Annotated in this window: 50 protein-coding genes and 3 pseudogenes (1 of these 53 cut by a window edge); 34 read left to right on the top strand and 19 right to left on the bottom strand. The window is 68.5% G+C overall.

The window, feature by feature from the left end:
* The 4 genes in view from ACZ5VQ_RS47315 to ACZ5VQ_RS47300 are tightly spaced (at most 1 nt apart) and all read right to left on the bottom strand, a layout consistent with a single transcriptional unit that may run on beyond the window.
* On the bottom strand, nt 1-1,509 hold the 5' portion of the coding sequence (locus ACZ5VQ_RS47315; protein ID WP_469110437.1) for an acetoacetate--CoA ligase. The gene continues 459 nt to the left of window position 1, outside the view; the window shows 1,509 of its 1,968 coding nt (coding positions 1-1,509); its start codon is at nt 1,507-1,509; the stop codon falls past the left edge of the window.
* Nucleotides 1,506-3,110, bottom strand: coding sequence for a bifunctional 3-(3-hydroxy-phenyl)propionate/3-hydroxycinnamic acid hydroxylase MhpA (mhpA, locus tag ACZ5VQ_RS47310; RefSeq protein ID WP_469110436.1), 1,605 nt, complete (start codon nt 3,108-3,110; stop codon nt 1,506-1,508). Before mhpA ends, ACZ5VQ_RS47315 begins: the two co-directional genes overlap by 4 nt.
* On the bottom strand, nt 3,103-4,026 hold the full coding sequence (locus ACZ5VQ_RS47305) for a VOC family protein (protein WP_469110435.1): 924 nt from the start codon (nt 4,024-4,026) through the stop codon (nt 3,103-3,105). Before ACZ5VQ_RS47305 ends, mhpA begins: the two co-directional genes overlap by 8 nt.
* 1 nt (nt 4,027) lies before the next feature.
* Entirely contained in the window at nt 4,028-4,897 is an 870-nt protein-coding gene (locus ACZ5VQ_RS47300) for a fumarylacetoacetate hydrolase family protein (RefSeq protein WP_469110434.1), read from the bottom strand.
* Between the two features lie 482 nt (nt 4,898-5,379).
* Here ACZ5VQ_RS47300 and ACZ5VQ_RS47295 point away from each other — a divergent pair, with 482 nt between their 5' ends.
* Complete coding sequence (locus ACZ5VQ_RS47295; protein ID WP_469110433.1) at nt 5,380-6,096, top strand: GntR family transcriptional regulator; 717 nt, start codon at nt 5,380-5,382, stop codon at nt 6,094-6,096.
* A 180-nt stretch (nt 6,097-6,276) separates the two neighbouring features.
* Here the strand turns inward: ACZ5VQ_RS47295 and ACZ5VQ_RS47290 are convergent, their stop codons facing one another.
* From ACZ5VQ_RS47290 to ACZ5VQ_RS47275, 4 genes are all read right to left on the bottom strand, one after another.
* Nucleotides 6,277-7,020 carry an IclR family transcriptional regulator gene (locus tag ACZ5VQ_RS47290; protein ID WP_469110432.1) on the bottom strand — a complete coding sequence of 248 codons (744 nt, stop codon included), beginning with the start codon at nt 7,018-7,020 and terminating at the stop codon, nt 6,277-6,279.
* A gap of 143 nt (nt 7,021-7,163) precedes the next feature.
* Nucleotides 7,164-8,120, bottom strand: coding sequence for an amidohydrolase family protein (locus ACZ5VQ_RS47285; RefSeq protein WP_469110431.1), 957 nt, complete (start codon nt 8,118-8,120; stop codon nt 7,164-7,166).
* 68 nt (nt 8,121-8,188) lie between these two features.
* On the bottom strand, nt 8,189-8,752 hold the full coding sequence (locus tag ACZ5VQ_RS47280; protein WP_469110430.1) for an NADPH-dependent FMN reductase: 564 nt from the start codon (nt 8,750-8,752) through the stop codon (nt 8,189-8,191).
* 23 nt (nt 8,753-8,775) lie between these two features.
* Entirely contained in the window at nt 8,776-9,657 is an 882-nt protein-coding gene (locus ACZ5VQ_RS47275; RefSeq protein WP_469110429.1) for a cyclase family protein, read from the bottom strand.
* A 1,107-nt stretch (nt 9,658-10,764) separates the two neighbouring features.
* Here ACZ5VQ_RS47275 and ACZ5VQ_RS47270 point away from each other — a divergent pair.
* The 3 genes from ACZ5VQ_RS47270 to ACZ5VQ_RS47260 all read left to right on the top strand — a co-directional run bounded on the left by ACZ5VQ_RS47270 (nt 10,765) and on the right by ACZ5VQ_RS47260 (nt 16,954).
* Nucleotides 10,765-12,177, top strand: a complete 1,413-nt coding sequence (locus tag ACZ5VQ_RS47270) for an amidohydrolase family protein (RefSeq protein ID WP_469110428.1) — start codon at nt 10,765-10,767, stop codon at nt 12,175-12,177.
* A gap of 945 nt (nt 12,178-13,122) precedes the next feature.
* Nucleotides 13,123-14,430, top strand: coding sequence for an MFS transporter (locus ACZ5VQ_RS47265; RefSeq protein WP_469110427.1), 1,308 nt, complete (start codon nt 13,123-13,125; stop codon nt 14,428-14,430).
* A gap of 13 nt (nt 14,431-14,443) precedes the next feature.
* Nucleotides 14,444-16,954, top strand: a complete 2,511-nt coding sequence (locus tag ACZ5VQ_RS47260; RefSeq protein WP_469110426.1) for a glycoside hydrolase family 2 TIM barrel-domain containing protein — start codon at nt 14,444-14,446, stop codon at nt 16,952-16,954.
* A 177-nt stretch (nt 16,955-17,131) separates the two neighbouring features.
* On the opposite strand, the gene ACZ5VQ_RS47255 is transcribed toward ACZ5VQ_RS47260, so the two are convergent.
* On the bottom strand, nt 17,132-17,866 hold the full coding sequence (locus tag ACZ5VQ_RS47255; RefSeq protein ID WP_469110425.1) for an FCD domain-containing protein: 735 nt from the start codon (nt 17,864-17,866) through the stop codon (nt 17,132-17,134).
* 129 nt (nt 17,867-17,995) lie between these two features.
* On the opposite strand from ACZ5VQ_RS47255, the gene ACZ5VQ_RS47250 reads away from it, so the two are divergent.
* Together ACZ5VQ_RS47250 and ACZ5VQ_RS47245 are read left to right on the top strand one after the other, a co-directional pair.
* Complete coding sequence (locus ACZ5VQ_RS47250) at nt 17,996-19,522, top strand: bifunctional 3-(3-hydroxy-phenyl)propionate/3-hydroxycinnamic acid hydroxylase (RefSeq protein ID WP_469110424.1); 1,527 nt, start codon at nt 17,996-17,998, stop codon at nt 19,520-19,522.
* Nucleotides 19,523-19,738: 216 nt separating this feature from the next.
* Nucleotides 19,739-19,949, top strand: a pseudogene (locus tag ACZ5VQ_RS47245) (transposase); the annotation flags it as partial.
* Here the strand turns inward: ACZ5VQ_RS47245 and ACZ5VQ_RS47240 are convergent.
* Genes ACZ5VQ_RS47240 through ACZ5VQ_RS47230 form a run of 3 tightly spaced genes read right to left on the bottom strand, consistent with a single transcriptional unit; the run spans nt 19,946 to nt 22,068 of the window.
* Nucleotides 19,946-20,743, bottom strand: coding sequence for an N-acyl homoserine lactonase family protein (locus ACZ5VQ_RS47240; RefSeq protein ID WP_469110423.1), 798 nt, complete (start codon nt 20,741-20,743; stop codon nt 19,946-19,948). The pseudogene ACZ5VQ_RS47245 and the gene ACZ5VQ_RS47240 overlap by 4 nt on opposite strands.
* The gene (locus ACZ5VQ_RS47235; protein WP_469110422.1) at nt 20,736-21,680 is read right to left on the bottom strand and encodes an NAD(P)-dependent oxidoreductase; all 945 of its coding nucleotides are present in this window, start codon (nt 21,678-21,680) and stop codon (nt 20,736-20,738) included. Before ACZ5VQ_RS47235 ends, ACZ5VQ_RS47240 begins: the two co-directional genes overlap by 8 nt.
* Nucleotides 21,673-22,068, bottom strand: a complete 396-nt coding sequence (locus ACZ5VQ_RS47230) for a carboxymuconolactone decarboxylase family protein (RefSeq protein ID WP_469110421.1) — start codon at nt 22,066-22,068, stop codon at nt 21,673-21,675. Before ACZ5VQ_RS47230 ends, ACZ5VQ_RS47235 begins: the two co-directional genes overlap by 8 nt.
* Before the next feature lie 148 nt (nt 22,069-22,216).
* Here ACZ5VQ_RS47230 and ACZ5VQ_RS47225 point away from each other — a divergent pair, with 148 nt between their 5' ends.
* Nucleotides 22,217-22,894 carry a GntR family transcriptional regulator gene (locus ACZ5VQ_RS47225; protein ID WP_469110420.1) on the top strand — a complete coding sequence of 226 codons (678 nt, stop codon included), beginning with the start codon at nt 22,217-22,219 and terminating at the stop codon, nt 22,892-22,894.
* Nucleotides 22,895-23,035: 141 nt separating this feature from the next.
* Nucleotides 23,036-24,319, top strand: a complete 1,284-nt coding sequence (locus ACZ5VQ_RS47220; protein WP_469110419.1) for an aminomethyl transferase family protein — start codon at nt 23,036-23,038, stop codon at nt 24,317-24,319.
* A 215-nt stretch (nt 24,320-24,534) separates the two neighbouring features.
* Here the strand turns inward: ACZ5VQ_RS47220 and ACZ5VQ_RS47215 are convergent, their stop codons facing one another.
* A complete protein-coding gene (locus ACZ5VQ_RS47215) occupies nt 24,535-26,850 on the bottom strand; it encodes a LuxR C-terminal-related transcriptional regulator (RefSeq protein WP_469110418.1) in 2,316 nt (771 codons plus the stop codon).
* Nucleotides 26,851-26,990: 140 nt separating this feature from the next.
* Here ACZ5VQ_RS47215 and folP point away from each other — a divergent pair, with 140 nt between their 5' ends.
* The 8 genes from folP (at nt 26,991) to ACZ5VQ_RS47175 (ending at nt 35,396) form a co-directional block, all read left to right on the top strand.
* Nucleotides 26,991-27,881, top strand: coding sequence for a dihydropteroate synthase (gene folP / locus ACZ5VQ_RS47210; RefSeq protein WP_469110417.1), 891 nt, complete (start codon nt 26,991-26,993; stop codon nt 27,879-27,881).
* Nucleotides 27,878-29,398 (top strand): FAD-binding oxidoreductase, encoded by a 1,521-nt coding sequence (locus ACZ5VQ_RS47205; RefSeq protein WP_469110416.1) that lies wholly within the window; start codon nt 27,878-27,880, stop codon nt 29,396-29,398. Before folP ends, ACZ5VQ_RS47205 begins: the two co-directional genes overlap by 4 nt.
* A gap of 42 nt (nt 29,399-29,440) precedes the next feature.
* Nucleotides 29,441-30,358: a formyltetrahydrofolate deformylase gene (purU, locus tag ACZ5VQ_RS47200; protein ID WP_469110415.1), complete on the top strand. Its 918-nt coding sequence runs from the start codon at nt 29,441-29,443 to the stop codon at nt 30,356-30,358.
* Between the two features lie 19 nt (nt 30,359-30,377).
* A complete protein-coding gene (locus tag ACZ5VQ_RS47195; RefSeq protein WP_469110414.1) occupies nt 30,378-31,589 on the top strand; it encodes an FAD-dependent oxidoreductase in 1,212 nt (403 codons plus the stop codon).
* Nucleotides 31,586-32,512 carry an alpha/beta fold hydrolase gene (locus ACZ5VQ_RS47190; protein WP_469110413.1) on the top strand — a complete coding sequence of 309 codons (927 nt, stop codon included), beginning with the start codon at nt 31,586-31,588 and terminating at the stop codon, nt 32,510-32,512. Before ACZ5VQ_RS47195 ends, ACZ5VQ_RS47190 begins: the two co-directional genes overlap by 4 nt.
* Before the next feature lie 18 nt (nt 32,513-32,530).
* Complete coding sequence (locus tag ACZ5VQ_RS47185; RefSeq protein ID WP_469110412.1) at nt 32,531-33,328, top strand: N-acyl homoserine lactonase family protein; 798 nt, start codon at nt 32,531-32,533, stop codon at nt 33,326-33,328.
* A gap of 77 nt (nt 33,329-33,405) precedes the next feature.
* On the top strand, nt 33,406-34,302 hold the full coding sequence (locus ACZ5VQ_RS47180) for an LLM class F420-dependent oxidoreductase (protein ID WP_469110411.1): 897 nt from the start codon (nt 33,406-33,408) through the stop codon (nt 34,300-34,302).
* Nucleotides 34,299-35,396, top strand: a complete 1,098-nt coding sequence (locus tag ACZ5VQ_RS47175; protein WP_469110410.1) for a zinc-binding dehydrogenase — start codon at nt 34,299-34,301, stop codon at nt 35,394-35,396. Before ACZ5VQ_RS47180 ends, ACZ5VQ_RS47175 begins: the two co-directional genes overlap by 4 nt.
* An 83-nt stretch (nt 35,397-35,479) precedes the next feature.
* Here ACZ5VQ_RS47175 and ACZ5VQ_RS47170 read toward each other — a convergent pair whose 3' ends face one another.
* From ACZ5VQ_RS47170 to folD, 3 genes are read right to left on the bottom strand one after another with little or no spacing between them, the layout of a single operon-like run.
* Entirely contained in the window at nt 35,480-36,550 is a 1,071-nt protein-coding gene (locus ACZ5VQ_RS47170) for a maleylacetate reductase (protein WP_469110409.1), read from the bottom strand.
* Nucleotides 36,547-37,443, bottom strand: a complete 897-nt coding sequence (locus ACZ5VQ_RS47165) for a dioxygenase family protein (protein WP_469110408.1) — start codon at nt 37,441-37,443, stop codon at nt 36,547-36,549. The genes ACZ5VQ_RS47170 and ACZ5VQ_RS47165 overlap by 4 nt, the downstream gene beginning before the upstream one ends.
* A gap of 3 nt (nt 37,444-37,446) precedes the next feature.
* Nucleotides 37,447-38,304: a bifunctional methylenetetrahydrofolate dehydrogenase/methenyltetrahydrofolate cyclohydrolase FolD gene (folD, locus tag ACZ5VQ_RS47160; RefSeq protein ID WP_469110407.1), complete on the bottom strand. Its 858-nt coding sequence runs from the start codon at nt 38,302-38,304 to the stop codon at nt 37,447-37,449.
* Between the two features lie 301 nt (nt 38,305-38,605).
* Here folD and ACZ5VQ_RS47155 point away from each other — a divergent pair, with 301 nt between their 5' ends.
* The 9 genes from ACZ5VQ_RS47155 to ACZ5VQ_RS47115 all read left to right on the top strand — a co-directional run bounded on the left by ACZ5VQ_RS47155 (nt 38,606) and on the right by ACZ5VQ_RS47115 (nt 47,763).
* Complete coding sequence (locus ACZ5VQ_RS47155) at nt 38,606-40,018, top strand: aminomethyl transferase family protein (RefSeq protein ID WP_469110406.1); 1,413 nt, start codon at nt 38,606-38,608, stop codon at nt 40,016-40,018.
* Between the two features lie 77 nt (nt 40,019-40,095).
* Nucleotides 40,096-40,935 (top strand): SDR family NAD(P)-dependent oxidoreductase, encoded by an 840-nt coding sequence (locus ACZ5VQ_RS47150; protein WP_469110405.1) that lies wholly within the window; start codon nt 40,096-40,098, stop codon nt 40,933-40,935.
* Entirely contained in the window at nt 40,932-41,954 is a 1,023-nt protein-coding gene (locus tag ACZ5VQ_RS47145; RefSeq protein ID WP_469110404.1) for a PDR/VanB family oxidoreductase, read from the top strand. The genes ACZ5VQ_RS47150 and ACZ5VQ_RS47145 overlap by 4 nt, the downstream gene beginning before the upstream one ends.
* 57 nt (nt 41,955-42,011) lie before the next feature.
* Nucleotides 42,012-43,163 carry a serine hydrolase domain-containing protein gene (locus tag ACZ5VQ_RS47140; protein ID WP_469110403.1) on the top strand — a complete coding sequence of 384 codons (1,152 nt, stop codon included), beginning with the start codon at nt 42,012-42,014 and terminating at the stop codon, nt 43,161-43,163.
* A gap of 14 nt (nt 43,164-43,177) precedes the next feature.
* Nucleotides 43,178-44,356, top strand: coding sequence for a cytochrome P450 (locus ACZ5VQ_RS47135; RefSeq protein WP_469110402.1), 1,179 nt, complete (start codon nt 43,178-43,180; stop codon nt 44,354-44,356).
* A 59-nt stretch (nt 44,357-44,415) separates the two neighbouring features.
* Nucleotides 44,416-45,162: an SDR family NAD(P)-dependent oxidoreductase gene (locus tag ACZ5VQ_RS47130; protein ID WP_469110401.1), complete on the top strand. Its 747-nt coding sequence runs from the start codon at nt 44,416-44,418 to the stop codon at nt 45,160-45,162.
* Between the two features lie 28 nt (nt 45,163-45,190).
* Complete coding sequence (locus ACZ5VQ_RS47125) at nt 45,191-45,781, top strand: nuclear transport factor 2 family protein (protein ID WP_469110400.1); 591 nt, start codon at nt 45,191-45,193, stop codon at nt 45,779-45,781.
* A gap of 36 nt (nt 45,782-45,817) precedes the next feature.
* A complete protein-coding gene (locus tag ACZ5VQ_RS47120) occupies nt 45,818-46,825 on the top strand; it encodes an NADP-dependent oxidoreductase (protein ID WP_469110399.1) in 1,008 nt (335 codons plus the stop codon).
* A 125-nt stretch (nt 46,826-46,950) separates the two neighbouring features.
* Complete coding sequence (locus ACZ5VQ_RS47115) at nt 46,951-47,763, top strand: SDR family NAD(P)-dependent oxidoreductase (RefSeq protein WP_469110398.1); 813 nt, start codon at nt 46,951-46,953, stop codon at nt 47,761-47,763.
* Between the two features lie 34 nt (nt 47,764-47,797).
* On the opposite strand, the gene ACZ5VQ_RS47110 is transcribed toward ACZ5VQ_RS47115, so the two are convergent.
* The 3 genes and pseudogenes from ACZ5VQ_RS47110 to ACZ5VQ_RS47100 form a co-directional block, all read right to left on the bottom strand.
* A complete protein-coding gene (locus ACZ5VQ_RS47110) occupies nt 47,798-47,935 on the bottom strand; it encodes a hypothetical protein (protein WP_469110397.1) in 138 nt (45 codons plus the stop codon).
* A gap of 202 nt (nt 47,936-48,137) precedes the next feature.
* A pseudogene (locus ACZ5VQ_RS47105) lies at nt 48,138-48,988 on the bottom strand (IS5 family transposase).
* A gap of 76 nt (nt 48,989-49,064) precedes the next feature.
* Nucleotides 49,065-49,712, bottom strand: coding sequence for a type III effector protein (locus tag ACZ5VQ_RS47100; protein ID WP_469110396.1), 648 nt, complete (start codon nt 49,710-49,712; stop codon nt 49,065-49,067).
* A 127-nt stretch (nt 49,713-49,839) separates the two neighbouring features.
* On the opposite strand from ACZ5VQ_RS47100, the gene ACZ5VQ_RS47095 reads away from it, so the two are divergent.
* The 9 genes and pseudogenes from ACZ5VQ_RS47095 to ACZ5VQ_RS47055 all read left to right on the top strand — a co-directional run.
* Entirely contained in the window at nt 49,840-50,271 is a 432-nt protein-coding gene (locus tag ACZ5VQ_RS47095) for an Hsp20/alpha crystallin family protein (RefSeq protein ID WP_469110395.1), read from the top strand.
* A gap of 102 nt (nt 50,272-50,373) precedes the next feature.
* Entirely contained in the window at nt 50,374-50,775 is a 402-nt protein-coding gene (locus ACZ5VQ_RS47090) for a DUF2267 domain-containing protein (RefSeq protein WP_469110394.1), read from the top strand.
* 52 nt (nt 50,776-50,827) lie between these two features.
* Complete coding sequence (locus tag ACZ5VQ_RS47085; RefSeq protein ID WP_469110393.1) at nt 50,828-51,271, top strand: DUF2267 domain-containing protein; 444 nt, start codon at nt 50,828-50,830, stop codon at nt 51,269-51,271.
* A gap of 1,138 nt (nt 51,272-52,409) precedes the next feature.
* The gene (locus tag ACZ5VQ_RS47080) at nt 52,410-52,748 is read left to right on the top strand and encodes a helix-turn-helix domain-containing protein (RefSeq protein ID WP_469110392.1); all 339 of its coding nucleotides are present in this window, start codon (nt 52,410-52,412) and stop codon (nt 52,746-52,748) included.
* A 114-nt stretch (nt 52,749-52,862) separates the two neighbouring features.
* Nucleotides 52,863-53,066: a beta-propeller fold lactonase family protein gene (locus ACZ5VQ_RS47075; protein WP_469110445.1), complete on the top strand. Its 204-nt coding sequence runs from the start codon at nt 52,863-52,865 to the stop codon at nt 53,064-53,066.
* A gap of 151 nt (nt 53,067-53,217) precedes the next feature.
* Entirely contained in the window at nt 53,218-53,868 is a 651-nt protein-coding gene (locus ACZ5VQ_RS47070; RefSeq protein ID WP_469110391.1) for a transposase, read from the top strand.
* 186 nt (nt 53,869-54,054) lie between these two features.
* Nucleotides 54,055-55,167 carry an IS110 family RNA-guided transposase gene (locus tag ACZ5VQ_RS47065; RefSeq protein WP_469110390.1) on the top strand — a complete coding sequence of 371 codons (1,113 nt, stop codon included), beginning with the start codon at nt 54,055-54,057 and terminating at the stop codon, nt 55,165-55,167.
* Nucleotides 55,168-55,207: 40 nt separating this feature from the next.
* Nucleotides 55,208-56,203 carry a Mu transposase domain-containing protein gene (locus tag ACZ5VQ_RS47060; protein WP_469110389.1) on the top strand — a complete coding sequence of 332 codons (996 nt, stop codon included), beginning with the start codon at nt 55,208-55,210 and terminating at the stop codon, nt 56,201-56,203.
* Nucleotides 56,200-56,736, top strand: a pseudogene (locus ACZ5VQ_RS47055) (ATP-binding protein); the annotation flags it as partial. The gene ACZ5VQ_RS47060 and the pseudogene ACZ5VQ_RS47055, both read left to right, overlap by 4 nt.
* Nucleotides 56,737-56,830: the final 94 nt, after the last annotated feature.

The following is a 56,830-nucleotide window of genomic DNA, read 5'->3' as shown; positions in this document are numbered from 1 at the left end:
GTGTTCGGTCACCGTCATCCAGTCGCCGTGCCGCCACACGCCGGGGTAGGCGGCGAAGTAGGCGTCCCGGTAGCGGGCCCCGTCCGGGTCGTTCCAGAACCCGACCGGCATCGAGGGCATCGGCTTGGTGACGACGAGCTCACCGACCTCCCCCACCACCGGCCTCCCGTCGCCGTCCCAGGCTTCGAGTGCGACGCCCAGCAGCGGTGCGGAGATCTCCCCCGGCCACACCGGGGTGTTCGGGGCGCTTCCGGCGAAGCCGCTGACCACATCGGTGCCGCCGGTCGTGGAGGCGAGCTGGACGGTGCCGGAGACGTGTTCGGCGACCCAGTGGTAGCAGGCGGCCGGTAGCGGTGCGCCGGTGCTGCCGATGACGCGTAGCGCGTCCAGGTCGAGCGTGTCACCGGGTTCGATGCCGGCTTTGGCACAGGCGAGCAGATATCCGGGGCTCACGCCCAGGACCGAGACACCGAACTCGGCAGCAAGCTGCCAGAGCCTGCCGGGAGCGGGGAAGGCCGGGCTGCCGTCGTAGAGGACGACGGTGGCATCGACGAGCAGCCCGGAGACGACGAGGTTCCACATCATCCAGTTCGTCGTGGTGTACCAGAAGAAGCGCTCCCCGGCGCCGAGGTCCAGGTGCAGTCCGGTCTGCTTGAAGTGCTCAAGGAGCACACCGCCGTGGCCGTGGACGATCCCCTTCGGCGCCCCGGTGGTGCCCGACGAGAACAGCACCCACAGCGGGGCGTCGAAGCCGACTCGTTCGAAACGCAGGGGGGCCGGAGTGGCGATGGCCCGCGCCCACGGCACCATCGTCGGATCGCCCGGTGTGCCGATGTGGTCGACCAGCACAGTGGCACGGACGGTCGGCAGCAGATCGCGCAGCCGGGCGGCGTCGGCACGCCGGTCGTGAACCCGGCCGTTGAACCGGTAGCCGTCCGCGGTGACCAGCACGGACGGTTCCAGCTGCGCGAACCGGGCGGCGGCGCCGTCGGCTCCGTAGTCCTGCCCGCAGACCGACCAGATCGCACCGAGGCTCGCGGTGGCGAGGAAGGCGACCACGGCCGGCGCCGCGTTCGGCAGGTAGCCGACGACACGGTCACCGGAGCCGACACCGTGCACACGCAGCCAGCCGGCGAACGCCGCCACCTGGGCGCGGAGTTCGTGCCAGGTCAGTGCTGTGGTCCTGCCGTCGTCGGTGACCGTGAGCAGGGCCGGCCGGTCGGAGTCGCCGCGCAGGATGTGTTCGGCGTAGTTGAGCCGAGCCCCGGGGAACCAGCGGGCACCGGGCATCCGCTCGTCGGCCAGCACCCGGTCGTAACCGGACGTCGAGATGACGTCGAAGAAGTCCCAGACCGTCGCCCAGAAGCCTTCGAGGTCCTCGACCGACCACTCCTGCAACTCGCGGTAGCCGGGCATCGGCCGACCGGACCGGCTCTCCGCCAGACGCGCGAACCGGTCGATCCGTGTGTCGGTGGCGGCGGCCGGACGCCAGATCGGTTCGACGTTCACCGCGGCTCAGCAGGAGCAGTGCGTGCCACCGGCTCCGGCAGCTGAACCAGCAGGTCGGTAACGGCATCTACGAGTTCGGACGGCGTTGGCACAGTGGAAAACAGATAGTGGTCGGGCCGAAGCACGAAGCCGACATGGTTCACGTCGGCCAGGTGCGCCAGCAGCGCGCCGTCGACGTCCATCTCGGGCACCAGGTGCAGCACCACGGCACCGAGTGCACGCAGCCGGGCCAACTGGTCAGCGGTGAGCACCTCGTGCGGATCGACCGTAGCGCCCACGACCAGGGCCGGTCCGACCAGATCGTCGAGCAGACCGACGCGTCCGCCGATGTTCAGGCGGGGTTGGAAGGCCAGCACGCCCGAGCCCGGCAGCGGCCGGCCGGAGGCATCCCGGCGCAGGACACCGTCGGTCAGCGTGGACGGCGGTATCGGAGGCAGAACCCGCGCCGGATCGGCGTCGTTGGCGAGCATGAACTCGTCCCGCTTTGCCGCCGCATCGGTGTCGGTGACACAGATGACCTTGCCCAGCTCCACGGACATGCCGATCGCATGTTGTACGTGTGCCTTTCGCTCGGCCGCATAGGTGTCGAGCAGCTCGGGACCGACCTGTCCGGCGAGGACAAGGTCGAGTTTCCAGGCCAGGTTGGCCGCGTCGCGGATGCCCGAACACATGCCCTGGCCGGCGAACGGCGGCATGAGGTGAGCGGCGTCACCGGCGATCAGCAGCCGACCGGCCCGCCACTCGTCGGCCCAGCGGGCCTGGAACGTGTAGACGGTGTGCCGCTCCAGGTCGGCTGTCTCCTGCGTAACGTTCCAGGATTCGAGTAACCGCCAGGCGGTGGCCTCGGTGTTCAGATCGGCAACGCTCTCTTCGGGCATCCGCATGAACTCCCACCGCCGCCGGTCGGGGCCGCCGGAGACTGCGGTGGTCGGTCGCACGGGGTCGCAGATCTGCAGGTTTGTCGGCTCCCAGGGGCGATGCTCGTGGGGCAGGACGTCGACGATCAGCCAGTCGTACATGAACCCGAGGTCAGTGACACCGGTGCCGATGCGGTCGCGGACAAGGCTGTTCGCGCCGTCGCAACCGACCACCCAGGCGGACCGCAACCGACGCGGACCGTCCGGACCGTCGGCGACAACAGTCACACCGTCGTCGTCGGCATCGAGATCGGTGACGGTGTGGCCGGTCAGCACGGTCACCGAAGGGCGAGCGTCCGCCGCCACGGCCAGCTCTCGCTCCAGATCGGGCTGATGGAACATGGTCGCGATCGGCCAGCCGGCCGGTCCCATACCGGACCAGTCGAACCGGAGCAGCACCTGGCCGTCGGCGTTGCGCCACTCGTAGAACGTGGCGGGGTGGCCGATCTCTGGGATCGCCTCGCCGATGCCGGCCTCGGCCAGGACGCGGGCGGTCTCGTCGTCGAAATGCACGGCACGCGGGCGGGGATACGGCTGGGGCCACCGTTCCAGGACCACCACCCGGTGGCCGCGGCGGCCCAGCAGGTTGGCCAGGGTCAGCCCGACCGGGCCGCCGCCGACGATCGCAACGTCGTATTCGGGAGCCGCGCCACGCGACTCGCTGTTCACAGCCGTGTCAGCCACTGTGCGCTCCAGTCATCATGCCGGCGAGGTCTTCGGGGGCCAGGAACGAAGGCGGCGGAGGCGGCCCCCAGTTGTAGAGACTCTGCGCGCCTTCCCAGACGCCGGGCTTCCAGAGCGCGTCGTCGACGATGCAGTCCAGGTCGGAGTAGTACTCGGAGAAGTTGCCCGCCGGGTCCTTGAGGTACCAGAAGAAGTTCGAGCCGACATGGTGCCGCCCCAGGCCCCACACGTGACGGCTGGGATCGGCGGCGAGCATCGCGCCGGCCCCGCGCCCCACCTCGTCGACGTCATCGACCTGCCAGGAAGTGTGGTGCAGGAACTGCAGGGGGGCCTGCTGGACCAGGACGTTGTGGTGGTCGGTCGAGCAGCGCATGAAAGCCGCGAGCCCGGGAACGGTGTCGCTGACCTTGAAGCCCAGGCCCTCGGTGAAGAAGCGCTGGCTGGCCTCCTGGTCGGTGGAGCCGAGCACGACGTGCCCGAGCTTCCGCGGCCGGACCGGCTGTTCGCGCAGGACGCCGTCGGCACGCGTGTCGGGCCGGTCCACGCGTCCGGGGCCGTTGTAGCGCGGTGCCGGGACGGCCGGCTGCTCCAGACGGGACGCGATCCGGACCACCACCCGGGTACCGGTGCCGGGGTCGGTGGCGGCCACCTCGTCGATGCCGCGCTCGATCGGCACTTCGAGCCGGCTCAGCCCGGCGGCGACCCGGTCGAGGTCGTCCGGATCATCGGCGCCCACGCCGAGCTCCAGCAGACGACGCCGGTCGGAGCCGGTGATCCGCAGTTGTTCGCCGCCGTCCAGGGTGGAGAAGCGATGGTCCGTCGCTTCGGGGCGCAGGCCGAACTCCGCGTAGTAGGCAGCGGTCTCCTCGACGTTCGGCACGCCGAGCGTGATCGAGGTCAGTCGATGCAAGGGCATGTCAGAACTCCTTTGGTGCGGCAGCAAAGTGGTGACGGAGCTCCCCGATCCCGGGGATGGCGGTGACCAGCTCGTCTCCTGGGCGGAGGAACCGGCGAGGGGTGCGGGCCATGCCCACCCCGGCCGGTGTACCGGTGAAGATCACGTCGCCCGGTTCCAGCGGCAGTACGGCCGACAGCTTTGCGATCAGCGTGGGCACGGAGAAGACGAGGTCGGCGGTGGTTCCGCTCTGGACCGGCTCGCCGTTGACAGCACAGCCCAGGTCGAGCGCGTCCGGGTCGAGGCCCTCCGCCACCAGTTCGTCGACGGTGACGAGCCAGGGACCCATCGGTGTGAAACCGGGAAAGGACTTGCCGAGGCTGAACTGCGGGGCGGGACCGGCCGTCTGCACGGTCCGCTCGGAAAGATCCTGGCCGGCAGTCAGCCCGGCGACGTGGTCCCAGGCCTCCTTCGCAGCCACGTTCCGGGCCCGACGGCCGAGAACGACGACCAGCTCCACCTCCCAGTCGACCGTTTCCCCGGGCAGTACGACCTGGCCGCACGGTCCGGTTATCGATCCACGGAACTTGGTGAAGACCGGAGGAGCCTCCGGCAAGGCGAAGCCCGCCTCCGCGGCGTGGTCGCGGTAGTTCAGGCCGATCGCGAAGAGCTGGCCCGGTCTGGGCGCCGGGGCACCGAGCCGCTCCGGGTCGACCGGCTCCACAACGGCGGTACTCGGGTCCAGACCGGCCACCCAGGCAGAAAACGCTTCCCACCGGGCGAAGACCTCCTGCGGGTCAGGACCGAACTCGCCTCGGCTGGCCACGGCGACATCCACCGCTCCCCGGCCGACGTGCAGGACCAAGCGGCCGTCCAGGTTGCCGATACGCATGCGTTCTCCTCGGTAAGGGGCCGACCAAAGCCTGGCATCGGATCAACGCCAGAACAAGGTTTCTTCGAAATTCTCAGGTTTCACTCATGCAAGCCGTAGATATCGAGATTCACATCGACCGCAATCGATACGGAGCAGTGCCGCGCCCGGCCGGCTCCGCGTCGGCGGCCGGCCGCTCACATGGCGCTCGGGACCCCGGCCAACGACCGCACGGGGCGAGCGCCATCCCGCCGACGGGCGATCCCAAGCAGCTGCGGCGTCCGCACGCACGGACCGCGCCGACGCGGCACACGGCCGGTCGCGCCCCCGTCGCGGCAGCGACGTCCGACCCGAGGGCCTCCGGGGCGCCGACGACACCCAGAGATCGGACACTCCAAGACAGCCAACCGCGCTTCCGGCACTCCAGTGGCGCCCAGGCCGTGGAACGCGCTGCACGGCGCTCGATTAACGATAGAACAAAGAAATAACGCAATTTATTCTAAATGGCGGCACTGCTGCTAGGCTGCGTCTCCATGGTGGATGCCAAGGTGACACGAGCAGGCACAGTTCACGCCAGGCTTCGCGAAGAGATCTTCCAAGGCGTCCTGCTGCCTGGACAGCGTCTGCGGCTCGTCGAGCTGGCGCGGCGTTTTTCAGTGAGTCAGTCCGTGGTGAGGGAAGCGCTCACCCGGCTCGTCGGCCAGGGTCTGGTGACCGCGACCCCTCAACAGGGCTTCAGCGTGATGGCCCTGACTCTGAAGCACCTCAACGAGCTCACCGAAGCACGTATGGAGATCGAGCCGCTGGTCTTCAGGCTGTCCGTACGGCGGGGGGACATCGCATGGGAGTCCCAGGCGGTCGCTGTCCACCACCACCTGACCGCTCTCCCCACAACCGTCGACGGCCGACCCAACGGCGAGTGGTTCGACGTACACGAGCAGTTCCACCAGTCCTTGCTCAACGGTTGCGGCAACGACCAACTCCTCGACGTGGCCATGGCACTTCGGGACTCGGCCGCCATCTACCGCCACTGGTCGCACCCCGTGGGCCACGATTACGGGCGCGACGTAACCGGGGAACACGCCGAGCTGCTCCAGACGGTGATCGATCGTGACGCAGACCGCGGAGCCTATCTGCTGGCCAGGCATATCGACCGGACCTCGGAGTCGTTGAGAGCCATGGCCATGGAGACCTCAGCGAGCATCGAGACAGCCGGCTGACCGGACACACCCCCTGCTGCGGATGGTCTGCGTGCTGATCGTCTGCGTGCGGAGTCGAGGAACGCTGCTGTGCGCCACCATCGCCGCCCCCGCTGTCGTGATCCAGGCGCCATGGCGCCGACGACCGCAGCCCCGGCGATCGGCAAGGGCATACGTGGCGGGCGCGCATCAGACCGGGCATCAGCGTTCCTCCGGCCCATTGGCCCCCAGTTGCCTGGAGATCGCCCGCGAACCGGTACGAACGGCCGTCACATATGCGCTGGCCGTGAACTCCTCGGTTGGTACGACCACGGACAGCGCGGCCACCACTCCGCCCGCATCGCGCACAGGGGCCGCCACAGTACTGAGCCCTCCGGGCCCGGTATCCTGCGCCACGGCATAGCCGCCCCTCCGCACCTCCGTCAACGCACGGCGTAGCTCAGCGGCGGAACGCAACCGCACCAGACCTGCCTCCCTCTGCTGTCTGAACTCACTCAACAACCTCTCCTGCACGTCGGCGGGAGCGTGAGCCAACAGGACAAGGCCCACACCAGTCCCTTCCAGCGGCATACGCCCTCCCACCCGGAAGCGGACAGGGGTGGCGTCGTACGCGGACAGCCGTTCCACCAGGAGGGCCTCGTCTCCATCGCGCACCGCCAGCAGCACATGTTGCCGGGTGACGTGGAAGAGGTCTTCCATATAAGGCATTGCGACGGTACGCAGCCCGTGCCCGCGCGGGGCAAGAGTCGCCACCTCCAGCAGGCGCAGACCGACGACGAAGGTCCCGTCCGCCTGGCGCTCCAGCGCGCCGACATCGACGAGTTTGCGTGCGAGTCGAAGCGCGCTGCTTCGGGGCATGTACGTACGTCGGGCCAGGCTTGCCAGTGACTGCACGCGATGGTCGGCGTCGAACGAATGCAGGAGCTTGAACGCCCTGTCGATCACAGCCTCACCGACCGGCGGCCTCCTCCCCCGTCCAGCACTCGTAGCGTCGGCAGAAGCAACATCAGGTTGTGAAGGCGCCATGCATCCATTGTTCCAATCGGCAGTGTGAGCCGCACCGATGACTGAGCCGACCGTCTGCGGAATCAGCATTTCAGGAGCCGCTGAGCGTTACGTGTGGTCAACCCTCGCCAGGTTTCCCCCTCGGGCTGAAACGCGCCGTCGATGGACGCCACCTGCGAGGTAACCCCCCTGACAGGAGTCCAGCAGAAGTCGCTGCCATAGAGCAGTTTCTCATTCCCCACCACCTCCACCAATGCCGGCACTTGGCGCGGAAACGGCGTCCCAGCGATGTCGAACCAGAGCTGAGCCACCTGCTCGTGCACGGACGCGAACGGGCCACCGTCACGAGACGGGCCCGCAGCGGGGAACATGTCCATGAACAACTGCAGGCGATCGACGAGCAACGGAAGTACGCCACCGGCATGGCTGAAGATCCAGCGAATACCGGGGAAGCGGGTCAGAACGCCGCGCAGTACCAAGTCACTGGCACTGCGGGCGGAATCGAAGAGGAACTCCATCATTGGCCGAGGACGACCCAGCGACAGCGCCTCTGCGTGAGGAGGGGACGTGGGGTGAACAAACACCACGGCCTGGCGGTCATGGAGAGACTGCCACAAGGGATCATAGAGCGGGTCCCCCAGGTAGACGCCGTGCGAATTGCTCTCCACCACCAAGCCGTCCGCACTCAGATCGTCCAGGGCGTACGCGGCTTCTTCCAGCGCTCCCAGGACATCAGGCAGGGGGAGGGACGCGAAGTGACCGAATCGGGTGGGATGCTGAAGGCACAGGTCAGCCGCGTACTCGTTCATGGCCCGAGTCAGCGATCGGCTCGCTTCGGTGTCACCGAAGTGAGTTCCGGGAGACGAAATCGACAACAGCGATCTGCCGATCCGGCACTGGTCCATCACCGCCAGATGCGTTTCCGGACTCCACTTGGGCCAGGCAGCCATCCCGTCGGGATGCTCGTGCCCAGCCGCTTTGGCTTCGTCGATGTACCTGTCAGTGACAAAATGCGCATGAACATCGATCAGAGCAGACATATGACTCCACTTATGCGCTTGGCCTGCGTGGTCAAAACCTCAAGAGAGTTCTCCACTGCCCCGCACTACTACCGTAATGCGGCCAGGGCACCAGCAACCCGATGCAATTCGTGGAGCATTGCGGCGCAAGACGACGTCATTACTTCGTTTGGGTGCGTGACACCGTCTTCATCGATGAACTGCGGAGCAAACGGCATGGAAACGGCTTCCGGCAGCGGCACCATGCGAAGGGTGGTGACCACCTGCTTGATCATCTGGGCTGCCCGTGTACCTGCGGAAACGCCTCCATAGCTGACCAGACCTACAGGCTTGTAGTGCCACTCGTGATGGAGGTAGTCGATTGCGTTCTTGAGTTCGGCATTATATCCGTAGTTGTACTCCGGCATGACGAACACGAAAGCGTCGGCCTCATCCACCAAAGCACTCCAGTCCCTGGTGTGCTGGTGTACGTAATCTCGCAGGCGGGGATGGCGCGGCTCGTTCATGAAAGGCAGGTTGATCTTGGCCAGGTCGACGAGTTCGACAGCGGAGAACTGGCCGTGCTCGTTTGCTTGCTCCTCGACCCATTGAGCAAACGAGGGGCCGATCCGGCCGGGCCGCGTACTGGCCACAATGATTTTGAGGAAGGTCACCTGTATGTCCTTGGAGCCGGTGGTCAGAAGATGGCAAGCGGGTTGACCGGGAGGCCTGTCGCACCATGAAGGGACATGGGCGCCACGACGAAGAGAAAGGAGTTTCGTCCCAGCTCGGTGCAGGTGGCGGCGAGAGGGTCGACGTTCGGGCCGTCGATGAGGGGCATGCCGAGGCGAGCGAGAGCGACTTGATGCATGACCATGAGGGTGCCTGGAGGGAAGGGAGGACGGTCACCGATGTCGCCCGCGTAGACGCTGACCTCCCGATCGACCAGCCACGCCAGTGCGTCCAGGGTGATGTGAGGAAGGGGCTCACCCAGACTCTCGGCGACGTTCCAACCACCACGCAGGATGAGTGCATCACCTGATTCCAGTCCGGCACCCGCGCGCTGTTCGGCCTCGTCCAGGTCGGTACTCGTGACCTGGTGTCCCGGTTCGAGACGGCCCCCGGGGGCAAGGTCGAGAAAGACACCACGCGTGGTGATGCCCTCCGCATAGGCAGCCGTGGATCCGTGGTTGACCGGACCCGAGAGGACGACGTGGTTCAGGTCTTTTCCAGGATAGACCTGACCGTTCTCCGGGATATGCGAAAGCGCGTCGATGTGGGTGAGGGAACTGTGGTGCGTGTTGATGATGAGGGTGTCGGTGAGCGCCCTGGCCGGAGAACCGGTGTAGTTCATCACCTGCAGGACACCGGCCGGCATGGGGCTGCTGCCGAAGGGGATGGGCGCCGCGACCGGAACAGGCGTGACAGGGAAGGCGAGAGAAACCGTTCGCCCCAGGACAGCTTCAGCCACCCCCCTGGCCTGTGTCTTACCCGTGATGTGGTTCAGGGTGCCGCGTTCGTCGTCGGCTCCCCATTTACCCCAATGGGACGGGAAATCGGAAAGGGGCGATGAACTCATGATGGGTCGCCTTGTGTCCGGTGGAATGATTCAGGCCGCCTTCAGGGCGAACCAGCTGCAGAAACAGTGCCATGCACCGCTTCCTACTGATATCGGAAGGTCTGTTCTCGCAGGACCGGCGCCAGCGTCACGGGAAGAACCGTGGCGCCCCTGCGGTGACGAACGGCATCGGGGCTCGCCACATCTGCTATTGCAGCCATTTCTGCCGCTCCAGCCTCGGGATAGAGCTCAACGGGATAGGCAAAGAACTGCATCCCCCGTCGCCCGCTTCGGGAAGCAAAAGGGATAGCGATTTCCCAATGAGTCACGATCTTCGACTCCTTCGGACTGCGACGTTCAATCGACACGGAGAAGCGGCGCACTGCTCTGCGGATCCGCCGAGACCTCATCTCAGCGCTCGTCACACTTAAGCGATGGCACCCATTCGCCGGCAACCTGTATGCCAATCAGTGAAACAGAACAAGGTGCTCCCGGCCGTGGCCGCCGTGAGAGGGGTACGCCTGTAGTCGTGAAGCGAACGAAGTGGAGCGGGACGGCGTACGAGCACAACTTGACGGTGATCCGGCCGTAGCGGTCGGCTCTGGACCGGAAGGGTCGACCCTGGACCGGAAGACCGTCCGTCTCGAACAGCCCGGGCGGCCACGTCCCTCAATCGCTCCCCGATCATCGAGCAGGACAGGCAGCCGTCCGGGGTGCTCAAGGTCTGCAGCTGTCATTGCCGCATCCATCAGTTCTCGGTAGTCCTTCATTCAAAGGATACTTGCCTAATATATCGATATTACTGCTAGGGTTCGATGGCGTGATCATCCACGCTGAGACCCGAGCAGCGCAGCACTCAATCTGCTCGCGATGGTGCGACAGGCCCAGCTCCCAGCCCTCTCGGCCCTGCAACGCGAGCTTGACGTGTGGCTCGCTCAAGTCGCTCGCCCCGTTCCGTGCCCGCGACACCTTGGCTCCCAGCCCAGTGAGGCGATGCCTGCTCCCCCGGCGATGGCCGACGGGGAGCGGCCGCCCGCTTCCACCGGACCCTCATGAACAGCAAGTGGCCGGAACAGCAAGTGGCCGGCCAGCCGCCTGAACCCGCTACGAGGAACCAGGAACCATCCCATGACCCATCTGCCCTACCGGATCGCCGATGTCACGGTCATCGACCCGCGCGACGGCTCCCGGACCGCCCATCAGGACCTCCACATCACCGACGGACGCATCGCCTCTATCGGTGCCACAGCCGAACGGAGCGACCTCGACACCATCGAGGGCGGGTCCCGGTACGTCGTTCCCGGATATATGGACATGCACGCGCACCCGCTGGGGCTTTCCGACCCGCGCGACACGCTGGCGCTGATGCTGGCTTTCGGCATCACCGGCTACCGGCAGATGGGCGGCAGCCCCGAACTGCTCCAGCGGCGCCGGACCGGCGAACTTGACTTCGGTGACCGCACACCCCGGCTGCTGGCTTTGCCCGGAACCCTGCTCACTCCGCTCAACGCGCGCACGCCCGAGGCAGCAGTCGCCGAGGTCGGGCGTCAGGCCAGGGACGGAGCCGACTTCCTCAAAGCGGCGCTGATCACGCCAGAGGTGTACTTCGAAGCCCAGAAGGAGGCCACCCGGCTGGGCATCCCGATCGGCGGACACCTTCCTGCGGGCATCGACGTGAGGGCCGCCTCTCAGGCCGGTTTCCGATCAATCGAGCACCTGGGGCCCGGACTGGGCGTGCTCGCCGGCTGCTCGTGCCACGAGGAGGAGATCCTGGCCGAGGACGGCCCTCCGATGAAGCTCCCGCCTCTGAAGCTTCCCTTCATGGACAAGCTGGTCGGCATGCTCGCGAAGAAGTTCATCCTCAACCCCGCGCAGCGGACCAGCGTCGCCGGGTTGGAGAACCTGCGCCATGCCCTGGACAGCTTCGATGAGGAGAAGGCCCACGAACTCGCCGCGCACTTCGCGGCCGAAGATACCTGGAACTGCCCCACACTCATCCGGATCAAGGCCCAGGAGCGCTGCGACGAACCGGCGTTCCGCGCCGATGCCGACCTGCGATACATCGCGTCCACAGTCCGTAAGACCTGGGACCACGCCGCCGAAGCCTTCGCGTCGAAGTTCTCCGAAGCGCAACATGAGATCTTCGCGGCTCAGTTCGCCATGCAGCTCCGCCTTGTGAAGATCTTCGCCCAGGAGGGCGTGCCACTGCTGGCCGGTTCCGACACGGTCGGCGCAGTCTGGGTAGTCCCCGGCGCCTCGCTCCACGACGAATTCGACCTGTTCGCCGACGCAGGACTCGATCCGCTCAGCATCCTGCGGGCAGCGACCTGCGACGCCGCCCGCTTCCTCGGCCGCGACGACGTGGCCGGTGCCGTGGAGGCGGGCAAGGAGGCCGATCTCGTCCTCCTCGACGCCGACCCCACTCTGGCGGCGGCAAACCTTCACACCGTCAGCGGGGTCGTGTGTCGTGGTGTTCACTTCTCGGACCGGGACCTGGCCGCGGTCAAGGACGAACTCGCCGCCCGTGGCGTCGCGAGCTGAGCGCTCCGCTGGAGGTCCGGTGAGTTTCCGCAGGTGCGTCGTGGGCCCCAGCCTTCGGCCGGGAGGTCCCCCAGGCCGCGCCCACGATGGGGTCCCCCCGGTCGAGCGAAGCCGAGAGTGGGAGAGGAGCCGCAGATCGACACAGCCCCGCACCCCTTCAGGGCGCTGCCGAACCGCAGCGGACTTCACCGGAGCCGCTCAGAGCCTGTTGAGGACAGCCGCAGGCAAGGCACCTCCGGTGTCCGGGCGGGATGTTGCGGGCCGTACCAGTGGGCGGTGGAGGCCGGTCAGGCCTCTGATGCCGCAGAGCGGGGTACGCAGCTCGCGGCCGGCGTCGGCGACGAACCGGCTCATCCGTGCCTCGGACTCGGCTCAGGCGGCGAAGACGGTCTCCAGTTGGCCGGGCATGCCGTTCGGCGCCGCGGCCGGTCGGCCCAACTCCGTTGGCACGCATGCCAGTTCGGGGCACCGACGGGAAGGATCGCCGCCCGCGATCTCAGCAGCGGCCTCCTCGACACAGGGCAGGGACAGGGGCAGGGACGCAGCCCAGAGCGGGCCGCCCGGCGGAGTCGTTGTGTTCCTCGGCGAGATCGTCGCCCTGCGCACAGCAACCGGCTTCGGGCTGCGGAGGCCTGATCGCGTCGAGGCGGGTTCCGCCTTGCAAGCGCGCAGAAAATATCGATTGACGCATGGATTCTCGACAATCTATTGACACCGTGACGGATATTGAGATGCCATCGTGGTGCGTCCGTCACTCTCCGGTAGGACGCCGCCGTGCGAGAAGTGGCCGCCCTTGACTGCCACACACTCCGCGAGCGCGGCGACGATCGCTGGTGCGAACCTCGCGGATCGTCTTCACGGAGTGGACGGAGTGGCTGGGAAGCTGCTCGGCGACCTGTGCCTCCGGACCGACAGCATGACAACTTCGACGACGAAGGGTCGGCGATGGCGAAGCCTGCGGTATCCACGGTTCCCGCTTCTCTTCCGGTCCCCGGTGGGCCGGCCCCCGTCGATGAGGCGGACGCTCAGGCGCCGAAGACCATGCAGCGGCGTCTGTGGGTGCTCGTGCCGTTGACCGCGGTGAGCGTCTCCATTGTCTGGGGTGGGGTGCTGCAGGCGCTGCTCGCCAATCAGGTGGCCTCGTTCGACAGCCATGACAGCACGGCTCAGGCGGCGATGCTCGGTGTCATCACCACCGCGGCGGCGGTGTCGTCGGTGGTCTCCCAACCCGTCATGGGGCTGCTCTCGGACCGAACCAGAGTGCGTCTCGGCCGCCGCAACCTCTGGATCCTCATCGGTAGCCTCTGCGGCGCCGCGGCGCTCATCCTCACCGCCCTGGCACCCAATACGATTGTCCTCGGCGTTGTGTGGGCACTCGCGATGTGGCCGCTCAACGCGTTCCAGGGTGCGGCCGCGGCAACGATCCCGGAACGCGTGCCGATGCGGATCCGCTCTCGATTCTCGGCTGTCAACGGGATGGGCATGCTCGTGGGTGCCGGGATCGGCGCGTCCGTCGGCGCACTGCTGAGCACCACCGGCCTGCCGCCGATCGTCCCGTACGCGCTGTTCGGCGTGCAGCTGATCACGGTGGGTGTGGTCTTCGCATTCGCGACGAAAGACGTCCCGCCGAAGAGCCCGATCGAGCAGGCCGCGCCCGCGCGCCTCGGAGGTTTCCGGAGCAACCCCGATTTCTGGTGGACCTTCATCGGCCGCTTTCTCGCGTTCTCCGGGTACACGCTGGCAAGCGGGCTTCAACTCTTCGCCCTGCGTGACTACTTCAAGGTGGGAGACGGCTCCCTCGCAGCGGCGAACGCCGCTCTCGGTCAGGTCGTCGGCATCAGCATGCTCCTGCTGGTGGTGTCCGCCGTCGTCGGAGGGATCCTGGCCGACCGCTTCGGCCGCATGAAGCCGTTCGTGATCGGTTCATCCCTCCTCTTCATCCCCGCCTGCCTCGTTCTGATCTTCGTACCGGGGTTGCCCGGCGCGTTGGTGGGCTTCGGGATCCTCGGCTTCGGGTTCGGCAGCTACGTTTCGGTCGATGGCGCCCTCATCACGCGTGTCCTGCCAAACCTTGATGACGCCGGCAGAGACCTCGGCGTGCTGAACATCGCGAACGCGGGCCCCCAGGTCATCGCTCCCGCCATCGCCGGGGCACTGGTCACGGCGAGCGGGTACCCGGCCGTCTATCTCGTCGCCATCGCCGCAGCAGCGCTCGCGTCCGTGGCCGTCGCCTTCATCCGTTCAGTCCGCTAGTTCAGGAGTCGTCGTGATCCGCACTTCCTTTGTCGACGACTGGTTCGTGCGTAAGGAGGACGGCCTGAGGGAGGACGGCCCAAGGAAGGGCGGCCGAAAGAAGGCCGGCGGCGGAGACGAGGCCGGGCCGCTCACGCTGCCCTACGACGCGATGCTGTTCGAGCCACGCGACCCCGACTGCGCCAACGCACAGAACACCGGGTACTACCCCGGTGGCGTGTACCGCTACTCGAAGCGGTTCATGGCTCCCGACGCGTGGCGGCACTCGCGCGTCCTCGTGGAGTTCGAGGCGGTGTACCACCGATCCGAGGTCTTCCTCAACGGCGCGCGGATCGGGGGTCGGCCGTCGGGGTACTCCACCTTTCGCGCCAACCTGACACACCTGCTCGAGTTCGATCGCGAGAACCTCCTTGAGGTAGTCGCGCACAACACGGATGAACCGAACACTCGCTGGTACTCGGGGAGCGGGATCTACCGCCCCGTCCACGTGCTGGTCGGTGGAGAGGTCCACATCGGCGCCGACGGGCTAAGGGTGACCACTGTGGACGTGTCCGGCGACACCGCGATCGTCGAGGTGGCGGTGGAGCTGGTCAACAGCCGTTCCGTGGAGACGGATGTCCGGCTCGATATCCGGCTCACGGCTGACGAACACGCCGTCGCGGCCGAGTGTCCCGGCGTGGCGGTGCCGCCACGGGAGACGCGCTGGCATCGCGAGCGTCTCACCGTGCCCCGCGCACGCCTGTGGTCGGAGCATGAGCCATCGCTCTACGACCTCTCCGTCAAGGCCTTTGTTGCCGACGACAAGGTCGACGTTCTCGTCGAGCGGGTCGGGATCCGGACCATCGAGGTCGACGCGAGGCGAGGCCTTCGCATCAACGGAAAGCCCGTCAAGCTGCGCGGTGCGTGCATCCACCATGACAACGGCGTCATCGGTGCCCACGAGCTCGACGCGGCGGCCGACCGTCGGATCCGGATTCTCAAGGAGGCGGGGTACAACGCCATCCGGAGCGCGCACAACCCGGTCTCCCAGGCACTGCTACGGGCGTGTGACCGGTACGGAATGTTCGTCATGGACGAGCTGACGGACGTCTGGTACCGCCCGAAGCACGTACACGACTACTCGCTCGACTTCGACGAATGGTGGCCGCACGACCTGGCAGCGATGATCGAGAAGGACCGGAACCATCCCTCCGTCATCCTGTACTCCATCGGCAACGAGATCGCCGAGACCTCGCAACCCCGCGGAATCGAGCTCAACCGCGAGATGGCGCGGCGAACCCGCGAACTCGATCCCAGCCGACCCGTGGCGAACTGCGTCAACGGCTTCTTCAGCCTCATCGCGCCGACCGATGCGAAACGCGAGGCGAGTGACCGGCGCGCTCGCGAGAGCGGTGTCAACCCCGCGCAGAACCTGATCTTCATCCTGAATGCCGCGATGACCACCCTTGAACGCGTTCTCCCGTGGCTGATGCGCTTGAAAGCGGTCGACCGCCGCACACGCGACGCGTTCGCCGCCCTCGACGTCGCTGGGTACAACTACGGCCAGACGCGTTACGCGCTCGATGCGAGGAAGTACCCGGATCGCGTGATCCTGGGCAGCGAGACAACCTCCGCTCAGATGACGAAGTACTGGCGCGAGATCGAACGCATGCCGCATGTCATCGGAGATTTCGTCTGGACCGGATGGGACTACCTCGGCGAAGCCGGTATCGCCGTCAAGCGGTACAACGAGCCGCGACGACTGATCTCTCCGTACCCGGCGCTGTTGGCCGGCGAGCCGGTGATTGACATCAACGGTCAACGCCAGACCCAGTCCTACCTCAACGAGATCGTCTGGCGAACCCGAGTCCGACCGCACCTCGCGGTGCTGCCCGTCGACCACTCCGGGGAGAAGACCAGTCACACCGGATGGCGCTCCACCAATTCGATCGCGAGCTGGGCATGGGAGGGCCACGAAGGCCGTACCGCTGTGGTCGAGGTCTACGCGGATGCACCACGCGTCGAACTGTGGCTCAACGGGCGCCGGGTCGGGACGAAGGCGGCGGACGGGCGCTCCGCGTACCTCGCGACGTTCCGGCTTCCGTACGCCGCCGGTGAGCTGACCGCCATCGCCTACGACCACGACGGCGCGGAGATCGGGCGTGACACTCTCCGCAGCGCCGGCGCGAGCCTGCGACTCCGCGTATCCCCCGAATCCCCAACGCTCACAGCCGACGGCGCGGACCTCGCCCACGTCTCGGTCGACCTCACCGACGACGCCGGGGTGATCCGGCCGCTTGCCGACCGCGAGGTTCGCGTGACCGTCGAAGGTCAGGGAAGCCTTCTCGGATTCGGCAGCGCCAACCCGATCACCATTGACGAGTTCGCACTTGGCCGTGCGACGACGTACCACGGACGCGCGGTGGCGGTGGTCCGCGCCGGTCATGAGATGGGGTCGGTGACCGTGACCGCGACCGCCGAAGGATGCGAACCGGCGTCCGTCGCCATTCCCGTCACCACCGCGGCGGTGGGCAGGACGCAATGAGTCTCCGGGATCAGGACGCCACCCGGATGCCTGCCTGGTAGGAGCCGTCGGCGCGAGAGCTCGCTGAAAGGTACAACGTGCTGCAGGCGAGGGCACTGGAGGTGCTATTGGGCGCCCATGACAGCCGCCCCACCGTGGCGCACCTTTCCGAGGATCTCGCGGCGCAGCAGTTCGCCGCTACGGCCGACGGACGGAATCACCGGCCGTCGGGGCCGCCTCCACGGCGGAGGCTGTGATGCCGTTGAGCAGCACCTGAGCGGTGTGAGAGAGATGGTCGCGGAGCAACTGCGTGGCGTGCTCGGTGTCGCGGGCCAGCGCGGCCTCCATCAGGGCCGCGTGTTCGCCTGCCAGATCCCAGTCCGGCTCGTTGCCGAAGGTCCCCGCCCACCGCCGGTACACCTCGGCCTCATCGCGCAGCGCACCGGCGATTTCCCGCAGCCGTCTGTTCGGGCATCCCGCCAGCAGACTTTCGTGGAACGCGGCGTGCACCTGGCTCCAATGCTGCGTCTGCTCGCTGCCCATGTCCGACGTCAGCGGGGTACGGGCCAGCAGATGGTGCGCGGCCACGACATGTGCCTCCCAGGCGGTGTCGCCATGGAGCACCGACTCGCCGAACACCAGGGACTCGACGCGCGCCCGCGCCGTGGTCAGATCGATCAGATCGGCCTCGGAAAGTTCGATCACCGCGTAGCCGTGGTGCGGCTTGGCGACCACCACCCGCTCGGCCAACAACCTGGTCAGGACCTCCCGTGCCACGCCGACGCTGGTCTCGTAGCGCGCACACAACTCGGGGAACTTCAGGCGATGCCCCGGCGGCAGGTTCCCGTCATAGATGTCGGCACGCAGGCGCTGGTACACGCGCTCAGCCTGCCTCTGCTTGGTCGCCTGACCGCCGTTCGAGACCTCTGCCATGCGCCAAGCCTAGGGCATCAGCGCACCTCAAAGGAAGATGCGCAAATTCTTGACAGATGCGCATCTCTGGTCTCAAGTTAGGGGACCGCACCGGCGAGCCCCCGCGGCTCCACGTCAACGGAGACAGGGATGCAGACAGAACCCATGACCGCAGCAGACAGCAGTCCTGCGCGGTACGACGTAGTCGTCGTCGGAGCCGGCCCCACTGGCCTGACCCTGGCGCGACTACTGACGATGAAGAAACTCCGGGTGGCTGTCGTGGACCCGAACCGCATCGCGTGCCCCCACCCCCGTGCCACGCACATCGACGACGAGATCATGCGCGTACTCCAGACGCTCGGGACGGCCGATCTGGAGCCGCGATTCCTGCGCATGGAGGGCTGGGAGCTGTGCGATCCGGAGGGTGAACCCCTCGTCTCGCTGGTGGCCCCCGAAGGCGCAACCGATCAGGAGTGGTACTCCGACTACCAGTTTCATCAGCCGGACTTCGAATCACGCCTCCGCGGGCTGCTGGCCGCCGACGACAACGCCGATCTGTGGCTGGGATGGCACGTCACCACGGTCGGCCAGACGGCGACGCAGGCCACCGTCGAGGTCACCGAACGGACGACCACTGCGACCCGCCGGATCGAGGCCGATTACGTAGTGGGAGCGGACGGCGCCGGGTCGTTCCTGCGCCGTCACGTGGCACGCGATGTCGAGGATCTCCAAGGCACTCAGCGCTCGCTGATCGTCGACATCCATCCGTTCGAGCATCCTGCCGAGCTGCCGCGCGCGAAGGGCTTCGTCCTCTGTGAGCGCGACAAGCCGGTCACCTACTGTCCGATCTCTCCGCCCAAGCTGCGCTTCGAATTCATGCTGTCCGAAGATGACAACACGAACGAGTGCGAACGTCCGGACACGGTGTACCACCTGCTGAGGCGGTGGCTGTCGCCGGGCAGCTACCGGATCCAGCGCACCGATGTCTACGAGTGGCACGCGCGCCTGGTTCACGGCTGGCGCGACGGCAGGCTGTTCCTCGCCGGTGACGCCGCCCATGAAATGCCTCCCATGCTGGGGCAGGGCATGTGCTCGGGCCTGCGCGACGCGACCAATCTCGCGTGGAAGCTGGCCCGGGTGGTGGCCGGTCACAGCGCGCCGGACCTGCTGGACACATACGAGTCCGAACGCTCGGCACACGTGCGTCCCTTCATCGAGGAGGCCGCGCGGCAGTCCAACATGATCGAGACCTCCGGTTACGCGCAGACCGGGTTCCACATCGCCGAGCCGCAAGCCGTCCCCCAGTTGCGGCCGCCGCTCGGCTCCGGCCTCGTCGAGACCGATGACGGTGCGGTGAACAGGTTGGCCCCTCAGCCACGCACGTCCGAAGGCGTCCGTCTCGACGACGTCGTGGGCTACGACTTCGCCGTCCTCACATCTTTGGATGTGGTGGCGGGAGTCAGCGCCCGTGTGCGAAAGGCATGGGAAGAGCTGGAGATCACCGTCCTGCAGCCTGCTGGCGACGAGTTCGCGGCATGGCTCGACGCACACGACGCGGACGCCGTGATCGTCCGTCCCGACCGCTACGTCCATGCGCTGACCCGCGGCAGCGACGCCCTGGAAAGCGCGACGCTCGCGCTGCACCAGCGGCTCGTCGCATCGGAGGTGCCGGCGTGAACGACCCGCACCGGGCACTGTGGGTGTCCGACACCCAGGGCTCCCGGCTGTGGACCGACGCGTCCGGGACCTGGGACCGCTTCCCGCTCGAATCGGCCACGAACGGGCTCTGGTTCCTGCCGGACGGATCACTGGCGGCCGCTTTCACCGAGGAACCGAAGGTCGGCATCTGGAAGGGCGACCACTTCGCAACCCACGCGGACGTCGACAGTCGATCGGATCTGGTCCAACAACCCGCGAGAACGGCTGGACAAGGAGATCCGCCGCCGCACCGACGTGGTTGGGAGCTATCCCGACCGCAGCCCTCATCCGCCTGGTCGGCGCTGTACTGGCCGAGCAGAACAACGAATGGACCACGACCTCCTTGATCGGGCAGGCAGGGCCCGCTCGGTGTTCCGCTCCGCTCAAGCGCGTCTCCAGGCCCTAGACGACACGGCAGACGGTTCGGGCGAGATGCGGAGTGAAGCGTGCCATGACGTCAGGATCATGGCCGGCGACGATCCTGGTGCCCGGCTGCTGCGCCATCTCACGGATCTGGTCGTAGGCGCGGTACATCGACGCGACGTCGGCGACGATCCCGAAGGGGCGGTCCCGTTCGTACTCCTCGTACGTGTGGATCGCGTCGGACGCCAGCACGGCGGTACCGGTCGCTCCGTGCACCAGGACGATCAGTTGGCCGGGAGTGTGGCCTCCGACCTCCACCAGTTCCACCCCCGGCGCCAGCTGATGGCGCCCCTCGATCAGCGTCAGTCTGCCCGTGGTGCGCAGCTGTGAGAGGTGATCGAGTTCGGCGGCCTCGGTGGGGATCGCGAAGTGGGGCCGGCGCGCGAACGGCCCCTGCCAGAACTCGTATTCACGGTGACTCATCACGACCTCGGCGGCTGGAAAGCGCCTGAGGTTGCCGATGTGGTCGTAGTGGGCGTGGGTCACCACGACCGTACGCACGGCCGACGCATCCACGCCGAGCTGCAAGAGGGCCTCGATCGGGTCCGCCAGGACCTCGCGCCCGCGGCGTCTGCCGACCTCCGGGGCGAACCCCGTGTCGACCACGATGATTCCGGCGGGGCCGCGGACGACCCAGAGGTAGTAGTCCATCGTGACATCGCCGTCGGGCTCGCCGTAACCGGCGTAGTTCAGATAGAAGGCGCTCCGGCGAAGCCGGTGCCGGCCGAAGCGCACGGCGTAGGCCTCCCACCGCGTCGGCGCAGCGGGATCAGTCATGGCCGGTCGAAGCGGCTCGGATGCTGACGCCGTTGCGTGCCTCGAGCGGGCGGACGATCTCGGTGTGGTCGGCGTCGGGGGCCAGCTCGGCGGCGAGTTCGCGCCACCGGGCCTCCACCGCTTCCGCCAGCGGCAGTTCGACGGCCAGGTCCTTCCCCAGCAGCGTGGCGATACCGACGTCCTTCGCCATGAGCGCCGCGGTGAAGCCGGAGTCGAAGGTCCCCGTCAGAACGAACTTGGGGAACTTGACCTCGGTGGATCCGCTGCGTCCGCTCGCCGAGTTCACCACGGAGAGTGCGGTGGCCGGGTCGATGCCGAAGCGCGTCGCGACGGTCATGGTCTCGGCGGTGATGAGCATGCTGCACGCGGACATCAGGTTGTTGAGCGCCTTGATGGCGTGCCCGGCACCCACGGGTCCGGCGTGCACGATCGACGAGCCGAGCGGTGTCAGGAGCGGACGCGCGCGCTCGTACTGCTCCGCTGTCCCTCCGACCATGATGGTGAGCGTGCCGGCCACCGCGGCACCCACGCCGCCCGAGACCGGCGCGTCGACGAGTTCGATGCCGGATTCGGCGAGGCGTTGCGCGAGTTGACGGGTGCGCCCGGGCTCCGACGAGCTCATGTCGACGATGCGTCGGCAGCGGGCGCCGGACCGTACGGCGGCGGCGATGCGTCCCGCGACGTCGTCCACGATGTCGCTGTTGGGCAGCATCAGGATGACGTCCTCGCCGGTGTCCGCCAGCTCCTCCACGGAGGCCACCGGGATGAGGCCGTCCGCCGCGAGGCCCGCACGCAGCCGCTCGTCGACGTCGTAGCCGTACACCTCGTAGCCGGCAGCCACCAGACAGCGGGCCATGGGGAGCCCCATCCGGCCGAGTCCGGCCAGCGCGACCGCCGGCCGCTGCTCCCCGTGACCCGTCGGTGTCGTCTCACTCATGACCGAGCTCCGCGATGACCTGCTGCGCGGCACGCGAGGCTTCGAGCGCGGCGGGAACCCCGCAGTAGACGGCGGCTTGGAGGAGAACCTCCTGGATCTGTTCCACGCCGCAGCCGTTGTTGAGCGCTCCGCGCACATGCAGACGCAGCTCGTCGGGCTTGCCCAGGGCGGTCAGCATCGCGATGTTCAGCAGGCTGCGCACGGGGGGTTCCAGGCCCGGCCGGGTCCAGACCGCGCCCCAGCAGTACTCGGTGACGAGGTCCTGCAGCGGTCGGCTGAAGGGGGTGGCGTTGGCGCGCGAGCGGTCCACGTGCTCGTCGCCGAGCACCTTGCGACGCATCGCGTCACCGGCGGCCAGGGGGTCGGTCGAATCCGTGTGTGCGGTCACACCAGGGCCTTTCTGCAGCGGAGAGCCTCGGTGGGCACACCCTAACCGAGGTTTCGACTGAAAGCAGCTAGCAGCTGTCAGACAAAATGAGAGCATGAGGTCTGCTGGGGTGGTGTCTGACAGCTGAGTGCTTGAGTATCCTCGGCGCATGACCGACATGCAGGTGCAACGACATGCCCCCATCCGCGAGCAGGTCGCGAACATCCTGCGGGACGCCATCGTCGGCCAGCGACTGGCGCCGGGGCAGTTGCTCGTGGAGCGCGAGCTGTGCGAGATGACCTCGGCGAGCCGGGCCTCCGTCCGGGAGGCCCTGCGGCAGCTGCAGGCGGAGGGGCTGGTCGAGTCGCGCAACGGGCGCGGCACCTGCGTCACCGTGATCTCTACCGCGACCGCGCGGCAGGTCTACCAGGTCCGTGCTCCCCTGGAAGGTCTCGCCGCCCGTCTGTTCGCCGAGACCGCGAGCGACGAGGACCGGGCCGCCTTCCGCGAGGCGGTCGCCGAGCTGGCGGAGAAGACCGGGAAGGGTGCCGACGCCGCCACGTTGCTGGAGGCGAAGTCCAGGGCCTACGACGTGCTCTTCCGTGGGTGCGGCAACCCCGTACTGCACCAGACCGTCCAGACCCTGCAGCATCGCGTCACCCGGCTGCGTGCCCTGACTCTCGCGCAGGAAGGGCGGCCGGAGCGCAGTGCCGCCGAGGTCACGGCGATCGTCGAGGCCGTCGACGCCCGGGACGGGGACGCGGCGCAGGCCGCCGCGACGGCGCACGTGGAAGAGGCCGCCCGGGTCATGCTCGACGCTGTCACCGAGGCGCCGGCTTCTCCCTGATCCCCGGCTGCCTGGCGGCCCACATCACGGCGGGCCCGCCCCGCTCCCCCGACGATTCTTTGCGCCTGTCTATTGTCTGACAGCTTCTAGCTGTTCTATATATAGCTGAACATGTAGGTCCGTCGAAGAAGGGTGCACAGCATGGCTTTCACAGTGGCGGGGATGCGTACGCCGCCTGCGACGTACGCGTGGAGCCGCTTCGGTGCCCCCGAGTACACCGACTGGCTCGACGAGTCGATGTCGTGGAAGGAGAGCTGCTACATCGGGGACTGGTCGTTCCTGTGGCAGCACCGGATCAGCGGACCCGACGCGATCAGGCTGCTGTCGGACACCACGGTGAACAGCTTCGCCGTCTTCCGTCAGGGACAGTCGAAGCACGCCGTCCACACGAACGCCGACGGCAAGGTCATCCACGAGGGGATCGTCACCAAGTTCGGCGACGACGACTACGTCATGCACGGCCGCGGCGGTTTCTGGGTGAACTACCGGCTGGGCAAGGGTGGTTACGACGCGAAGATCGCCCAGGAGGACTGGTTCGTCTTCCAGGTCTCGGGCCCCACCGCGGTCCGGGTCCTCGACCGGCTGGCCGGGGAGAACCAGCTTCGTGAGACCAAGTACATGCACGTGACCCCGCTCAGGATCGCCGGACACGACATCTGGGCCCTGCGCCAGGGCATGGCCGGCGAGATCGGTTTCGAACTCCAGGGGCCCCGCGAATTCGGGGACGAGGTGCATGCCGCCGTGATGGAGGCGGGGCAGGAATTCGGAATCCGGCGGCTCGGCGCCCGAGTCACCATGATCAACCACCTCGAGGCCTGTTTTCCCACGATTGCCACGGATTACATTCCGGCGATCTTCGACGCGGACATGGCCGAATACCTGGAAATCTTCCGGAGTTCGATGCCCGCGTACGCACAACCGGCCTATATCGCGGGGAGCTTCGACGGAAAGCACATCTCCGACTACTACCGCAGTCCTGTCGAACTCGGCTGGGGCCGGAACATCAGGTTCGACCACGACTTCCTCGGCCGAGCGGCGCTCGAACGCGAGAAGGCGGAGCCGAAGCGGGTGATCCGTACCCTCGAATGGAACGCCGAGGACGTCCAGGACGTGCACGCGTCGCTGTTCCGGCCCGGGGCGAACTACCCCTTCATGGACATGCCCCGGGACCAGCGCGGCTTCATGTGGGCGGACAGGGTGACGGCGGGCGACGATCTCGTCGGGGTGGCCACCTCGCGGGGTTACAGCTACTACTTCCGCAAGATGCTCTCGCTGGCCACCATCGACGTGGCGCACGCCGACATCGGAACCTCCCTGACGGTCCACTGGGGGACCCCGGGCGGCCCCCAGAAGCCGATCCGCGCCACCGTGGCACCGGCTCCGTACAAGCAGGACCGGAGCCGGATCGATCTCCACTCCGCCTGAGAGTCCGCGTCACGGGCTCTGAGCGCCCCACGGTCCCCTGACGGCGATGGCCCACCCTCCCCGGGTGGGCCATCGCCGTTTCGTCTGCCTGCCGCTACCCGCCCGCGCGGCGAAAACAGGTAGGCGACAGGTAGTTCCGCGCGTTCACCCGCCCTGGCCTGCACGGCAGGCTGCGAGGAGTTCGGAAAGGGGTGCTCATGCGTGGAATCACCGGCTCAGCCGCCGTGGCCGGCCAGCGCTCCGGCTCTGGCGAGCGCGCGCTGTTCGGTCACCCATACGGCGATCTGGGCGCGCGAGGTGAATCCGAGCTTGCCGAGGATCCGCTGGACGTGGCCCTCGGCAGTGCGGGTCGAGATGACCAGGGCGGCGGCGATGTGCTTGTTGCCCCGGCCGTCGGCCACCAGCTGCGCCACTTCCCACTCCCGGCCGGACAGGGCGTCCGGCACGGCCGGGGCGGCGGCCGGCCCGGCCACCAGTCGTCCGCCCGCGACGACTTCGGCGGCCTGCTTCAGCGTCAACGCCCTTCCCTCATCGACCAGTTGACCGAAGACGGCGGGGCCCAGCGCGTCGCGTACGTCGTCGACGCAGTCGCGCCGCAGTTCGTCAAGGGCGGTGAAGGCGGGGAAGCGGTGGGTCTCCGCGGCGCCCATGAGCAGCGCGGCCTCCCTGGGGCGTCCCGTCGAGGCGAAGTACAGCGCCCCGCTCTGCACACAGGACCCCATGCCGAACCGGTCGTCGAACCGGCACGCCAGCCGGGCACTGTGTTCCTGGGCGCGCCGTGCGCTGCCGAAGCTGCCGTGCTCCCACTCGGCGAGAGCCGTCGTCCACTGGATGTAGCCGAACCCCCAGTTCTCGCTCGACGCGCCGGGCATGGCGAGGAACTCCTCGCAGTAGCCGCGGCCCCGCTCCCAGCCGCCGTTCAGCGTCCAGGCCATCCCGAGCAGGCACAGCGTCTTGCCGGTGCTCATCATGCTCCCGGCCGAGCGGAAGGCGTCGAGCGCGAGGTCGAGTTTCGCGCAGGCCGTGTCCAGGTCACGTCGGTGGAACGCGAGGAGCCCTTCGACGAAGCGCAGGTTCCCGGTCACCGCGGGGGCCCCGAGCTCGGCCTCCATCTCGTTCGACGTGGTGAGGAGTTCGTCGGCGCGGTCGCCGCCGATCACAGCGAGATACGCGGCGGCGGTCAGCGCCAGTGCACGGCCGACCGTCGGCTCGGGCGGGGTGACGGCCAGTCCGCGGTCCAGCCATTCGCGGCCTTCGGCGACCAGGCCGGCCATGAGCCAGTGGTACCAGAGGAGCGCCGCGAGCTGCAGCCCGTCCTGCGCGCTCTCCTTGTCCTCGAAGCAGTATTCGAGGGCCGCGCGGATGTTGGCGTGGTTGCCCCGGACCTGCCCGACCCAGTCCTGGGAACGATCGGTCAGCAGCCCTTCGGAGGCCTGCCGCGCGAGCCACAGGCACCACTGCACGTGGCGTCGGCGCAGCCGGTCCCATTCGCCCGACTCGGTCACGTGGCGCATCCCGTACTCACGGAGCAGCCGCGGCAGCCGATACCACGATCCGCCGGGACGCTCCTCGCGGACGAGCACCGACTTGTCGATCAGGCCGGCCACGAGGTCGAGCACGCGATGCTCGGGGACCGACTCGTCGGTGCACACGTGTTCCGCCGCGGGGAGGCCGAACCGGCCGGTGAAGACCGCGAGCCGTGCCCACAGCAACTGCTCCTCGGGCGAGCACAGCGCGTAGCTGGAGTCGATCAGTGCCTCCAGCGTCCGCCGGCGCGGCGGAGCACCCCGCTTCGCGGAGACCAGCACGCGGTAGGCGTCGTCGAGCCGCTCGTCGAGTTCGTCGAGGGCCAGGACGTCGAGGCGGTCCGCGGCGAACTCGATCGCCATGGGAAGTCCGTCCAGACGTCGGCAGATGTGTGCGATCGCGGTCAGCCGGGCGTCCGAGTCCATCACGTCGGGCCGGACAGCGGCGGCGCGTTCGATGAACAGCGCCACCGCGTCGTATCCGAGCAGTGCGGCGGCGTCCGGCTGCGGTCCGTCGTCGGGCGGGACCTGCAGCGGACCGACGGAGACGACAGCCTCGCCCTCGAAGTGCAGCGGCCGACGGCTGGTGCTGAGCACCTTGAGGCCGGGGGCGGCGCGCAGCAGACGGGCGAGGAGCCCGGCGCACGCCTCGACGACACCGTCGCACCCGTCGAGAAGCAGCAGTGCCTGCTGGGTGCGGAAGTGATCGACGAGCTGGGACTCCACCGGTGCGCCGCCGTCGTCACGCAGTCCCAGCCCGAGCAGCACGGTGGAGGGCAGCAGGGCGCCGTCGGCGAGGTCGTCGAGTTCGATCAGCCAGGCCCCGTCGGCGAAGGAACCCGCCACTTCCGAGGCGACCCGGTGGGCCAGCCGGGTCTTGCCGACGCCTCCGGTGCCGGTCACCGTGACCGCCCGATAGCGTTCCAGCGATTTCTTCAGCGTGGGCAGCTCCGCACGGCGGCCGACAAAACTCGTCACCTCGGCGGGCAGATTGCCTCGTTGCATTCGTGCCACGCTCGCACCCTAACCAATTGTTTCAGGCAGATGAAGAGCCCGGGGCGGACGATTTCACCTCGCTTGTACAGCGGGAGCGGTTCCTGTGGGAAAGGCTGGGGAAATCCATGATTTTCCCCGGGCCAAAGGGCATGCCGATCGCCGATCGCTGTCTGGTGATGGGAATCGTCAACACCACACCGGATTCCTTTTCCGACGGGGGTGACTGCGTCGATCCGGCGCGGGCGGTCGAGCAGGGTCTCGCGCTCGTCTCGGAAGGCGCGGACATCGTCGATGTGGGCGGCGAGTCGACCCGGCCGTCCGCGGGTCGCGTTCCGGAGGCGGTGGAACGGGCGCGTGTCCTTCCCGTCGTACGCCAACTCGCCGCGTCCGGCGCCGTGGTGAGCGTCGACACCATGCGCGCCCGGGTGGCCGCCGCCGCGGTCGAGGCGGGCGCCACGCTGGTCAACGACGTGAGCGGCGGGCTCGCGGATCCCGACATGACCCGCTTCGTGGCCGAGGCGGACGTGCCCTACGTCGCGATGCACTGGCGCGGACACAGCGCGCACATGCGGCAGCGGGCCCACTACGGCGATGTCGTGGCGGAGGTCGTGACCGAACTCGGCAGACGCCTCGACGCTCTCGCCGACGCCGGGGTCTGTCCGGACCGCGTGGTGCTCGACCCGGGGCTCGGCTTCGCCAAGAACGCCGAGCACAACTGGGAGATCCTCGGCCGGCTCCACGAGTTCGGCGTTCTCGGGCGTCCGCTCCTGGTCGGAGCCTCGCGCAAGTCGTTCCTGGGCACGCTGCTCGCGCCCGACGGCCCACCACCGCCACCGCGCGACCGCGACCGGGCCACGGCCGCCGTGTCCGCACTGGCCGCCGCGGCCGGCGCCTGGTGCGTCCGGGTGCACGACGTCCCGTCCACGGCGGACGCGGTCCGTGTGGCACGACAGCTCTCACCTTTCACATCTGCCCATCACCTCTCACCTTTCCCAACAGCCCACCACGCCTACCCAGCACCGAGAAAGGCACCGGCATGACGACGACGGTTCCCACCGGCACCACCCTGGCCGCACTCGACAAGGCACTCGCCGCCTTCACCGCCGAGCTCGGCTCCGCCGCCGTGATCAGCGAACCGTCGGCGCTGCGCGAGTTCCGGGACCCCTACACCTACCGGGAGTCCGACGAGTTCGACGCCTCGGCCGCGCTGCTGCCCACCTCGACCGAGCAGGTGCAGGCCATCGTCCGGATCGCGGGCGAGCACGGGGTGCCGCTGTCGACCTTCAGCCAGGGCCGCAACAACACCTACGGCGGTCCGGCGCCCCGCCTGCGCGGCAGCGTCCTGCTGAACCTGCGGCAGATGAACAAGATCCTGGAGATCAACTCGGAACTCGCCTACGCGGTCGTCCAGCCCGGCGTGCGCTGGCAGGACCTCTTCGACGGCCTGCAGCAGGCCGACGGCGACCTGTGGACCTCCATCCCCGACCTGGGCTGGGGCAGTGTCATCGGCAACTCCCTTGAATACGGCATCGGTTACATGCCGTCCGGAGACCACGCACGCAACCTCTGCGGCCTGGAGGTGGTCCTGCCCGACGGTTCCCTGCTGCGCACGGGCATGGGCGCCATGGAGGACAACCCGGCCCGGTACACCTACCCGCACAGTTACGGCCCCTCCTTCGGCGGCCTGTTCCAGCAGTCCAACCTCGGCATCGTCACCAGCGCGGGCTGGTGGCTCATGCCCCGCCCCGAGACCTACGCCGCCTGCTGGGCCCGCTTCCACGGCTACGAGACCCTCGGCAAGGTCGTCGACGCCCTGCGCGGGCTCATGCTCGACCGCACGATCGAGAACCTGCCGATGCTCAACCGCGGCGTGGAGATCGACGAGAACGGCACCATGTCCCTCGACCCCGACGGCGACGGCTGGTCGGCGCGGTTCGCCCTGTACGGCCGCGCGGCGATGGTCGACGCCCAGTACGCGGTGATCGAGGAGACGCTGCGCGCGATACCCGGCGTGGAGGTCGTCCGCCGTACCTTCGACGCCACGGACCTCGCCGGCCCCTCGAACCACGACGAAGGCGTCCAGCGCGGCATCCCGGACATGGACCTGCTCGACCCGAAGATGCTGCCCTACGGCGAGGTGACCGGCCACCTCGACTTCTCGCCGGTCGGCCCCTGCCAGGGCGACGCGGTCGTACGGACCGAGAAGCTCATCCGCTCCCTCTACGCCCGGCACGGCCACGCCTACGTCAACGGCCTGTACCTCACTGCCCGCAGCGCGCTGCACATCAGCACCACGTTCTTCGACCCCCGCGACGAGGAGCAGACCCGCTCCGTCTACGAGGGCTACACCGACCTGGTCAGGGAGCTGGCCGCGATCGGATACGCGCCGTACCGCACCAACCTCCAGCACATGGACCTCGTCGCGGAGCAGTTCGCGTTCGGCGACCACGCACAGCGCAGGCTCGCCGAGACGATCAAGGACGCCCTGGACCCCAACGGGATCCTCGCGCCCGGCAAGTCCGGGATCTGGCCCAGCCGGCTGCGCGACCGCGCCTGAACCACCGCTCCCCCAAGTAAGCGACAGTCAAGGAGGACCGTCATGCCCGTCGACCTGGCCGAAACCGGCGTCAAGGTCACCAGGCCCCCGGAATCGGCTTCGCCGACGCAGGATCTCGGGCGGCTGCTCATCAAGTGCCCGGACCGGCCCGGGGTGGTGTCCGCCGTGAGTACCTTCCTCACGGAGGCCGGCGCGAACATCGTCTCGCTCGACCAGTACTCCACCGAGCCGGTGGGCGGCACCTTCCTGCAGCGCACCACCTTCCGGCTGCCCGGACTCGCCGCCGCCCGCGCCGAGTTCGAGCGCGAGTTCCGCGACACGGTGGCGACCGACTTCGAGATGGAGTTCCGGCTGACCGAGGCGGCCAAGCCGAAGCGGGTCGCGATCATGGTGTCGAAGACCGACCACTGCGTCCTGGACCTGCTCTGGCGCAACCGTCGCGGCGAGCTCGACATGACCGTGGCGATGGTGATCAGCAACCACGCCGACCTCGCTGACGAAGTCCGCCCGTTCGGCGTGCCGTTCGTGCACATCCCGGCCACCCGCGACAACCGCGCCGAGGCCGAGCAGCGCCAACTCGAACTGCTGCGCGGCAACGTCGACCTGGTCGTACTCGCCCGCTACATGCAGATCATCACGCCGAACTTCCTCGCCGAGGTCGGCGTCCCGCTGATCAACATCCACCACTCCTTCCTGCCGGCCTTCATCGGCGCGGCGCCCTACAAGCGGGCCAAGGAGCGGGGCGTGAAGCTCGTCGGGGCGACCGCTCACTACGTGACCGAGGACCTCGACGAGGGCCCGATCATCGACCAGGACGTGGTCCGGGTCGGCCACCACCACACCACCGCCGACCTCGTACGACTGGGCGCGGACGTCGAGCGGGCCGTGCTGTCGCGAGCGGTGCGCTGGCACTGCGAGGACCGGATCGTCCGGCACGAGAACCAGACCATCGTCTTCTGAGCCGCTGGGAGAAACGACTGTGACCCAACCATCCACCGACGTCCTGATCGTCGGCGCCGGTCCGGTGGGCCTGCTCACCGCGCTCGGGCTCGCCCAGGCAGGCCTGAGCGTGACCGTCCTCGAACGCGAGGTCGGCATCGGCGACTCGCCACGGGCCATGACCTATCTCTGGTTCGTCCTGGACGGCCTGGCCGAACTCGGTGTTCTCACCGACATGGAGCGCGAGGGCGTGCGCTCCCTCGACGGGCTGACCCTGCGGGTCCCCCGCACCGGGGAGGTCATCGAGTGGGGCCGGGTCTCGCTCGAAGAGATCACCGGACGCCCCTACAACAACATCCACCTGGGCCAGGACCGGCTCGGCGAGATCGCCCTGCGCAGCTTGCGGGAGCAGCCCGGCGTCTCGGTCCACTGGAACACCACCGTCACCGGCCTCACGCAGGACGACGACGAGGTCCGTGTCACCGCGGACGGCCCTGACGGGCCCGCCGAGTTCACCGCCTCCTGGGTGGTCGGCACCGACGGAGCGAGCAGCACGGTCCGCAAGGCCCTGGGGCTCGGCTTCGACGGCCTCACCTGGCCGGAGCGGTTCGTGGCGACCAACGTCCGCTACCCGTTCGACGAATACGGGTTCAACGACGCCAACATGGTCGTCGATCCCCGGTACGGCGCGGTCGTCGCGAGGATCGACGACCAGGGGCTGTGGCGGGTGACGTACGCCGAGGACGCGGCGCTCCCGGCCGAAGGGGTCCTCGAACGGGTACCGAGGTTCTTCGACACGTTCATGCCGGGCTCCAAGGAGTTCGAGCTGGTGCACCACTCGCCCTACCGCCTGCACCAGCGGGCCGCCGACCAATTCCGGGCCGGCCGGGTCCTGCTGGCCGGCGACGCCGCGCACGCCACCAACCCCACCGGCGGGCTCGGCCTGACCTGCGGACTGCTCGACCTCTTCGTGCTGCACCCGGCGCTGGCCGCCGTCGTACGAGGCGAGGCCCCGGCGGACGTACTGGACCGCTACGCCGACGACCGGCGGCGGAAGTTCCTCGACATCGCCTCGCCCATGGCGAGCGAGTTCAAGCGGCTCGTCTACCACTCGACCGACCCCGAGCGGCTGGAGTCGGATCTGGCCGGACCCCGCTCGGTCGCGGGCGATCCGGAGAAGGTGCGGTCCGCTCAACTCGGCATGGCGCAGTTGCGTTCGCCGCAGCTCGTCCCCACGGCGGCGACCTCATGAGCAGCCGAGGATTTCGCTGGGTGGGGTCGATGTACGTCGAGTGGGAGAAGCCCGACGGGCTCGGCGCGTCGACCCCGATCGTGCTGGTCCACGGCGGCGGCGGTCAGGGCACCGACTGGCTCGGCACCCCCGACGGCCGCCCGGGATGGGCACGGCTGCTGGTGGATCTCGGCCGGCCCGTGTACGTGGTCGACCGGCCCGGCTACGGGCGGGCCGCGGGTATCGGCGGCCAGGAGAGCGGGAAGCGCGGACCCGCGGCCACACCGGAGATGACAGCGGGACTCTTCGCTTCCGGCGCCGACCCCCGGCACACCCAGTGGCCGGGTCCGGGCGGGCCGGACGACGACGCCGTCATCCAGCTCGCGGCGAGCTCGGCGGGCGTCCACCTCGACCAGGCCGCCGCCCAACAGCGTGACGGTGACGCACTCGTACGGCTGCTGGAGAGCATCGGCCCCGCAGTGGTCGTGACCCACTCCCTCGGTGCGCCGGCCGGCTGGCTGGCCGCCGCGGCCAGCCCGGACCTCGTCCTGGCGGTCGTGGCCCTCGAACCGCCGGGGCCGCCGTTCCTGCACGCCCCGCAGATGGGTCTGTCCCTCAAGTGGGGGCTCACCTCCGCTCCGCTGGCCTACGACCCGCCCGTCACGTCCCCGGAGGAGCTGAGGCAGGCGTCCACGCGGACCGTGCCGGGGCTGGCGGGACTGCCGGTGGCGGTCGTCGAGGCCGAGGCGTCGCCGCTGGGCGGTGGAGCGGGGGCCGTCGCGGCGTATCTGCGGGAGGTGGGCGCCCGCGCCGACCACATCCGGCTCGCCGACCACGGAGTCCGTGGCAACGGCCACGGCATGATCCTCGAACTCAACAACAGCGAGGTTCTCGACGTCGTCCTGCGCTGGCTGGAGACGGTCTCACCCACGTCCTCTGCCTGATCAACGAGGAGGAGAACCATGGCACTTGGCGAGGCAACCGTGACCCGGGTCTGGGCGCTGGAGGGCGGCACCATGACCCTCGACGCCTCGACGCTCGTACTGTTCGGACAGGGTCAAGTGACGATCCCGGTCCCGACGTTCCTGATCGAGCACGATCGGGGCCTGCTTCTGTACGACACCGGCCTGGTCCCTGACGCGGCCGACGATCCCGAAGGCGTCTACGGTCCGGCGCTGGCGCACATGAACCTCAGTTTCCGTCCGGAACAACGAGTCGACCGCCAGCTCGAACGCCACGGCTTCAGCACGAGCGACGTCACTCACGTCGTACTGTCGCACGCGCACATCGACCACGCCGGTGGCCTGTACCTGTTCTCCAAGGCGATGCTCTTCGCCGGCGAGGGTGACCTGCCGTACGCGTTCTGGCCACCCTCGCCCGCGCTGCGCGCCCCGTATCGCCTCGCGGACCTCCAGGCGACCATGGGCTTCAACTGGAACCTGCTGCCGGGCGATCACGACGTGTTCGGCGACGGGTCGGTGCGCATCCTCGCGACGCCGGGACACACGCCCGGTCATCTCAGCCTGCTGGTGCGGACGTTGGAGGGACATCTCCTCCTCACCGGCGACGCGGTGCACCTGCGTCAGGCGTGGGATCAGGTCGTGCCGATGGGCGTGGACCACAGCGGAGACCGGTCGGTCCGTTCCATCCAGCGCATGCGACGTATCGCCGACGCGACCGGGGCACGGGTGTGGATCAACCATGACCCGCAGGACTGGGCGAGATACGGCAGCGGTCCGGTGACGCTGGGTCCCGCGTGAGCGAGCGAAGCGGCAGACAACTCCTCGGCAACCAGCAACCAGCAACCGGCAAACCAGCCAGGTAAGTAGGAGGACGAATGAAATTCGCGATCGGATTCGCGACCATCGGTGCGTCAATGGAGCCGGGCGGTCTGGCCAGTCTCGCCCGGACCGCGGAGGAGCTCGGCTACGAGTCGATCTGGTCCGTGGAGCATCCCGCCATCCCGGAGAACTACGTCTCGACGTATCCGTACAGCCCGACGGGCCGGATCGAGGCGCCTTCGGAGGCCCCGCTGCCCGATCCCTTCACGCCGCTCGCGTACGCGGCGGCGGTCACCACGCGGCTTCGGCTGGCCACCGGCGTCTGCATCCTTCCGCAGCACCACCCGATCCAGCTGGCCAAGGTCTGCGGAACCCTCGACACGCTCTCCGGGGGACGGCTGATGCTCGGCATCGGAATGGGGTGGCTGCGCGAGGAGTACGAGGCGCTCGACTGCGACTTCGACGACCGTGCGGCGAGGGCCCGGGAATCCGTCGCGGCGATGCGATCACTGTGGACCGAGTCGCCCAGCGAGTTCCACGGCCGCTTCTACGACTGGCCGCCGGTCTACTCCGCACCGAAGCCGGTCCAGGCGGGCGGGGTGCCGATCCACGTGGGCGGACACACCGACCTGGCCGCCAAGCGCGCCGCCCGCTACGGCAACGGGTTCTTCCCCGCCGTGGCCGGACCGGAGGCCCTGGCACCCCTGCTGGAGACGTTGCGGGCCGAGTGCGACAAGGTCGGGCGCGACTACGACGAGATCGAGATCAGCGCCGGCGCCACGCAGAACCTCAGCGCGGGCGTCATACACGGCTACGAGAAGCTCGGCGTCAAGCGCGTCTTCGTCGTCCCGAACGGATTCTCGCAGGAGGAGGTCCGCGACGGACTGGCCCGCTACGCCGAGACGGTCATGGCGGAGATCGGCGCCGACCAGCCCGAAGCGGTGACCTCATGAAGGCGGCCACCGCTTCGGCGAGCGGCAACGCCGGACAACTGCCCGACGAACAGGCCTGGATCATCCAGAAGCCCTCGGTCGGCCGCTATGCGCCGGACTGTCTGCGTCTGGAGGAGCGGGCGCAACGACCGCTGGAGGAGGGTGAGATCCGGATACGCACCGTGTATCTGTCGCTCGATCCCTCGTATCTCACACAGTTGCGGCTGGGGGAGGCGGCGTACGTCGTGCCGCTCGACGTCGGCGACGTGATGAAGGGAGTGGTTCTGGGGGTCGTGGAGGAGACGCGTGCGCCGGACTTCGAGCCCGGCGACGTCGTGACCGCACTCGCCGACTGGTCGACGCATCCGGTGCTCGCGACCGGTGCCGGGGGTCCGGTTCCGCCGGCCAGGATCGCGCGGCAGCCCGGCGTACCGCTGAGCGCCCACCTGACCGTCTTCTCGCACATCGGCCTGGTGGCGATGATCGGGATCGGCGAGATCGCCCGACCCTCGGCGGGCGAGACGGTCCTGGTCTCGGCCGCCGCCGGGGCGGCGGGAATGCTGGCGGCCCAGATCGCCCAGGCCTACGGCTGCCGGGTGGTCGGAATCGCCGGCGGCAAGGAGAAGTGCCGGTTCCTGCTCGACGACCTGGGCCTCGATGCCGCCATCGACTACCGCGGGGAGAGTGTGGACGAGGCCCTGGGCCGGCTGTGCCCCGAGGGCGTCGACGTGTACTTCGACAACGTCGGGGGCGAGATGCTCGACACCGTGCTGCTCCACCTCGCGCAGCGGGCGCGCGTGCTGCTGTGCGGAGAGATGTCGCAGTACGACCTGCCCGACCCGTCCCAGCGATACGGCCTGAAGAACACGTTCCGCCTCGTGCTGGCCAGCGCCCGGATGGAGGGCTTCATCCCACCGGCCCACGCCGACCGCTACGAGGCGATGTTCACCGAACTGGGTCGGTTGTTCATGACCGGGGCCATCCGGCACCGCCCGCACATCGTGGACGGCATGGATGAGGTGGCGACCGCGCTGACGCTGCTCGTCACCGGTGGCAACCAGGGCAAGCTCATGGTCCAGGTCTCGGACGACCCCTGGGACACCGTCGTCGGCTGACCGGGCTCCGGGCCGTGGCCGAGGTCCCCGCACGGCGAAGGCCCACCCTGCCCGGGTGGGCCCTCGCCGTCTCCCGGCCGTCGTCATGGGTGGCCGGGAACCGAGCCGCGCCAGGCGCGTTCGAGGAGAGCGCGTACGCCGGCCGCCTCGACCGGTGCCGGGTTGGCGTACGGGGAAGCGAGGACGCCGCGGACCACGTCGTCGAGAGTGTCGTGACGCAACCCGAGATCACGCAACCGGGTCGGGGCCCCGATGCCCACGGCGAACTCGTGCAGCAGGACACCGGCGTCCGCGTTCGGCTGGCCCAGGCTTTCCGCGACGACGGCCGCCGCCTCCGGTGCGGCCCCGGCGTTGTGGGCGAGGACGTGCGGCAGTACGACGGTGTGCGCCGGGGCGTGCGGCAGACCGAGGCCTCCGAGCACATGACAGAGCTTGTGGTGCAACGACATGGTGGTCGAGTCCAGGCTCACCCCGGACAGCCACGCTCCGCGAAGAACCTCGGACCGGGCCTCCGGGTCGGTGCCGAGCCGTGGCAGGGCACGGATGATCCGCCGTACCGCCTCCGCCGCCACGAGGTCGGTCATCGGTGAGCGGTCCGGTGCGTAGAGCGCCTCCACCGCGTGGGCCAGCGCGTTGAAGGCGGAGGGCACCGCCGACCCGACCGGGAACGAGGCGAACAGGCCGGGGTCGTACAGCACCGTGCGCGGCGCGACCGCGGGGTCCCGGCCGGTGCGTTTGACGCCGCCCTCGGTCAGCCCCCACACCCGGGTCATCTCCGAGCCGGAGTACGTCGTCGGTACGGCGACGATCGGGATCCTCAGCGTGAGCGCGACCGCCTTGGCCAGGCCGACCGCCGAGCCGCCGCCGACGGCGACGAGACCGTCGGCCCCCGCGTCGGCACATTGCGCTCGCACCGCCTCGGCCTGCTCCAGCGGTACGTGCATGCGCGCGTCCCCGATGGCGGTTGCCTGCCGGGGACCGAGGATGTCCGTCACGCGCGAGGCATACCGGGGGCCGACGACCGCGGCCACCCGGGTCAGCCCGAGCGCGTCCGTCTCGGCCGCCAGGTCGTCGAGCGCGCCGTCGCGGAAGACCACCCGGATCGCGCGCTGCTCGTGGACGAACCCGTCCTCCGGGATGTCGGGCACCCTCATCCCTCCTCGGGACGCAGGGTGATCTCGATGTGCGCCTGCCGGAACGGGACGGACAGGCCGTAGGTGACGGCCCGTTCGGTGTCGCGCACCTCCTCGAAGTCCAGGACCAGACTCTCCTTCACCGCGAACACCGCGTCGGAGTCGAGGTAGGGGGAGCCCGCGACGAACACGTGGGTGGTCAGGGGCCGATGGCCCTCGGCACCGACGATGAAGTGGATGTGGGCCGGCCGGTAGGGGTGCCGGGCCGTGGCCTTCAGCAGCTGACCGACCGGGCCGTCGTCGGGGATCGGGTAGGCCGCGGGCAGGATCGTCCGGAAGTGGAACCGGCCGCGCTCGTCGCAGGTGAACAGGCCGCGGAGATTACGGTCGGGGACTTCGCCGGGCCGCTGGACATCGTAGAACCCCTTCTCGTCCGCCTGCCACACATCGACCAGCGCCCCGCCGAGCGGCGACCCGTCGGCGCCGAGGACCTGCCCGGTCACCAGCGTCGGTTCGCCGCCCGTGGCGAGGGAGATCGACTCCCCGAGCGTGCGCGGCGGCGAGTCGACCATGTGGAAGGGACCGAGCACGGTCGACTCGGTCGCCTGGACCGAGCCTGGTCCCCCGTGGTCCAGGGAGTCGACGAGCATCGACATGCCGAGGACGTCGGAGAGCAGCTGGAACTCCTGCCGTACGTCGGTGCAGGCGTGCCCGGTCCGGGTCAGGAAGTCGATCGCCGCGTCCAACTCGGCCTGGGTCAGGGCAACTTCCTTGGTGAACGCGTGCAGGTGCTCCACCAGCGAGGTGATCACTGTGCGCAGCCGGGGATCCGGGGTGTCGCGGAAGGCCTTGGTCACGACCTCCGCCGAACGTTCGGCGGAGAACAGGGGACGGCTGGGGGGTGCGGGTGTCATCGGTCAGTCCTTCGGGTGCGCGGCGGTCGCGGCCGCCAGGGTGTTGGCGAGCAGCATGGCGATGGTCATGGGGCCGACTCCGCCGGGCACGGGCGTCAGCAGACCGGCGACCTCGGCGACCGCCCGGGCGTCGACGTCGCCGTGCAGGCCGTCCGGGCCCCGGTGGATCCCGACGTCGATCACGGTCGCCCCGGGGGCCACGGCGTCGGCGCCGATGATCCCCGGCCTACCGGCCGCCACCACGAGGACGTCGGCCTGCCGGCACAGCTTGGTCAGGTCGCGGGTGCGTGAATGGCACACGGTGACGGTGGCATCGCGTTGCAGCAGCAGCCGCGCCATGGGCTGGCCGACGAGCACCGACCGTCCCACGACGACGGCGCGGGCGCCCTCCAGGGGTACGTCGTACGCGTCGAGCATCCGCATCACACCCGCCGGGGTGCACGGCCGCAGCCCAGGACGGCCCTGGGCGAGCAGACCCGCACTCGCCGTGGTCAGCCCGTCGACGTCCTTGGCCGCGGGGATGCGCTCGATCAGCGCCTGCGCGTCCAGGTGCGGGGGAAGCGGCAGTTGGAGCAGGATGCCCGAGACCGCGGGGTCGCCGGCCAGTTCGTCGATCAGCGCGGCGACCTCGCCCTGCTCGACCGTCGCCGGAAGACGGTGGTGCAGGTCTCGCATGCCGGCCCCGACGCACAGTCGGCGCTTGTTGCGGACGTACACCTCCGAGGCCGGATCGTCGCCGACGAGCACGGTGGCCAGACCGGGGGCCGTACCGCCCGCGGCCTGGTAAGCCTCCACGCCTTTCGCGACTTCCCCGCGGACCTGGCGTGCCAGGTCCGTGCCGTCGAGTGTTCCTGCGGTCATGCATCGCCTCCGAAGCGTCCTCGGGTCGGCCATCAGCACAGTTGTCTGCCTGCATGATTATTTGTCTGACAGCTGCTAGCCGACCGTCGTCTGCGTCGCACGCTAACCCATCGCGTACGCCCGGAAGACGGCTCCTACGGGGAGCAGGTACCGCGAACGCGTAGTTCTGCCCTATGTCGTCGGCTCCGGCCGGGCGCAGCATCGCCGGGACTTCTCCTGGAGCCGGGACTTTCCCCGAGGAGAGGAACCGTTCGCCGGTGCCGCCTACAGCGTCGTACCGCACCGACCAGAAAGGTTCGACATGGCCGACATGCCGCAGGTCAAGACCTTCCCGCACTCCCCGTTCGTGCCGTACGACCCCATCGTCCAGTTCTACGAGACCGAGGCGTGGGCCTTCGGCGGCGACGCGGAGGCGTGGGAGTACACGGGGTGGCGGGACGAGCTCCGGGCCGCGACCGAGTCCGCCTCGCTGCACGGCCACCTCAACCCCTCGCCCACGCTGCGCCTGACGGGCCCGGACGCGCTGCGCTTCCTGTCCAGCGTGTGCGTGAACAGCTTCGCCAACTTCCGGGTGGGAGCGTCCCGGCACGCGATCATGACGGACGAGCAGGGCCGGGTCGCCGCGCACGGCATGCTGCTGCGCCTGGCCGAGGACGACTTCATGACGTACTGGCTCTCGCCCTACCTGACCTACCGGCTGAGCCGCCGCCCCGACCTCGACGTGACCGCCGAGGACCTCACCGGCCAGGTGTTCCTCTTCCAGCTCAGCGGACCGAGGTCGCTGGAGGTCCTGGAGGCCGCCGCCCAGGAGAACCTGCACGACGTCAGGTTCCTTCGCCACCGGACGACGTCGATCGACGGGATGGAGGTCCGCGTCATCAGGATCGGCATGTCGGGCACGCTCGCCTACGAGGTGCACGGGCCGGTGGAGCAGGCGATCCCGGTCTACGAAGCCCTGATGGCGGCCGGTGAGGAGTACGGGATCCGCAGGATGGGTGTGCAGGCGTACATGTGCCAGCACACCGAGGGCGGCTTCGGGCAGGGCTACTACCACTTCCCGCTGCCCTGGGGCGAGGACGAGGAACTGGCGGATTTCTTCGCGGGGTTGGGCTTTCCCCCGATCGGCAAGCACCTGCGGCTGCACGGCAGCGCGGGCACGGACATGCCACGCCGGTACCGCAGCCCGTACGAACTGGGCTGGGGCCACATGGTCAGGTTCGACCACGACTTCATCGGCCGCGAGGCCCTCGAACGGGAGACCGCGGTCGGCGCCCGGACCATGGTCACCTTGGTCTGGAATCCCGAGGACGTCGCCGACGTGTATCTGTCGCAGTTCCGCCGGGGGGCGGAGCACCCGTACATGAACCTCCCCAACCACTTCATGTACGAGGTCGGCGACCGCGAGCACCTGCAGAGCCTGTGGGCCGACCGGGTCCTGGTGAACGGGCAGGACATCGGCACATCGTCCGGCCGCTGCTTCAGCGTGCACTCCGGCGAGATGCTCTCGCTCGCCACCGTGGAGACCGCGATCGCCGAGGAGGGGACCGAGGTCGTGGTGGTCTGGGGCGATCCCGGCACCCGCCAGAAGGAGATCCGCGCGACCGTCGCCCGCTTCCCCTACCTGGTGGACCCGGTCCGCAACGAGAAGTTCGACGTGTCCGTGATCCCGAGCAAGTTCCCGGCACTGGGCGAAGCGCGTACCGCTGACGCGTAGTTCTGCGCTACGGCGCCGTACGGCACGAAGCCGAGGATCGGCGCATCACCGGCTGAGCGAGGACAGAAGGGAAGACGATGAGGTCTTTGCGCGACAAGGTCGCCGTTGTGACCGGGGCGGCGAGCGGGGTGGGCCTGGGCCTCGCCGAGAGGTTCGCCGCGGAGGGGATGAAGGTCGTCCTGGCCGACATCGAGGAGGCACCACTGCGGGAGGCGGTCGAGCGGATCCGCTCGCGTGGGTCCGAGGCGATCGCGGTGCGTACCGACGTCCGTTTCGAGGAGGACGTCCAGCGGCTGGCGGACGCGGCCGTGGAGGCGTTCGGCGGTGTGCACGTCCTGTGCAACAACGCCGGCGTCGAGACCGGCGGAGAGTTCTCCGACATCCCGGCGGAGAGCTGGAAGTGGGTGCTCGACGTCAACCTGTGGGGTGTCATCCACGGGTGCCGGGTCTTCCTGCCCCTGCTGAGGCAGCAGGAGGAGGCGCACATCGTGAACACCGGTTCCGGCTCCTCCTTCTCCGCCACGCTGCCGGCCTTCGCCCCGTACATCACGTCGAAGTTCGCGGTGCTGGGTCTCAGCGAGAGCCTCGACATGGAGCTGCGGGCGGGCAACGAACCCGTGCGTGTGTCGTTCCTGGCGCCGATCGCCAAGACCCGTATGCCGGACGCGGAACGCAACCGGCCCGACGGGGTTCCGTCCAGCGTGGGCAACGCGGTGCACGACAAGGTCCTCGACACCATTCGCGCGGTCACGGCTCAAATCGGCCTGGAGCCCGCGGAGTTCGCCGAGCTGGTCGTCGACGCGCTCCACAAGGAACGGTTCTTCGTCGTCGTCCGGCCCGAGGACTCCGTGGCCGCGCTTGAGCAGCGCATCGCCTGGCTCCAGGGTGGCCAGGCACCCGAGCAGGCCAAGGCATGACCACGGCGGCGCTACGGCTCCGGGTGCGGACCCGGTTCCGTGCCTCGTCGACGGTCGCCGCGCTGGTCCTGGAACACCCCGAGGGCGCCGAACTGCCGGCCTGGGAGCCGGGCGCGCATGTCACCCTGCACCTGCCGGGCGGGCTTGAGCGCCAGTACTCGCTGTGCGGCGAACCGGCCGACCGCGGCACGTACCGCCTGGGCGTGCTCCTGGAACCGGCGGGGCGAGGCGGGTCGGCCTGGGTGCACGAGCACCTCTACGAAGGCGACCACATCGCCGTCTCGGGGCCGCGGAACCACTTCGAGTTGGTGTCGGGCGCCCGCCATCACTTCCTGGCGGGTGGCGTCGGGATCACCCCGATCCTGCCGATGGTGCGACGGTGCCAGGAGGAGGGGACGGACTGGCGGCTCACCTACTTGGGCCGGTCCCGCGAGTCGATGGCCTTTCTCGACGAGCTCGACGAACTCGGCGGGCTCGGCGGGCTCGGCGGGCTCGACGATGTCGGCGATGTCGGCGGGCTCAGCGATGTCGGCCGGGTCGACGGCCGCGTGCACGTCCACTGCGACGAGCAGTCCGGTGTCGCCGACATCGGGCAGATCCTCGGGGCCGCGCCCGACGACTGCCTCGTCTACGCCTGCGGTCCGGAGGGCCTGCTCCGCGCGGTCGAGACCGTCATGGCCACCCGGCCGACGGGCAGCCTCCGTGTCGAACGGTTCGCACCGCAGGATCCGGGCGGCGAGGCCGCACCCGAGCGTCCGTTCACCGTGACCTTCACCCGCTCCGGGATCACCACGGAGGTGCCGGCGGACGCCTCGATCCTCGACGTGGCCGAGAAGCACGGGCTGGCGATCGACTACTCGTGCCGAGAGGGAACCTGCGGCACCTGTGAGACGGCGATCCTCAGCGGCCGGGCGGACCACCGCGACTCGGTGCTCTCGCCGGAGGAGCAGGAGACCCACGAGACGATGCTGATCTGCGTCTCCCGGTCCCTGACCCCCGTGATCGAACTCGATCTGTAGCGCCGCCAGGCCAACAGACGGACAGGCGTCAACACACGGACAGGAGTGCAGTAACCGATGGGCCAGACAGGTTTCGCCCAGGACCGCCTCGACCGCTTCCGCGAAGTCGTCGAACGTGACGTGGAGTCCGGTCTCTACCACGGAGGTGCCTTCCGGATCGCGCGGGGAGGAGAGACGGCCCTCGACGCCGCGATCGGCTACGGCGACGCCGACCACACGGTCCCACTCCGGACGGACTCGGTCTTCTCCGTCTTCTCGGTGACGAAGGCGTTCATCAACGTCCTTGTGCTGCGCGCCGTGGAACGCGGCCTGTTCGGGCTGACCACGAAGATGGTCGACCTCGTCCCCGAGTTCGCGGGCGCACCACGCGACCGGGCCACGATCCTCCACTTCCTCACCCACACCACCGGCATGCCGGGCGTGTGGGAGCCGAAGCCCGGGCAGCCGTGGGACCGGCTCGACGAGACGGTCGCCGCCGTCTGCGAGCTCATCCACGGGACCAGCGAACCCGGCACCCGGTGTGACTACGCGCCCATGGCCAACCACGCCCTCCTCGCCGCGGCCCTGGTCCGCACCGACGCCGAGCAGCGATCCCTCGCCGAGATCCTGCGCCAGGACCTCTTCGACCCCTTGGAGATGCGCGACACGCACCTCGGCGTCCCTGCTGCGGCGAAGCACCGGCACATCGTCCCCGACCTGCGCGGCACCATCCCGATCACGGTGCTGTCCCACGAGAACGACGACGACCACGGACTCTTCGTCGCGGAGCACAACGAGTCCACCTGGGCCGGTGCCTCGTCCACCTCCGCCGACCTGTTCCGCTTCGCCGAGATGCTGCGGAGCGAGGGGACTCTCGGCGACGCACGCGTCCTGTCGCCGCGCACCGTCCGCCTGGCGCGGCAGGTGTGGACCGGGGACCTGCCCAACGAGCTCTACAAGGCGGTCGCCCTGCGCACGGGGTACGCCCCGCCCCCGGCGAACATGGGCCTGGGCTTCAACGTCCGCGGCCCGCAGATCGTCAACCACCAGCTCGGCACGCTGACGACGCCGGAGACCTTCGGCAACTACGGCGCGGGCAGCATGGTGTTCTGGATCGACCCCGCTCTCGACATCACCTTCGTCGGGATGACCGCCGGCCTCCTCAGCCAGGCCCGCAACATCGAACGCTTCGAACGGCTCGCCGACATCGTCGTCGGCGCCGCACTGTGAACCGGGGGCAGGCGATGACGACCACCGACATCCCGTGGATCACCGCGGACACCACCGACCTGCGCGAACTGGAAGAGGCCCGGGACAGGAGTTGGGTCGCGCGCAGCAGCAGGGGCTACGAAGCCCTCCGGTACGGCCCCGGCCTGAGCGTCCTCGAACACCCGAAGCTCCTCAAGGGTCCCTCCTTCCAGAAGCGGCTCGACGACCTCGGCATCGTCGACGGCGAGATCCGCAGGCGCTGGGACCAGGTCGTCACGACCACTGAGGGCGACCAGCGCAAGAAGATGCGCGTGCCGTTGGCGAAACTGCTGCGGCCGATGCAGATCTCGAAGCTGAAGGACACGGTACGGAAGACCGTCCACGACATCCTCGACGAGATCGACGACCCCACCGAGGTCGATCTGCTCGACGCGCTGGCGTGGAAGATCCCGTCCCGCATGTACTGCCACCTGGTGTCCGCGCCCATGGATCTGGCTCCCACGGTGGCCCGGCTCTCGGACAGCGTGCTCGGCCCGCTGCTCACCAACGACCATGGCCGCAAAGGGGAGTTCGTCGACGCCTTCTGGGAAGGCCTCGACTTCGTCCGCGAACACATCGACGCCCGGCGCGAGAACCTCGGCGACGACTTCACCTCGGCGATGATCAGGCAGCAACTGGCCGGTGACCTCACCGAGGAGGAACTCCACGCGGAGGCGCTGTCCATCCTGCAGGCCAGCATCGACAACACGGTCCACCAGACCGCCATCACGTTCGGGAAGCTCCTCGAAGAGCCGTCCCGCTGGCAGGACATCCTCGACGACCCGGCGAAGATCCCCGCCGCCACCGAGGAGGCGATCCGGCTGCGTCCCCGGTTCAACACCGTCTTCCGGCTCGCCGCCGAGGACGTGAAGATCGAGGGCTTCCCGATCGAAGCAGGCGCCTGGGTCTACGTCTCGGTCCGCGCCTCGCAGCGGGACCCGGACGTCTTCGACAACCCCGGAACGTGGCGCCTCGACCGCCCGGCAGTACGGCCGATGATGTTCGGCGCCGGCCCCTACAACTGCCTGGGCCAGCACCTCGCACGCCTGGAGATCAACGAAGCGGTTCTGGCCGTCGCCGAACGCTTCCCCCGGCTGCGGCTCACCGATGACTGGACGACACGGGAGACCAATGCGATCACCGAGGTCACCAGGCTCCGGGTCTCGCTCACCTGATCCCCGCCCAGCTCTCCGACTCTCCGAGGAACTCCCTCCTCTCCCCAAGGAAGCGATCAATGGCCCTCACTCACAAGGTCGCCGTGGTGACCGGCGCCGGCCGCGGCATCGGCCGTGCCGTGGCGGTACGACTGGCGAAGGACGGCTTCCACGTCGTGGCGGCCGACCTGGACGCACACGGCGCCCAGGACACAGCCGAGGCGATACGGGAAACGGGCGGACAGGCCGAGGCCCTGGCCCTCGACGTCACCGACCGGGCCGCCGTACAGGACGCGTTCGACGGCATCCACCGGCGCCTGGGACGGGTGGACGCGCTCGTCAACAACGCCATGTGGATCACGTACGCGCCCCTCGTCGACTTCGACGAGAAAGCGGTCGACGGCATGTTCGGGATCGGGGTGAAGGCGGCGATCTGGACCATGCAGGCCGCCATCCCCCTCATGAAGGCGCAGGGCAGCGGGGCGATCGTCAACCTGTCTTCCCCGGCTGCCGTACGCAGCGTCCCCGGCGGCGCGCTGTACGCGGCGGTGAAAGGCGCCGTCACCAGCCTGACCCTGCAGTCGGCGGGCGAGCTGGGCGCGGACGGCATACGGGTCAACGCCGTCATGCCCGGTTCCGTACCGACCGAGGGCGCCCGCGCCGTGGTCGACGACTCCGGCTTCGACCTGCGCAAGGCACGCACCCCGGTGGGACGTCTCGGCCGCCCGGAGGACATCGCCGGCGCCGTCGCGTTCCTCGTCTCCCCTGACGCGGGCTTCGTCACCGGGCACGTCCTGGCGGCGGACGGCGGATTCCTCGTGACCTGAGCGGTCTTTCAGACAGGAGCAACTCAGCATGATGAGCCACGAAGAGAGGTGCGAACGCGTCGAGATCCTTGATCTTCACGCGAGGTACGTCCACGCGGTCGACAGATCCGACTACGACACCTTGGAGAAGCGGATCTTCATCACCGAGGCCTCCTTCGACATGGCAGACGCCGACGGCCCGATCATGTCCTGGGCGCAGGTGAAGGAGTCGGACTTCATGGGCGGTTGGGGGTTCCAGCACTTCTTCCACATCACCTCGAATCCGCAGATCGACGTCGAGAGTGCCCTTGCCCCAGGAGAGCGAGCGCCGCCGCAGGTCGGCGACGGCGAGGTGCGCATCCGCGCCGTGTACCTGCCGCTGGCCCCCTCGATGTTCACGCGGATCCGCAGGACGGCACCCTGCATGCCCGCCGGGCTCGGCGACATGCTCATGAGTCAGACCGTCGGTGTCGTCGAGGAGTCGCGCCTTGAGGGCCGCCCTCGGCGAGCTGCTCGTACGCCGTGCCCATACTCGGCTCCTGGGTCACGGGCTGGAGGCGATCCCCGGCTCTTGGCGCTGCTGTTCGACGGCCGCAACACCGGCGAGTTGACAGCCCAAATCTCCCCACTGCCCTCGTGAACCGGAAAACATCCCTATGAAAGCGAGTGACTGCTCGTGAAGAACCACTCCTGGACGGTGGCGGAGCCCTCCGTCGGCAAGTACGACCCCAAGTGCCTTCGGTGGGAGGAGCGTGACCTCCCTGAAATGAAGGAGGGCCACGTCCTCGTCAAGACCACACTGCTCTCCATAGACCCCACCTCGCGCAACTGGCTGAAGCTGGACCCCGACACGACATACATACCTCTGGCGGTCGGTGACGTCATGATCGGCGCCGCCGTGGGAGAGGTAGTGGAATCGCGCGTCGAGGGGTTCGAGCCAGGCGATCTGGTCAGTGGCCTGTGGGGCTGGGAGGAGTACTCCATGGCCTCGCCGCAGTTCATCGGACGCCATGACCGCGATGACCGCATCCCGGACGAGGCATACCTGTCCGTCTTCTCCCACGTCGGGCGGGCAGCCGCGATCGGTCTCGTGGAGATCGGCCGGCTGAAGCCCTCGGACACGGTCGTCGTGTCCGCGGCGGCCGGAGCGACGGGGTCGATCGCGGTGCAGCTCGCGAAGGCGAAGGGCTGCCGTGTCATCGGCATCGCCGGTGGGGAACGCAAGTGCCGCTACGTCGTCGACGAACTCGGCGCCGACGACGCCATCGACTACCGGGCCATGGACCTACGGGAGGCGATCGCCGAGACATGCCCCCAGGGCGTGGACCTCTTCTTCGACAACGTCGGCGGCCCGACTCTCGACGCGGTCCTGGCGAACATGGCGTGGAACTGCCGCATCGTCGTCTGCGGTGCGATGTCCCAATACGACCTCGAAGACCCCGACTCGGCCTATGGCTGCACCAACCTCCCCCTCCTGCTCTACAAGTGCGCCCGCCTGGAGGGCTTCGTGGCAGCGGCGTACGTCGACCGCTACCAGGAGTTCGACGCCCTCCTGCGCCCCCTGTACGTCGAGGGGTCCATCACAGCGCGCTCTCACATCATCGAAGGGCTCGACAAGGCACCGGCGTCCATCTCGCTTCTGCTCGACGGCCGGAACGACGGAAAGCTGATGGTGAGGGTGTAGCCGACGGCAGGCAAGCTCGCCTTCAAGGACCTGCCCAAGGGCCGATAGCCACTTGCATTCAAGCGGGATTTCCGGAGTCACCACGGCGATCGAGCCGATCAGCCAGGACCCCAGGAGGAGTAACCATGTCTTTGGAGAACAAGGTCGCGTTCGTGACCGGCGCGGCGTCCGGTATCGGCAGGGCGACAGTGGATCTCTTGACTGCGCGCGGTGCGCACACCGTTGCCGTCGGCCGCAACAAGGAGACACTGGAAAAGGCATTCGAGGGCCAGGAAAACGTCACCGTGATCGCGCTCGACGTCAGCGACAGCGCGGCTGTGAAGGCCGCTTTCGAGCAGGTCGATCACGTTCACGGTCGACTGGACGTTCTGGTCAACTCGGCCGGTGTCAACGCTCCGACCCGTGAGGCCAACCAGCTGATCGTCGACGCGAATCTCAAGGCGCTCGACGACATGCGCAACGGCCGGATGCCCAGGTTCGACTTTCTGGAGGACACCACGGACGAGGACTTCCGTCGCGTCATGGAAGTGAACCTGTTCAGTCAGTTCTATACGATCCGTTCGGCCGCGCCGCTGCTCAAGCGAACCGGTGGCGGGTCGATCGTCAACATCTCAAGCGTCGCCGCGCTCGCCGGTGTCGCGATGCCCCTGTACTACCCGGCATCGAAGGCCGGCGTTCTCGGCCTCACACGAGCGGCGGCCTCGGAACTGGCCCCCTACAACATCCGGGTCAATGTCGTCGCGCCGGGATCGGTCGACACGCCGCTGATGCGCCAGCAGCCGGAAGAAGTCGTGCGATTCCTGGTCGGAACACAGAAGATTCCGCGTCTGGCGTCTCCCCGGGAACTGGCCGAGACCATCGTCTTCCTTGCCGACGACGAGACCGGCGGTTTCTACACGGGGCAGACGATCTCCCCCAACGCCGGAATCCACATGTGAGAGGCGTGGGAGCATTCACCCTTCGGTGGCCTTGTCAGGGTTGCCGTCCACCACTATTCCGGACCTCGTGGGAGGCATGCCGTTCGAGGCGGACGTCTTGGCTGGTGACGCTCTGGGAGAGGGCGAAGCCGAGCATGACGACCTTCTGGAGGTCGAGGCCGTAGGAGATCATGCGGTTGTACCGCCGTCGAGGACTGGCTCAAATCCCTCGCGCGACGATGGCGGGAAGCCCTTCGGACCCTTGTGTGCGGGGCGAGACGGCATCGTCTTCCGCGCACCGACGAAGCCGCGGTGCGTCGCGGTGGTCTACTGTCCCGCGCCCTTCGGTTCGGCTTTGGAGCGAGTCAGGCAGTAAGAGAGCATCTGATCAGTGTTCACGCTGATGCGAGTGGGATGTCCGTTTCGTTTCGCCTGGTTGGTGCAGTTTCTCCGGTCAGTTCGCGGGACATTTTGTTAGCCATGGCCCAGTGGATCATCGTCCGGGATCTCTGCGGGAGGGCTTCGTGGTCCCGCGCCAGGCGGCGGTGCTGCATCAGCCAGCCGAAGGTCCGCTCGATAACCCACCGTTTCGGCAGCGGCTTGAACCTCTTGGCCCGTGGCCGTTGAACCACCTCGACATCGATGCCCAGACCGGCGCCGTGGTTGAAGATGCTGTTCTGGTAACCGCCGTCGGCCCAGACCTTGGACACGCTGGGATGTGCCGCGGCCAGGTCGTCGAGCAGGAGCTTGCCCCCGGTGGTGTCGTGCACGTTCGCGGCGGTGACGAGGACGGCCAGTACCAGGCCGAGCGTGTCCGTGATCAGATGCCGCCTGCGTCCTTTGATCTTTTTGCCGGCGTCGATGCCCTGGCTGGTCTCGGCGACATTTGCCGAGGTCTTCACGCTCTGCGCGTCCACCACGGCCGCGGTCGGCTCTGCACGGCAGCCATGGAATCGGCGGGGCTTGTCGCGTAACAGGTCGTGGACCTGCTGGGTGGTGCCGTCGGCTTCCCACTTCGCGTAGTAGTCGTAGACGGTCTTGTACGGCGGGAAGTCGCGCGGCAGGTACTCCCACGGGATGCCGGTGCGGTTGATGTAGAGGATCGCGTTGACGATCTCTCGCAGGTCGTGCACCGGGCTGCCGTTCCGGGTCCGGTCCGTCTCGCCCGCCAGTCGTTGAAGACCGGTTCGATCAAGGCCCAGCGGGCGTCGGACACATCACTGCGGTACGGACGACGAACACTCACGCCTCATCCAACGACCGCCAACGGCGCCAGTCACAAAACCATCCCAGAACACCAACTACCTAGATCAGATGCTCCCTTAGCGACGGGTCGTTGACGGGGGTGTGAGGGTGTCGAGGCGGGCGGCGAGGTCGGGGTGGGCGGTGGTCAGGTGGGGGCGGGTGGCGGCCAAGGGGGCGATGAGGTCGGCGGGGTCGTCGTGGGCGAGGGCCGCGTGGAGCTTGTTGAGCGGGCGGCGGGCTGCGGCGGGGAGGTCGGTGAGGGCGGTGATCTGTCCGGCGAGGCGGCGTAGGTCGGCGGCGTTGGCGCGGGCCCAGGTGGCGGTGGTGCGGTCGGCGGCCCGGGCCTGGCGGGTGGCTGTCACGCGTTGCTCGCCGGTGGTCCCGGCGGGGCCGGGGCGGCCGCGCAGATAGCGGCGTTCGGCTGCCTGGCGGCTGGCGACGCCGAGGGGATGGGCGAGGTCGGCCCAGCTGGCGCCTGCGTCGCGTGCGGTTTCGATCAGGCCGGTCTCCCATCCGGCGAGCTGCTCGCGCACCTGGCGCAGCAGCATCAGGGAGGCCAGCGCCTGCTCCGGCCGGGGACCGGAAGCATCAAGGGCCTCCGGAGAGTCTCGCTTGGCGCCGTGCAGGGCGTCGTCTATGGCGTTGAGGGCCGCTGCGGCGGCAAGGAACGACGCCGGGCTGTGGGCGTTCGCGCTGGTCGTGGCCGGTTGATCGGATGCGGTCACGGACACCTCCTCGGGTTGTCATCCAATGGACGACACCGTGTTTGTCATCCATTGGATGACATGTTACAACGGTGTCAGTGAAGCGCATTGGCAGCAACTGCCTGAACCTGCTGGAGGTGTTTTCACGATGTTGATGCGCACTGATCCCTTCCGTGAGCTGGACCGGCTGGCGCAGCAGCTGATGGGCCCGGGCACCTGGTCCCGCCCGTCGGCGATGCCGATGGACGCCTACCGCGAGGGCGACGAGTACGTAGTGGCCTTCGACCTTCCCGGCGTCAGCGCCGACGCGCTTGACATCGACGTCGAGCGGAACATGCTCACCGTCAAGGCCGAGCGCCGGCCGGCGGCGAAGGCCGATGACGTGCAGATGGAGCTGTCGGAGCGGCCGCTGGGCGTCTTCTCCCGCCAGATCGTGCTCGCCGACACCCTCGACACCGAGCACATCAAGGCCGACTACGACGCGGGCGTGCTCACCCTGCGCATCCCGATCGCCGAGCGCGCCAAGCCCCGCAAGATCTCCATCGGCGTCGGCTCCGGCCGAAACGAGATCACCGGCTGACACCGGCCGGACGGGTGCGGAGGACAGGCACCTGATCTCCCCCCTTCCACCCCGCCCTCCGCACCCCGTGGGCAGTCCGAAGAGGAAGAGGTGGCGGCCGGGATGACTCTGCGACGCGAAGTGTTCCTCGATCACGTGAAGGAACGCGGCGAATACGGAACTGCGGAGGAAGCCGAGCGCGCGGCCCGCGTGGTGCTCGCCCTCCTCGGCGCGCATCTGGTCGGTGACGTCCGCGCCCATCTCGCGGCGCGCCTGCCGGAGGGCTACGCCCTGATCCTCCTCAACCCGCTGCAGAGCGCCGAACCGCTCCCCCCGGAGCGGTTCGTCCGGGCGACCGCCGCCTGGATCGAGGGCGCCACCGAGCAGACCGCGGCCTGGGACGTCAGCGCCGTGCTGTCCACCGTCGCCGACGCAGCCGACGATGACCTGCTGGGACAGATCCTGCTCCAGCTTCCCGCCGGCTACGACCTCCTCTTCGGCCGCCCCCAGCTCACCTGGCCATGACGGGTGATGCCCACCCCGGCACCGCCCCACTCCACGAAAGGCATGCACCGCAGTGATCTCCGACGCGCGCGTACCGCTTGAGCACCAGCAGCCGTACGGGACGGCGTATGAGCAGATGTTGGACAAAGTCCGCTACGAAGGCGCCTACCCCACCCGCGAGCGGGCCGACGAAGCCGTCCGCCTGGTCCTCGCGGGGCTGGGGCGCCAGCTGACCGGCGACGAACGCGTCGATCTCGCCGCTCGTCTGCCCTTGGAGGCCGCCCGCGTCCTCACCGCGCAGATCCCTGACACCCAGCCCCTCACCGGCTGGGCCTTCGTCAAGGACCTCGCCGCCCGCACCGGCGCCTCCCTGGCCACCACCCGCTGGGACACCGGATCCGTCTTCTCCGCCCTCGCTGCCTACGCAGGCCCCGACCTCATCACCCGCATCCTGCGCCAGCTCCCCACTGGCTACGCCCTGCTGTTCGGCCGCGCCGAACTCACCCCCGCCGCGTAGCCGGCGAGGCGCGTGCCCGGGGCAACGACTGCCGCGTCGCTGTCCACCCGACACCCCGGGGCCCACGAGGTGACCACCGCCGCCTCCTCGGCCGCCCATACCGACGTACTGGCGTGTGCGGTCGAGCGGATCGGGTGCCACGGGTATGCGTACGCCCACCGGTGAGCACGGCGCGGAGTGGGACCACGCCCACGAGGTGCGCACCGCGATCAACGCGTTCCGGCAGTCGGTCCGTTAGCCGGGAACGCCGGCAGCCTTCTGCTCGCGGTGGTACTCGACGGCGTTGCGGGCGACAAACCTGCGCCCGACCATGCCTGGCTGCCTACGAAGGCCTCGTCGCTGTTCGAGGTCGATTACCTCCCCGTCGAACGCACGGAAATCTATGTTGGCCGGAGTAGACATTAGGCGGTGGGGTGGTTATGGTTTCTCTCGTAGCCGAGATCAACAGGGGCCTGGCAGAGACGAACTGCCGGTCAGTAGTACGCAGTTGCAGTACCGCAGGACGGTGCGGTGGTGGAGTGCTGAAGCCAGGATTGTTGCAGGACGGCGACGGGACTAACGACCGGACCGGGTGGCCCGCGGTGATCAGGGGCCGCCGTGAGCAAGAGCGCAGTTACCGCAGGTGCAGTACCCGTAAGTGCAGTGAGCAGTACCCAGCAGCGAAGTAGGAGAGCAGCACCTCGGTGAAGGCGTCGGCTGCGGGCGCGCGTACCGGGAGGTTCGGCAGTGGGGTTCTAAGCCAGAGCAGACGCAGGACGGGCGACGGGGCTGGCTGCCGAAGAGTGGCGCTCACCCAGGCCACCAGCAGTTCGCATCACCAGTAGTGCAGAGCAGTGCGCAGTACCAGCAGTACGCAGTTCCCGTTGGCAAGTGTTGATCAAGAGGGAAGAACGGAGGAGCCGAGCGCCATCAGGATCGCCCGGGCGGACGTCTTGAGCCCGGGTACCGCAGGACATCGATAGTGAGGTGGTCTTCGGTCAAGCAACCGCGATCCCCGCATTCCCCGCCCTCTCCCGGGTGGCCATGCGGACACAGAAGGCCGGCGCAGTACCAGGGCCGGCAGATGGTGTAGCAGTTCCTTCGGGGCCCTGGCGCCAATGGCGCCAGGGCCCCTCCAGGCGTTCCACAGAGAGGTGCAATGACAGCAGACGACTCGTTCAACCGGCTCGATGACGACGACTACCCCGCCTACACCATGGGCCGGGCCGCCGAAATGCTCGGCACCACCCAGGGCTTCCTGCGCGCCCTCGGCGAAGCCCGCCTCATCACCCCGCTCCGCTCGGAGGGCGGACACCGCCGCTACTCCCGCTACCAGCTGCGCATCGCCGCCCGCGCCCGGGAACTCGTCGACCAGGGCACCCCGATCGAGGCCGCCTGCCGCATCGTCATCCTCGAAGACCAGCTCGAAGAAGCCCAGCGCATCAACGCCGAACACCGCCGCGCCGCCGACTCGGCAAACCCGACGAACGCGGCCTGAAGAGGCTGGAAACCGTCGACCTCTTCGGCGAGATCAGCCAGTGGAGCCAGGGCTGCTGAACCATGGATCGCCCAGACAGGCGATGGACTTTCTTGACGCCGGGAGGACCCGGCCCTGACAACCATCGGCGTCCTCGCCGTCGAACGCCACAGTGGCCTGAGGCCCGTCGGCTGGGTCTCCACCCAGGGCATCCGGCCGCGCTTCTTCGGGCTGGAGCCCTCAGGACAGCGGCCGTTCGCCGCCAACGAGGTCACCGACACCGTCGTCGGCTACGACCTCAACGCCGACGGCCGCCGCCTGCGCCCCCTCTGGCTTTAACGGCTGGTAGCGGCTCCACTCTTCCGGCCTGAGCTGGCTCCAGTGGTGGGGCGCTTGGGGGCGTTCAGGGGTTGTTCCGGGGCGAGTTGGCCCCACCCTCTTTGGTGCGGTGGGACTGTTGCAGTCGGGTCGCCACGAGGGGGCGAGGCCGGTGGACCTGTCGAAGGATGAGTTGTTCCTGCGGATCCGTCGTGATTCGTGGCAGGAGGGTCTGTCGATCCGGGCTCTGGCGCGCAAGTACGGGGTGCATCGTCGGCTGGTACGGGAGGCGTTGGTCTCGCCGTCGCCCAGGCCGCGCAAGACGCCGGTACGGCAGTCGCCGCGGCTGGAGCCGTTCAAGAAGACGATCGACGAGTGGCTCCTGCAGGACCTGGAGGCGCCGCCGAAGCAGCGTCACACCGTGAAGCGGATCTTGACCCGGCTGCAGCGGGAACTGGGGGCCGAGGTCGCTTACACCACGGTCTGGGACTACGTGTCCCGGCGCCGGCGCGAGATGGCCGAGGCTGCTCGGGCGACACCGGCGGCCGGGTTCGTCGTCCGGCACAACCGGCCGGGCATGGACGCGGAGGTCGACTTCGGCGAGGCATGGGTGGATCTGGCTGATCAGCGGACGAAGTGTTACGTGTTCGCGTTCCGTCTGGCCTACTCGGGCAAGGCGGTGCACCGCATCACCACTTCGTGCGGGCAGGAGGCCTTCCTGGACGGCCATGTTCACGCGTTTGGGGTGCTGGGCGGGGTCCCGGGCGGCCAGATCCACTACGACTGTGAGGATGATCGGGTGCCGCTCCGAGCGGTGGCCTGACCCGCGCTACGACTGGCCTCGTGCCCTGAGTGTTGATCTGTCGGTCACCGCCCGGAGCGGCACCAGCTGCCGCCGGGCAGGGGACGTGTCCCGATAGGGGCCTTTCGCAACAGGCACCGTCACAGTCTTGACCTTCCCGGCCCGGCGTCGGCCACCGGTTCCGAGGCGATCAGGAGACAGGCGACCGTGCCCAGCATCACCCAGCCCGCTGCCCCGTGTCACGTCCAGGCCGCCGCCGCAGAGGAGGTCCTGCTCGGCGTCGACACCCACAAGGACATCCACGCGGCGGCCGTCGTCACGGTCCTCGGCGTCACCCTGGACGGTCGCACCTTCCCAGCCACCACTGAGGGCTATCGCCAACTCGTTGCCTGGGCCCGCTCCTTCGGCGCACTGCGACGGGCCGGGGTGGAGTGCACCGGCTCCTACGGCGCTGCACTGGCCCGTCACCTGCGGGCCGAGGGCATCGAGGTGACCGAGGTCAACCAGCCCGACAAGGCAGCGCGCCGGCGCCGCGGCAAGACTGACGCGATCGATGCCGAGGCGGCAGCCCGCGCCGTGCTGTCCGGACGCGCGACCGCAACCGCGAAGGCGAGCGACGGCCCGGTCGAGATGCTGCGGCTGCTCAAGCTGGCGAAGGGATCCGCGATCAAGTCCAGAACCCAGGCCATCAACCAGCTCAAGAGCGTCCTGGTTTCGGCTGACGCCGCTCTGCGCGAGTCGCTGGCAGGGCTGAGCAACCCGCGCCTGTTCAAGCAGTGCGCCGAGCTTGACGACACGGAGGCCGCAGGGCCAGCGGGCACCGCCCGGCATGTCCTGAAACTCCTGGCTCGCCGCATCCAGCACCTGACCGGGGAGATTGACGATCTGAACAAGCGCATAGCCGAGGACGTCGAAGCCAGCGTTCCCGGCCTGCTCGAAGTCCGTGGCGTCGGCCCAGACAGCGCCGCAACCCTGCTGATCTCGGCCGGCGACAACCCCGAGCGCCTCACCAACGAGGCGTCCTTCGCCGCCCCATGCGGCACCAGTCCCGTCGAGGCGTCCTCCGGCAAGACCCAACGACGTCGCCTCAATCGTGGCAGTGATCGCCAGGCCAACGCCGCCCTCTACCGCATCGTCCTCAGTCGTCTGCGATGGGACGACCGTTCCCAGGACTACCTGCAGCGACGGCTGGCCGAGGGCAAAACGCGCCGAGAAAACATCCGGTGCCTGAAGCGGTACGTCGCGCGCGAAATCTACCGACTGATCACCCCCGCCAGAACGGCCGTTGACCGCGCAGGCGCGGCTGAAACCGTGAGTTGACATCCATAGGGGCATCAACCTGTCCCCGGCTGTCTCTCGGGTGATCCACAAGAGCCGGTCGCGGGAGGAACACCCGAAGTGGGCTGACTTCAGGCGGCACTTCGCCTTCGTTCCCTTCTACTGCGAGCCGGGACTGCGCGGGGCACATGAGAAGGGCGGAGTGGAAGGCCAGGTCGGATACTTCCGCCGCAACTACCTCACTCCGGTCCCGCGGGTGAACTCGCTGGAGGATCTGAACGCGGCCTTCACGGAGTTCGAGCGGTTGGAGGAAGACCGGCGGATCGGCATGCGGATCCGCACGATCGGCCAGGACTTCGCGAGCGAGGCACCGCTTCTGCTGCCCCTGCCCGACTCGCCGTTCGAGACGGGGATCGTCTTCACGCCGCGGGTCGATCGCTATGGAATGATCGCCGTTCGGGTCTGCCGCTACTCGGTTCCGGCCCGTTTCATCGGCCGCACTGTCCGCGTCATGCTCCGCTCCAGCGAGCTGGTCGTCTTCCACGGCCGCACGGAGATCGCCCGGCACCCGCGGTTGACCGTCAAGGGCGCCGAGCGCATCGTGCTCGACCATTTCCTGGAAGTACTGCTGGCCAAGCCGGGTGCGCTGGCCGGCTCCGAGGCGCTGGACCAGGCCCGCCGTCTGGGCACTTTCACGGCAGCGCACGAGGCGTTCTGGGCAGCGGCGAAGACCTCGTTGGGAGACACCGAGGGCACCACCGAGTTGGTCCACGTCCTGCTGCTGCACCGGCATCTTGAACATCGCGACGTGGTCGCCGGGGTCCGGGCCGCTCTGGCAGTGGGCGCCTGCACCGCCGACATGGTCGCGCTGGAGGCCCGCAAGGCGGCCCAGACCGACGGCCGGTCACCGACCGTCACCAGCACCATTGCTTCCCCCGCCCCGCCAGAGCTGACGGACCCACAGGTCACCAGCCTGACCTTGCACCGGGCTGCCCGCTTGCCCGTTGACCAGCGGCCACTGCCCGCGCTGGGCAACTGGGACCAGCTACTGAACCGTCCGAGGAAGGAAACGCCATGACCGGCCCGCACCACACTTTGACCGAACCCGCCTCGGATGCCGCGATCGACACTGCGTGCCGCGTGCTGCGGCTGCCGACGATGCGGGCCCAGTTCGCCGACACCGTCGCCCGCGCCGAACGCGAGCACCTGTCCTACCGGGGCTTCCTCGCCGAGTTGCTCATGGCCGAGTGCGAAGACCGCGACCGCCGTCGGTCGGAACGACGAATCCGCACGGCGGGCTTCCCCCGGCAGAAATGGCTCTCGGACTTCGACTACAACGCCAACCCCAACGTCACCCCCGCAGTGATCAACAACCTCGCCACCTGCGAATGGGTCAAGAAGGGCGAGCCCTTGTGTCTGATCGGTGACTCCGGAACAGGCAAGTCTCACTTGCTGATCGGCCTCGGCACCGCTGCCGCCATGGCCGGCTTCAGGGTCCGCTATGCCCTGGCCGCCAAACTGGTGAACGAACTCGTCGAGGCCGCAGACGAGAAGCAGCTGACCAAGACCATCGCCCGCTACGGACGCGTCGACCTCCTCTGCATCGACGAGGGGCCTTGACCCGGAGTCTTGGACACGGGTTATGCGGCTGGGGCCAGGTTAGTTGATGTTGTGTCGAGTGCGGTTTCGTAAGCGATGGGACTGC

It is taken from the genome of Streptomyces sp. NPDC033178 (assembly GCF_055577685.1).
The sequence above is the reverse complement of the archived record's forward strand: the minus strand, read 5'-3'. Positions and strand labels throughout refer to the sequence as shown.

Bases quoted from the DNA above. Each gene is read 5' to 3' on its own strand.
- ACZ5VQ_RS47305 (WP_469110435.1), bottom strand. From the start codon at position 4,026: ATGCCCTTGCATCGACTGACCTCGATCACGCTCGGCGTGCCGAACGTC.
- ACZ5VQ_RS47300 (WP_469110434.1), bottom strand. From the start codon at position 4,897: ATGCGTATCGGCAACCTGGACGGCCGCTTGGTCCTGCACGTCGGCCGG.
- ACZ5VQ_RS47295 (WP_469110433.1), top strand. From the start codon at position 5,380: ATGGCGGCACTGCTGCTAGGCTGCGTCTCCATGGTGGATGCCAAGGTG.
- ACZ5VQ_RS47285 (WP_469110431.1), bottom strand. From the start codon at position 8,120: ATGTCTGCTCTGATCGATGTTCATGCGCATTTTGTCACTGACAGGTAC.
- ACZ5VQ_RS47275 (WP_469110429.1), bottom strand. From the start codon at position 9,657: ATGAGTTCATCGCCCCTTTCCGATTTCCCGTCCCATTGGGGTAAATGG.
- ACZ5VQ_RS47270 (WP_469110428.1), top strand. From the start codon at position 10,765: ATGACCCATCTGCCCTACCGGATCGCCGATGTCACGGTCATCGACCCG.
- ACZ5VQ_RS47265 (WP_469110427.1), top strand. From the start codon at position 13,123: ATGGCGAAGCCTGCGGTATCCACGGTTCCCGCTTCTCTTCCGGTCCCC.
- ACZ5VQ_RS47255 (WP_469110425.1), bottom strand. From the start codon at position 17,866: ATGGCAGAGGTCTCGAACGGCGGTCAGGCGACCAAGCAGAGGCAGGCT.
- ACZ5VQ_RS47250 (WP_469110424.1), top strand. From the start codon at position 17,996: ATGCAGACAGAACCCATGACCGCAGCAGACAGCAGTCCTGCGCGGTAC.
- ACZ5VQ_RS47240 (WP_469110423.1), bottom strand. From the start codon at position 20,743: ATGACTGATCCCGCTGCGCCGACGCGGTGGGAGGCCTACGCCGTGCGC.
- ACZ5VQ_RS47235 (WP_469110422.1), bottom strand. From the start codon at position 21,680: ATGAGTGAGACGACACCGACGGGTCACGGGGAGCAGCGGCCGGCGGTC.
- ACZ5VQ_RS47225 (WP_469110420.1), top strand. From the start codon at position 22,217: ATGACCGACATGCAGGTGCAACGACATGCCCCCATCCGCGAGCAGGTC.
- ACZ5VQ_RS47220 (WP_469110419.1), top strand. From the start codon at position 23,036: ATGGCTTTCACAGTGGCGGGGATGCGTACGCCGCCTGCGACGTACGCG.
- ACZ5VQ_RS47215 (WP_469110418.1), bottom strand. From the start codon at position 26,850: ATGCAACGAGGCAATCTGCCCGCCGAGGTGACGAGTTTTGTCGGCCGC.
- folP (WP_469110417.1), top strand. From the start codon at position 26,991: ATGCCGATCGCCGATCGCTGTCTGGTGATGGGAATCGTCAACACCACA.
- ACZ5VQ_RS47205 (WP_469110416.1), top strand. From the start codon at position 27,878: ATGACGACGACGGTTCCCACCGGCACCACCCTGGCCGCACTCGACAAG.
- purU (WP_469110415.1), top strand. From the start codon at position 29,441: ATGCCCGTCGACCTGGCCGAAACCGGCGTCAAGGTCACCAGGCCCCCG.
- ACZ5VQ_RS47190 (WP_469110413.1), top strand. From the start codon at position 31,586: ATGAGCAGCCGAGGATTTCGCTGGGTGGGGTCGATGTACGTCGAGTGG.
- ACZ5VQ_RS47185 (WP_469110412.1), top strand. From the start codon at position 32,531: ATGGCACTTGGCGAGGCAACCGTGACCCGGGTCTGGGCGCTGGAGGGC.
- ACZ5VQ_RS47180 (WP_469110411.1), top strand. From the start codon at position 33,406: ATGAAATTCGCGATCGGATTCGCGACCATCGGTGCGTCAATGGAGCCG.
- ACZ5VQ_RS47175 (WP_469110410.1), top strand. From the start codon at position 34,299: ATGAAGGCGGCCACCGCTTCGGCGAGCGGCAACGCCGGACAACTGCCC.
- ACZ5VQ_RS47170 (WP_469110409.1), bottom strand. From the start codon at position 36,550: ATGAGGGTGCCCGACATCCCGGAGGACGGGTTCGTCCACGAGCAGCGC.
- ACZ5VQ_RS47165 (WP_469110408.1), bottom strand. From the start codon at position 37,443: ATGACACCCGCACCCCCCAGCCGTCCCCTGTTCTCCGCCGAACGTTCG.
- folD (WP_469110407.1), bottom strand. From the start codon at position 38,304: ATGACCGCAGGAACACTCGACGGCACGGACCTGGCACGCCAGGTCCGC.
- ACZ5VQ_RS47155 (WP_469110406.1), top strand. From the start codon at position 38,606: ATGGCCGACATGCCGCAGGTCAAGACCTTCCCGCACTCCCCGTTCGTG.
- ACZ5VQ_RS47150 (WP_469110405.1), top strand. From the start codon at position 40,096: ATGAGGTCTTTGCGCGACAAGGTCGCCGTTGTGACCGGGGCGGCGAGC.
- ACZ5VQ_RS47145 (WP_469110404.1), top strand. From the start codon at position 40,932: ATGACCACGGCGGCGCTACGGCTCCGGGTGCGGACCCGGTTCCGTGCC.
- ACZ5VQ_RS47140 (WP_469110403.1), top strand. From the start codon at position 42,012: ATGGGCCAGACAGGTTTCGCCCAGGACCGCCTCGACCGCTTCCGCGAA.
- ACZ5VQ_RS47135 (WP_469110402.1), top strand. From the start codon at position 43,178: ATGACGACCACCGACATCCCGTGGATCACCGCGGACACCACCGACCTG.
- ACZ5VQ_RS47130 (WP_469110401.1), top strand. From the start codon at position 44,416: ATGGCCCTCACTCACAAGGTCGCCGTGGTGACCGGCGCCGGCCGCGGC.
- ACZ5VQ_RS47125 (WP_469110400.1), top strand. From the start codon at position 45,191: ATGATGAGCCACGAAGAGAGGTGCGAACGCGTCGAGATCCTTGATCTT.
- ACZ5VQ_RS47115 (WP_469110398.1), top strand. From the start codon at position 46,951: ATGTCTTTGGAGAACAAGGTCGCGTTCGTGACCGGCGCGGCGTCCGGT.
- ACZ5VQ_RS47110 (WP_469110397.1), bottom strand. From the start codon at position 47,935: ATGATCTCCTACGGCCTCGACCTCCAGAAGGTCGTCATGCTCGGCTTC.
- ACZ5VQ_RS47095 (WP_469110395.1), top strand. From the start codon at position 49,840: ATGTTGATGCGCACTGATCCCTTCCGTGAGCTGGACCGGCTGGCGCAG.
- ACZ5VQ_RS47090 (WP_469110394.1), top strand. From the start codon at position 50,374: ATGACTCTGCGACGCGAAGTGTTCCTCGATCACGTGAAGGAACGCGGC.
- ACZ5VQ_RS47080 (WP_469110392.1), top strand. From the start codon at position 52,410: ATGACAGCAGACGACTCGTTCAACCGGCTCGATGACGACGACTACCCC.